Here is a 57671-nt window from a genome sequence, read left to right as displayed (position 1 = left end):
CCAGAACGGAGCTGGGTTCCTTTAGACTCGCCTTTCCGGTCATCGATTCCAAGTCAGGTATACAGGCAGGAAATGCGGTTTTCACCCTTCCTGAATCCGCCCTTGCTTACGGCCAAGCCGCTTCCTTTCCGGTTACGGCTGCGGTGCTGATGACGGCCTCGCTCCTCTTTCTCCTTCTTCTCCTCCTTCAGCTCCGAAAAAAATTGTATCACGATTTGCTGTTGCCCATTGCCGGCTTAAAGGATCATTCAGAGGCCATTCTCAAGGGGGACTATGAAAAGAAGGCGGAGTATGGAACACAGAATGAAATCGGCGAGGTGTATGCCGTGTTCGATCAAATGAGAAGTGAAATGATGGAGCTCAGTTTGCAAAGAGAAGCTCAGGATAAAGCTCAAAAGGAACTGATCTCCAATATTTCACATGATCTGAAAACCCCTTTGACAGCCGTCAAAGCTTATATTGAAGCGATACAGGCCGGGGTCTGCCCTGATCTGCCCGCTGTCATGGAATATATGGATATCATCCAAACGCAAACCAACAAAATGGCAGGATTGGTTGAGGATCTCCTTGTACATGCTTTAAGGGATTTGGGCCAAATCTCTGTGAACCCGGTCGAGTGCTACAGCAGAGAGATTTTTGAAAGCATTCTTAAGCCCATGGGACCTTATATCCGCAGGACAGGCGTGGAATTTACCGGGCCCACAGAGATTCCGAATGTACTGATCCGTATAGATCCTGTCCGAATGGAGCAGCTCCTGTCCAATCTCATCGCCAATGCCTTGAAGCACACGGCTGCGGGCGACTCCATCCGAATTGCCATTGACCGGCAGCAGGATCAGCTCAAATTGACCGTCGCCGATACGGGTGAAGGGATTCTGCAGCAGGATATGCCCTTTATTTTTGAACGTTATTTCCAGGGACATGCTCCTTCACAATATGAGAAGCGGTTCAAAGAAGGCTCCGGCTTGGGTCTTTCCATTTGCAAGCATATTATCGAAGCCCATCACGGAAGCATTTCCTTTAAGAGCATCAAACACCAGGGAACGGAGTTTTACCTTACACTGCCGTTATGCTGAATCCGGAATCAGCCTGTAATACTTTATTAATATCCTGATAAGCTTATTGCAAGATCCCCCTTCTATAATTGAAAAAAAGTGCACTACTGGAGGGAACTTATTCATGACGAAAACCGCCATCATCCAAACCAAAAACCTCTGTAAAACCTATTCCACAGGCAGTGAGCAGTTCCACGCCATCCGCAACATCGATTTGAATATCTTTCAAGGGGACTTTACGGTCATTATGGGAGATTCCGGGTCGGGAAAATCTACGCTGCTCTATCTGCTCAGCGGCCTTGATTCAGTAACGGCAGGCGAGGTCTATTTCGCTCAACAGCGCTTGGACCGCTTCACCGAAAAGGAGCTGGCCGGCTTCAGAGCCCAAAAAATCGGCTACATCTATCAGAACAGCAATCTGGTGCCTGACCTGACGCTTTTCGAGAATATTGCCTTGCCCGGCTATGTGGCCGGCACTCCCAAGCGCGAGGTGAAGCAGAGGGTCCTGTCACTGATGCAGGCCATGAGCATTGATTCCCAGCGCTTCCGCCTGCCGGCCGAGGTATCCGGCGGACAGCAGCAAAGAGCCGCGATTGCCCGGGCAATTATCAATACACCGGAAGTCATTTTCGCCGATGAACCGACGGGAAGCTTGAATTATGATCAAGGCGTGGCTGTCCTCGATCTGCTGACAGACATGAATACCGGGGGCCAATCCATCGTCATGGTAACTCATGATATCAAAGCGGCCTGCCGGGCGAACCGCCTGATTTTTATCCGGGATGGCAAAGTAGGCGGCATGCTTGAATTCGATTCATTTTCCCCGGATCAGCTGCAGGACAGGGAAGCGCTCATCTTCTCCTATATTTCGGAAAGGGGTAGTGCGTGATGGCTGCGATCTGGTCCATTTGCCTGGGGAATTTGAGAAGGCGCAAGGTTCAGAACAGTCTGATTGCTCTGCTTCTTCTATTATCCACCCTGCTGATCAATACCGCGATAACCGTTATTTCTAACTCGGAAAATCTGTATGAAGACCTGCATCGGGAAACCAAAGGCTCCCATGAGCTTTTAATTCTGACCACAGGGCTGCATGATCCGCAGATGGTAGAGAAATGGTGGTCCGCCCAGAAGGGGGTAACGGCATCCGTCCTCCTGCCTTACAAGCCTTTGGCGGGAGTCATTCACGAGGGTGAAGATATCCCTAACCTGTATTTGTATATGATGAATACACCGGACCGGCCTTTTGGCACCGATGAGCTGGTATTTGCACAAGGTCAGGAAACGGGACACCCGGAGCCGGGGACCATTTGGATACCCACCTCGCTCGCCTACAAATATGACGTTTCTGTCGGGGATGAGCTGCAATTCAAAGCAGGTAAACAGCCTTTACGGCTGAAGGTTTCCGCTGTAGTCATCGATCTGGCGCTGGGAGGACCCTTTTCCACAACGGCACGCATCTGGATGAACAATACGGATTATCAGCATGATCTGAACTCCGTACAAGACACTGATTCGTATCTTATGGGCATCCGTTTCGATGATTACAGCCAGCGTGCCGGTTACTGGGAGCGTTTTGAAAGCTTTTTGGGCACCCCTTTTATGGAAGAGAGAACAACCTTTGAGGAAATTTCCGCCTTCTATTTTATCATGAATAAAATCATTGGATTTGTCATGAGCTTCCTTGGCGTTGTGATGATGCTGGTCGCCTTGTATACCATTGGTTTTACGATTTCAGATGCCATCCTGTCCAACTACAAAACCATTGGGATCTATAAATCCCTGGGACTGTCCTCAAGAGAAATTATATCTACATATATAGCCCAATATAGTTTTCTATCGCTGATTTCCCTGATACCGGGGTTAATTCTGAGCCGCTTTTTATCCGGAGTCATCATTGAACAGTCACTTTCCTTTTTGAAAACAGATCATTCCTCTACCCACATCCAAGGCGCCGGAACAGAATTCATCGTAGGGATCGGGATACTGCTGTTAATTCTTCTGGTAGTGTGGATTTATGCCAATAAAGCCCGTTCGATCCAGCCCATGCAGGCCATCCGCTACGGAATGTCAGAAGCTGCGTATAGCCGCACCACTAAACGCTGGCATGAAGAACGCAAACGGGGAAAAGAATTTGAGCGCTGGCCGGTTCCTTGGGTCATCGGAATAAGAAATGTGACCAAAAATCTAAAAGGTTCCATCCTCATGCTCGTTCTGACTACGGTAACTTCGGCGGTTCTTGTATTTGGTCTAGTCCTGTTGAACAGCATCTATCAAATGCAGGAAACATCGCCGTTATGGGGCTATGATTCTTCAGATGTTGTGATCATGATCACGAATACTTCTGAATTCGACCGGGAACAAGTGGAAAATGATATGGGGTCCGACGCCAGAGTCCGCAATCTGAATTGGATCGGGTATACCATTGGGGTTGCTCCCGCTGACCAAACACGGCGTTCGGACCCCGCAGACAGCCGTGCGCAGTCGGTCAACATCCCGCTTACTGTTGTGGAAGGAAGTATGGATGAAATAGGCCTCGCTTCTATCACCGGCCGCAACCCGCACAACCGCAATGAGATATCCATTGGCATTAACGTATCCCGGGAGCTCGGCAAAGAAGTCGGGGATATTGTCGAACTTTATATCGAAGGAGAAAAGCATTCTTTTACAGTGACCGGCATCTATCAATCGATCTCCAATATGTCTTATCAGGCCAGAGTAACGTCCGAGGTGGTTCACAAGCTGAACCGGGACGCGGGTTATCTCAATTTGAACAACATCACCGATTCCGATGAGATTGTCCGGGAGCTTAACGATAAATACGGCACCAGTATACAGGCAGTCAAGCAGCAGACACTGCTGGATTCTGTGTTCAAGGAGGCAGCAGCAGTGCTTATCATTCCGATGAGTATTTTGGGTCTCATGTTTCTGTTGATTACTTGCCTTATTATCTACAGCACCAGCCGTATTCATATCCGGAAGGAGATCAAAACCTACGGTATTTATAAATCCATCGGTTTGACCTCGGGTACGATCCGCGGCGCTTTGACCTGGGGAATTGTGCTGCTGTCCGCCTTTGGCGCAATTCTGGGGATTTTCTGCGGGGTCTATCTTCTGCCTGGCATTTTGAGAGACCTGCTATCCTCCTACGGGATCATCAAGCTGCCGCTCCTCATGCATTGGACAGGTATTTCCTTGCTCGCTCTGCTCAGTGTCTCTGTGGCCGGAAGCGGCTGCTGGATGGCATCCAGAATCATCCGCAGCAACTCTCCGCGAATTCTCGTGACGGAATAGAGAGTGACTCAGGCAATCTGCATTGTCAGTACATTCAAATCTGATATGAACATTAAAAGCACCCGGAAGGGTGCTTTTCACATGTGGACAGTTCTTACAGTTCTTCGGAAAATCCTCTCTCCCAAGATTCCCCATATTCTGCTATGCTAATAGAATCACAAGAAGAAGCAGGAGGCGCAAATTTGAATGGATGCATTTCAATATGAGCTTACTTCAGAGACTACGATTAATCTGAAATATGAGTATGGAGGCGAGTACTTCACGTTCAGCCTGTACCGGGATGACAGTGGGTGGGTGCTTCACCCCTTTGATGGAATCCTGCTGAGGAATCAGGCGATGTGCGCTCTTGTTGCACAAGAGTTGTTCAAGCATAAGCCTTTTCAGGTCATGCTGGCGAAAGAGGGTATTCTCTTTTCCGATATACGTTCCACCGTCAACCTCGAAAATGTTAACACTCCGATTGCCGCACGCAATGAGCGGGAGTATCGCGATAACCCGGCTGATGACCTGATGGAATTTGTTCAGCAGCACTCGGTTGAAGAGGTCATTGATTACGAATGTAGTCTTGTCGGAAGCCGCATCTCTTTTTATAGGGAAATCCTCCAGCGTATGTTCATGGACAATCTGGGTCCCTCCGACCCTGAGTTCCAGAAGGTACAGGATATTGTCCGTATATACGAAAATTCCTTGGATATGCTGTCCAGCCTGAACGGTCCGAATCTCGACGCCGGAAGACGCGGCAGATGATAACTTCTTCCAGGTATTCATCCAGGCTCTACTAATCTTTTGAAAGGCTGGTTCTAATGACATTGGATCTAATAAAGGGACAAAAATGCAACTTAACGAAAGACGACCCTCTCCTTACCCGTATTATAGTAGGAATGGGCTGGCACAATACGAGACCTGAGGTTGAGGTTGATTTTTCTGTGTTTTTGCTTACGCCGTCCCAGACGGTCTCTAAGGATGAGGACCTTATTTTTTATGGCAATCCTTCTACTCCGAACCAATCCGTAGCTATATTGCAGTCCGATCAAAGAGCCTACACAGAGTCAACCGACAACACCCAAATCGCTGTCGAGCTCGGTCAAATACCTGCAGACTACGAACGGATCGCATTTACACTAACGATTTATGAAGGTGAGAAACGGCTGCAAAACTTCTCGCTATTGGATGATGTGTATGTAAGGATCGTCAACGCCGCTGATGGAAAGGAACTTCTCCGCTATAGGCTGGGTAAAAATTTTTCAATAGAGACAGCCATTGTCGTTGGAGAAATCTATAGATACGATAATGAATGGAAATTCAGCGCTGTGGGTTCCGGATATGCAGGAGGCTTAGCCGCCCTATGCGAAAGTTATGGGATACAGGTTAATAACATACTGCCGTCAATCCAACCCACCAGCCCAGTAATTCAATCGCAGCAGTCTCCCTTTCCTCTCCCAGAGCTGCGGTCACGGCCTAAGGCGGACAATTTGCCCCCCTCTTCACCAGCATCAACTCCAGCCCCTTCTTTAAATCTCAATACCATCTTGCTTAAAAACCGCGGGGAGAGGATCAGTCTCCAGAAAGGGGCGGAATCCCTGGGCGAGATACTGATCAATCTTAATTGGTATCAGAAAAAATCATCGGGCTGGTTCGGAAGTAAAGGTGTCGATCTCGACCTTGGTTGTCTGTTTGAATTAAAAAATGGCATTAAGGGCTCTGTCCAGGCACTCGGTGAATCCTTCGGAAGCTTGAACAGGCCGCCCTACATCTCCCTGGACGGGGATGACCGCACCGGGTCCATAGCCACGGGCGAGAATTTGCGGATCAATGGCCAGTATCTTTCTGAAATCAGCAGAATTGTTATCTTTGCTTTCATTTATGAGGGAATCACGAACTGGTCGGAGGCTGACGCGATTGTAACCATCAAGCAGCAGGGCGGACCGGAAATCGAGGTCAGGCTGGATGAGCATAACAACAATAAGGGGATGTGTGCCATCGCGATGATCCGCAATCAGAATGATGAGACCTTTAGCGTGGAGAGACTCGTAGAATATTTTAGCGGGCACCAGGAATTGGATCAGTATTATCATTGGAATCTGAGATGGGAAGCGGGGAGTAAATAGCGATCGCTCCGTCTAGTTCTAGTGAATCCTTACGGACCGGGGAGCCTTTATTTCCTGCAAAAACACTGTTCCGTCTATCTTACGGACTCAGATGCAGTTATTTGCTGATATTATCTGTGAAACATGCCTGCTGGAGGAGAATAAGCGCGATACGGTCCGTTAGCCCGGCCAAATGTGCCAACTAGAGAAAATAAGGGCTATGGGGTCCGTAACAGTCTGGCCTCTGGAAAATAGAAAGTTGGGAATCGTCGGCTTGTCCAAAAGTTTGGGGTTCGGGGTTCGGGGTTCGGGGTTCGGGGTTCGGGGTTCGGGGTTCGGGGTTCGGGGTTCAGGGTTCGGCGTTACATTTGGCGGTTTAGTTGCCATTGACGAGCTTTTGCATTGTGCGATAGCAGTGCCGTTGACGATTGGAGTTGACGGTTGCAGAGCAGAAGTCTCCCGCTTCACCACTCCATTCTCTGCCTCCCCCCTCCCTGACCCTGAAACAGCAAAAAAACGGCATCTCTGCCGTTTTTTCTGTGATGGACTCTCAGGGACTCGAACCCTGGACCAATTGATTAAGAGTCAACTGCTCTACCAACTGAGCTAAGAGTCCATATGATGGTTATTGGTGGAGCCAAGGGGGATCGAACCCCTGACCTCATCGCTGCCAGCGATGCGCTCTCCCAGCTGAGCTATGGCCCCATGACCCGTTTTAGAACTACAATATGTATTCTAAAAACTGACTTAAGGTGGAACATTCATACCGCTTAGTTGTTCATTTGTTTCGTAGGCGACTTCTATATAATATAAAATATCGGGATCTGTGTCAACACTTTTATTAAAAAAGTTTTTGAGGTCCATGACTGAAGTGGAAAAAGTACAACTAATCGAGCCCATTCGGTTTATGGATTAGCCTATGTGGGAAAAAGTACCACTAATTCGGATAAAAGCGGCCATTTCGGATGAATATGCGTGAATTAGGTGTACAAACTCCCACTAAACTCCGCAAACGCAACAAATTGGACGAATTAGTTATACTATTTCCACCTAGCTTTGCATTACTTACCTCTTCGCATACGAGGCTTTGACACTAGGAATAAGCCGCGCATCATAACGGCGGCTTATTCTTTTATAAGGAAGCATTAGCAGCCTGTTTTTTCCTTCGAGAGGCATGTCCGCTGGATGATCCCCCGTAGTAACCCGTAGACCGCTTGCAGGAATCCCCACTTATTTGTAGGTGTCACACCCCTACTATAATCCCTCCAGCTCCCCTGTACCCTTGGACAGCAGGCCCTTCAGTTCCTTCATGAACATGTTAATGTCCTTGAACTGGCGGTAGACGGAGGCGAAGCGGACGTAAGCGACTTCATCCACAGGGTACAGCTGTTCCATAACCAACTCGCCGATCTGGCGGCTCTCCACTTCGGCTAAGGCGATGCCGCGCAAAGATTTCTCGACCTCGGAGACGATGACCTCCAGGCGTTCGACGGAGACGGGACGTTTTTCGCAGGCGCGGATGAGGCCGCGCAGAATTTTATCGCGGCTGAATTCCTCGCGGCTGCCGCCTTTTTTGATCACGATCAGCGGCGTTTCTTCGATCATCTCAAAGGTTGTAAACCGCCGGCTGCAGGATTCGCATTCCCGCCTGCGGCGGATTGACTTATTCTCGTTGGCCGGACGCGAGTCAAGCACTTTGGTATTGGTGTGATCACAGTAAGGGCATTTCATAAGCTTAATCACTTCCTTTTGCAATATAGGTACCATCCCGGCCCGGCAGGTATCCGGCGCCTGAAGAGGTTCATTCTATTTTCCATAAATCACCGTTTTTTTGTTGTTATGAAGATGGCAAGTCCAGCACATAATACTGTTACCAACCGATAGGAGGTGAACAGCAATGAGCCAAAACAACAGCTCCAATAACCTTGTAGCTCCAAACGCACGCGGAGCCTTGGAACAACTGAAATATGAAGTTGCCCAAGAACTCGGTATTACCCTCTCCCCAGACGGATACCAAGGCAATAAAACTTCTTACGAAAACGGTTCGATCGGTGGTTTCATCACCAAACGTCTTGTAACTCTGGCTGAACAATCACTGGCAGGTCAGTTCAGATAACCTGTCCCCATAAGCTTGCCTAAGAAGTATTGAACGGACTTCGGACCGTTTGATGCTTCTTTTTACATACAGGTTAAAACTCATTATAGATTTCCGTATACTGGTCGTAATAATAAATCACACGCTGCACATAGTGACGAGTCTCGCCAATCGGGATATTCTTCACCGCAGCCTCAGTGCCGTCCCAGTCACCTTCATCCAGCCAGCGCTGCACCTTCCCCGGGCCCGCGTTGTAAGCAGCTATAACTGCTATGCGGTTGCCCTCGAACTTCCGGGACAGGGAAGACAGATACCAGGTACCCAGCTCAATATTGGCCGAAGGCTCTTCTTTTAGCCGCTCCAGGGAGACATCCGGCAGCTTGGCCTTTTCAAGCGCCCATTTGGCGGTATCCGGCATCAGCTGCATCAGGCCGATTGCTCCCTTTTTGGATTCACGGCCGGTTTTGAAGTTCGTCTCCACCCGGATGATCGCCGCAACAAGGAACGGGTCAATCTCATAGGTGTTGCTGTGTGTGCGGATTTCATTTTTATAGTAAATGGGATAAAACCAGGACATCCAGTTCGTACTTAAAAATAAAATGGCTGTAAAGCCTATAAACAGCAGGAGCAGCACCCGTTTTTTACGCAGCCATTTCATAACAGACCCAGCCTGTCCCACAGCACATCAACCTGCTGCTTCGCATAAGCCAGATCACGGCTGTTGTCAATGACATAGTTGGCCCTGCTGCGCTTCAATTCAATATCCATCTGGGCCTGCAGTCTGCCTTCAGCCTGTTGGAGCGTCAGTCCGTTTCGTTCCATCAGGCGGGCCAGCTGCAGCTCACGGGGAACATAGACTACGGTGATCTCCTCAAACAGATTGTCCAGTTCGGACTCATACAGCAGTGGAATATCTACAAGGGTCAAACGCTGCGGGTCTTCCTGCTCCAAGGCATACATACGGTTCTTGATTTCCCGGCGAATCGCCGGATGGGTCAGATCATTCAGCTTCTGCCGGGCTTCAGAATCATTAAAAACGATCTCTCCAAGCCTGGCCCGGTTCAGTGTGCCATCCGGCAGCAGGATGTCTTCCCCGAACTGCTGCACAGCAGCGGCCAGCACCGGGTGACCGGGGAGCATTACTTCTCTGGCAATGACATCCGCATCCACCAGCCGCGCTCCCTTATCCACAAACATTGCGGATACGGTGCTTTTTCCGGAGGCAATGCCTCCGGTTAAGCCCATAATCATGTACTCACCTCATAATAGCTTCATTATTCCCATTGCAATTAATAATAACGCAGGCAGTGCAGCAGCATGTTTCATCCAGTAGCTTCCTGACAGCTTCAATCCCGTCTTCATTCCCAGCAGCAAAAAGGTGCCGCTGAAAAGGGCAATCATCAGCGATGTAGACACCGGACCGAACCCGAGCAGGGCTGCTCCAAGTCCCGCGCCGAATGCATCCAGCGACAGTGCAATCCCGAGCACCATCGCCTCCGTCGAGGAGATGCTGCCGGAGGCGTCCATATCGGCGGAAGACGGGGTACGGAGAATCTGGATGACTACGCCCAAATGCCGCAGCTCCAGCGAGAACACCGCTGATTTTGGAGATTCCCCCTCTTCCGCCTGGGGAATTTCAGCCGCCGCAGCACCTCCGGCAAAAGCGGCAGCAGTCTCCAGCCGGGCATCGTGGTCAGCACGCCCGTGCTGATCTCCGGGGCTTTTACCGTCATGGTCTTTCTCCTTCTGCGTAAGCATCTGGAATAAGGACCAGCAGCCCATCAAGACGAGAATAACCGCTCCAATACTGGAAGCGGCATGCGGAGAAACCACCTTGGCCAGCAGCACACCGACCTGCATAGAGACATAAATAACGATCCCCGAGCACAGCGAGATAATCAGGATCGAGAGCAGCGGAATTTTCATTTTTCGCAGCCCATATGTAATACCAACACCAAAACCGTCCAAACTCAGGGCAAACGCCAGCAGCAGCAGTGAAAAAAATGGGCTGAGCACCCGCAATCCCTCCCGTGAAGAACCGGCAGCCCTCCTGGATGGCTCCAGGGCAGGGCTCCGTTCGCTCTAATCAGCATTCTTCACACAGTATATGGGCGGGACGGGCAATGAGTGCCTGACTTTTATAGCTGCATGGACAACTTTAACGTAATTCCGACAGTCCGGCAGTGCCAAATCTTACGATGCAACGTTTACTTGCTGATCCCGGCTTGCGGCTGGCAGCTTGGACAATAATGCGTGCCTCTGCCTCCCACCACGGTCTTCTCGATCAGTGTTCCACAGCTCGCACAAGGCTGGTCCTTGCGTCCGTAAATAAGCAGCTGATGCTGGTAGCTTCCGCTCTCTCCCTGGCCGTTGACATACGATTTTACGGAGGAGCCTCCTGCATTTACAGCCTCTGTCAAGGTTGCAACAATTGCATGATGCAAGAGATCCAGCTGACTGCTTGTAAGCGCTTTGGCACCTGTCTCCGGATGAATGCGGGCACGGTGCAGCGCTTCATCTACATAAATATTGCCGATGCCGACGACATATTCCTGATTGAGCAGCAACGGTTTGATTTTGGTGCTTTTTCCCGAGACAATTTCCTTGAACCGTTCCGGTGTAAAAGAAGGTGCCAGCGGCTCCTCCCCCAGCTTCTTCAGCGGCGGCAGCAGCAGGTCCTCTCCCGGCTGGAACAGATGCATGGTGCCGAACTGGCGCACATCCGTGTACCGCAGCTCCGTGCCGTCGGTAAAATGAAAGATGACATGGGTATGCTTGTCCAGCGGTTCCTCTCCCCGGTAAAGTCCGTAACGGCCCTCCATCCGCAGATGGGACACCATCACCAGGCCATCCAGCACAAAACGTAAAAACTTTCCTCTTCGTTCCACTTGTACTACTGTATGGCCTGCCAGCATGTTGGCAAAAGCCTGAATATCATCCGGTCGCTGAATGATCCGCGGCAGCCGGACGGTGACGTTCTGTATCTGCTTGCCTGTAATTAAGGCATTAAGTGTTCTTTTGACAGTTTCTACTTCCGGTAATTCCGGCATTATGGCTCACCTCTTCTCCATTATACCGGATATCCTCCCCTTGCGGGGAGCCTATTTCGCTTCATACCAGTTGCTTCCATAACTTACCTCCGCCTTAAGCGGCACAGAGAGCTTCAAAGCACCTGCCATCACTTCAGGCAGCAGCGTTTTCATCAGTTCCAGCTCATCTTCCGGCACCTCGAATACCAGCTCATCGTGCACCTGCAGCAGCATCCGGCTTCTCAGTCCGCGTTCATGCAGCGCCTTGTCCATGTGGACCATAGCCAGCTTAATAATATCCGCTGCCGTTCCCTGGATCGGGGTATTCATGGCTGTACGCTCGGCAAAAGAGCGCAAATTGAAGTTCTTCGCATTGATCTCCGGCAAATACCGGCGGCGTTCCAGCAGTGTAGTGACATAACCTTGCTTGCGTGCCTCCACCACAATCTCATCCATATAGCGGCGCACTCCCTTGAACACTTCGAAGTACTGCTCAATGAACTGCGAAGCTTCCTTGCGCGAAATATTCAGGTTCTGCGACAGCCCGTAATCACTGATGCCGTACACAATCCCGAAGTTGACCGCTTTGGCGGAACGGCGCATGTTGCTGTCCACCTGATCGGCGCTGACCCCGAATACATCCATCGCTGTCTTGGTGTGAATATCCATATCTTCCACGAAAGCTTCCTTCATCCGCTCGTCACCGGAAATATGCGCCAGCACCCGCAGTTCGATCTGCGAATAATCCGCCGCCAGAATCGACCAGCCCGGCTCGGAGGGTACAAAAATTTTGCGGATTTTGCGGCCTTCCTCCAGCCGGATCGGAATATTCTGCAAATTCGGAAACTGGCTGCTGAGACGTCCGGTTGCCGCAATGGTCTGGCGGTAGAACGTATGCACTTTCCCGGTATCGGGGGAAATTTCCTTGAGCAGGCCTTCCACATAGGTCGACTGAAGCTTGGCAATGGTACGGTATTGCAGAATCAATCTGACCGCATCATGGTAAGGAGCCAGCTTCTCCAGCACCTCGGCATCTGTGGAATAACCTGTTTTGGTCTTCTTGACCACTGGAAGGCCCAGCTTCACGAACAGGATTTCCCCCAGCTGCTTCGGAGAGTTCAGGTTGAACTCGGTGCCGCAAATCGCATAAATATCCGCGGCGAGCCTGGAAATCTGCGCTTCAAATTCCTTGCCGAGGTCGATCAAATCCTCTTTATTCACGGCAATTCCCTGCTTCTCCATATCGGCCAGAATGCGCGACAGCGGCATTTCCAGATCAACGAACAGGCCGGTCATGTCCGTGTCTGTCAATTCCTGCTGCTGCTTCTGTACGATGCCAAGCACGGCGGCGCTTTTGCGGGCGATATGATTGCCCAGAATTTCAAGCTCAGGTATTTTATATTTGGCGCCTTTGCCGAACACCTCTTCATCCGGAGACAAGCGGGGCAGGCCATATTTGGCTGTAAGGTCGTACAGATTCTGGTTGGCTTCCGTCGGGTCCAGCAGGTAAGCAGCCAGTTGAACATCATTAGCCGCTCCGGCAAAAGCAATCCCCTGCCAGTGCAGCGCCAGATCTGCACGGTGCAGATCGTACCCGCTCTTCGGCGCCTTCTCATCTTCCAGCCAATCCCGCAGCTTCTCCGCTGCAGGACTCTTAAGCAGCTCAAACGGCACAAAGTAGTGCTGCTCCGGGGAGGACAGGCCTAAGCCGATCACTTCGGCACGGTGCGGATTCTCGCCGTTAGACTCGACATGCAGCGCAGAAATGCCCGGCAAAGCGGCAATCAGGTCCGGCAGCTCAGCTTCGTGGACAATGGTGATGTCCAGCACAGCAGCCTCTACGGCTTCGGCGCCCTCTTCGCTGTTCCCGCCTGCAGGAGCATACGCGCTCAGCGACAGGCGTTCCAGCAGGGATTTGAATTCCAGCTTGGCCAGCGCCGGGCCGGCGGTATCGCTGCGGATTCCGGTGAAGACCATATCCTCCCAGGCGTGTTCCAGCGGGACCTCACGGTAAATCGTTGCCAGCTTCTTGCTCATGATGGCACTGTCGGCATGCTCCTCCAGCTTCTCCTTCATCTTGCCCTTCAGTTCGTCCGTTCCGGCCAGCACGCCCTCCACAGACCCGAACTGCTGCAGCAGCTTCAGCGCTGTTTTCTCACCAACGCCCGGCACTCCGGGAATATTGTCGCTGGCATCGCCCATCAGACCTTTCAAATCAATGATCTGCTGCGGTGTCAGATCATACTTCTCGCGGATCTGCCGGGGCCCGTACATTTCGACTTCGGTAACCCCTTTGCGCACCAAAGCCACCGTTGTATGCTCTGAAGCCAGCTGCAGCATATCCTTGTCCCCGGACACGATCATGACCTGCCGTCCGGCTTCGTCCGCCTCGCGGGAGATGCTGCCGATGATATCATCGGCTTCGTAGCCGTCAATCTCAAACTGCGGCACACCCAGATTCCGCAGCAGGTCCTTCAGCATCGGGAATTGCTCGGAGAGCTCAGGCGGTGTCTTTTGGCGGCCGCCTTTATAATCTTCATAACCTTCATGCCGGAACGTAATCTTCCCCGCATCAAACGCAACAATCATATGGGTGGGCTTATGCTCTTCAATTAAACGCAGCAGCATAGTCGTAAATCCATACACTGCGTTCGTCTGCTGCCCTGCGGTATTCGTCAGCGGCGGCATTGCAAAAAATGCGCGGTAAATAATGTTATTGCCATCTATAAGAATCAACTTGTCCACTTTAGCACCTCGCCTTTACATTGCATACTCCTTACATTTTAACATATGCCCCGCTCAAGCAAAAACGTCTAAGCCGTAATTGCCCGGCATTTTGTTTGCTTGCAGGATATCCATCCGCTTCCCGCTATAGAACCGGTAACAGTATTTTTCCACAAAAAAACAAGCTCCCATTAAAGAAAGCTTGCCTTCTGCATTGAACAAAGCAATATCCAACCCGTTCTGATTGAACAATTCCGTGGAAACCGGGCTAAAGCGCCTCTATTGATTCAGATCAGGACGTTTGCCGGTTACCAGGTAGACTACACTCTCACCAATGTTGGTGGCATGATCGGCTATCCGCTCGATATAACGGCCGACCAGCGTCAGCAGCATGGCCTGATTCAGGCACTCCGGTTTTTCAACCATAAACGCATACAGCTCATTGATCATGCCGCTATACAAATGATCGACCTGGTCGTCGTCCTGAGCCATTTTGTAGGCCAGATCGGTATTCTCGTCCAGATAGGACTGGATCGCTTCCGTTATCATTCCGGTTACCACTTCTGCCATCCGCGGAATATCCACAAGCGGTTTAATGAGCTGCTGACCCTGAACGCGCATAGTGACCTTCGCCACATCAAGCGCCAGATCACCCATACGCTCCAGATCGCTGGATATTTTGAAGGCAACAATAATGCGGCGCAGGTCCTTCGCTACCGGCTGCTGGGTGATAATAAGCCGCGAGCCGATTTCCATGATTCTGTCTTCCATGGCATTCAGCCGCAAATCCGCTTTCACAATCTCCTGTGCACGGGCAGTATCCAGGGTCTGCAGAGCCAGTATCGCGCCTTCCAGCGCATCTGTCACATGCTCGCCCATCTGCTGCAGCAGGCTGCGCAGCTCTTCCAAATCTTTATCGAATTCTTTTCTGCGAATCATGATAAAAGCGTTCCTCCTCAAAAACATATGGTCAGCTTGTCATTCCCAGGAGCATACTGCTCCCCGATCAACCGAAGCGTCCTGATATATAGTCCTCGGTGCGGGAGTCCTTGGGATTCGAGAACAGCATCTCAGTATCCGCAGCCTCCACGATCACACCGTTCAGGAAAAATACTGTGCGGCCCGATACCCGTGCGGCCTGATGCATATTATGTGTGACCATAACAATCGTATACTTGTCCCGTAATTCCTGCACCAATTCCTCGATTTTGAGTGTGGAAACCGGGTCTAGCGCAGAAGTCGCTTCGTCCATCAGCAGAATATCCGGCTGAACCGCAAGCGCACGGGCAATACAAAGACGCTGCTGCTGGCCGCCTGACAGGCTGAGTGCGGATTTCTTCAGAAAATCCTTGACTTCCTCCCACAGGGCGGATTGGCGCAGGCTTTGTTCTACCAGCACATCCAGTTCGGCTTTGCCGCGGATTCCGTGCAGGCGGGGCCCGTAAGCCACATTGTCATAGATCGATTTGGGGAATGGATTCGGCTGCTGAAACACCATGCCCACTTGCTTGCGCAAGCTTTCCACTTCTACCTCATCGCTGTAAATATTTTTGCCGCCAATGTTGACCTTGCCTTCAATCCGTGTACCCGGGATCATGTCGTTCATCCGGTTAAGTGTGCGCAGCAAAGTGGACTTTCCGCAGCCGGAGGGTCCGATAAAAGCAGTCACCTGTTTCTCCGGCACTTGCAGGTCCACGCTTTTCAGCGCGTGAAATGACTCATAGTAGAGATCTAGCTTCTCTATGTCAATGATGGATTTCATTAGTTTTTGCGTCTCCTTCTCATCATCTTCGTACCCCATGATAAGCTTTCAGTGTAAATGCAGTTGAAGAGAATTGTTAACGCTGTGTAAAATCACATGTCAGGTTTACGAAAAAAACGCCGTCATCTTAAATGACTGGCGTTCTTTTTTTGTTCACTACGAGTTTATAGCCTACGCCGCGAATGGAATCGATATGCACCGATTCCGGGTCGAGCTCCAGCTTTTTGCGCAGGGAGCTGACATGCACATCCACTGTACGCTGCCCGCCGATATAGTCGAAGCCCCAGACAGCATTCATCAGGTCATCACGCGTCAGCACCACCCCCGGCTTGCGGGCCAGATACAGCAGAACCTCAAACTCCTTGGGCCGCAGATTGATGCTCTGTCCGCCCAGCGAAACCTCATACCGCTCGGGATAGATCTCCAGCTGTCCCAGGATAATGGTTGAAGCGGATACTGCAGCTTCCGGCTGAACTTCTTCGGCGAGGCCGGAGATCCGCCGCAGCACCGCACTGACACGGGCAAGCAGCTCCGATACGCCAAAGGGCTTGGTTATGTAGTCATCGGCCCCTGATTTCAGCCCTCTGACCACATCCTCTTCGGCATTTTTGGCCGTCAGCACAATTACAGGCGTGCGGATGCCCTGGCTGCGCAGCTTATCCAGAATATCAATCCCGTTCATCCCCGGCAGCATCAAATCCAGTACGATCAAGTCAAAAGGTTCTCTAGCCGCACGGTCATACCCTGCCGTTCCATGATCCTCCACTGTGACTTCATAGCCTTCCTGCGTCAAGTTATACGACAGCAGCCGGGACAGTGTTGGTTCGTCTTCAATGACAAGCAATCGTTGTGCCATAGTTTCCCCCGTCTTCTATGTTTTCAATTTTACAAAACTGCAGGCAAGCCCATCATATCACCGGAATGTTAACCCGGTGTAAAATAACAAAGGTTTCATGATATTTCCGGTTTTCCACACTAATCCTGTATAGATTGAGCATGAATCTTATATAGATTGAAAGTGCAATAGAATGCAGGTTCTAGCCAATATGAATGAGATTCACAACAGCTCCAGCATCGGCTTCGGCATCTGTATTAAGCGTACCTTGCCAACTATTCCTATTTTTTTGTTCAAATTAATACTAGCGCTTCAGGCCTTAGCTGGCAATCCGTCTAAAGGGAAAGATTGCCCTGAACTATTCATATAAATCCGGTAACCTCAGTGTGGTTCATCCTGCAGAAGAGGAAGCTCCAGAATAAAGGAACTGCCGATACCCAGGTCGCTTTCTACTGAAATCGAGCCATGATGCAGCTCCACCAAATGCTTGACGATCGACAGTCCAAGCCCGGTTCCGCCGGAGCTTCTCGATCTGGCTTTGTCCACCCGGTAGAATCTCTCAAATATGCGCGGCAGGTCCTTGCGCGGAATCCCCATGCCGGTATCTCTGACGGTAAAAACGACTGTCTCCGTACCATCAGCCTTCTGGCCGTTCACCACATTGACATTTACACTTCCGCCATCCTGGGTGTAATTGATGGCATTGGAGATCAGATTGATGAAGATCTGGCGCAGCTTGTCCTCATCCCCTTCCATGAACAGTTCTTCGGGAACTGATGCGTTCAGGCTGATATTTTTCTTCTCAGCCACCTTGCTGAGCGTTTCCAGCAGGGAATCGAAGAACTCTATCAGATGCACAGGTGAGCATTCAAGCTGCGCGCGTTTGGACTCTATTTTGGATAACTCCAGAATGTCACCAATCAGCCGGTTCAGCCGCTCATTCTCATCATAAATAATCTGCAGAAAAGAGCGCGCGGTCTTCTCATCCTTGACCCCGCCCCCAAGCAGCGTCTCCGCAAAGCCCTTGACGGCAGCGACCGGTGTCTTCAGCTCATGGGAGACGTTGGCTACAAACTCGCTGCGCATTTTTTCCAGACGGCGGATTTCCGTCACCTCCTGCAGCAGAAACAGCATACCCCGGTTGGAGCCGTCCTGAATCATCGGTACACCGTCGAGCCGCACGATCCGTTCGGTAGGATTATAGATACTGCGCTCTTCATGAACCGCCTCATTGCGGGAGACCCCTTCCTCAATCAAACGGCTCAGCTCATAGTGATGCTTCAGCTCCTTGAAGGAATGGCCGGCCATCTCGCTGTTCTTCACATCCAGCAGCTGCTCCGCCGCCCGGTTCAACAGCGCAATCTCACCTTCTGCGTTAATCATCACAATGCCGCCTGTCATATTATCCAGCACGCTCTGCAGGAGGTCTTCGTTGTCACGTATCGTTTTGAGCTGGGCTTGCAGACTGTCGGCCATGGCATTAATTGCAGTTGCAAGCTGACCGATTTCGTCCCGGCGGTTCATTGGAACTCTGGCATCATAATCCAGATCTGTAATCCTCCGGGCTACCCTTGTAATCTGCTCAAGCGGAGAGGTCATGCCGGAGGCAACCTTGTAGCTTACAAAGGTTGCTGCAATGAACAGCAGCACCAGTCCGCCCGCCATGACCATCCAGGCCCGGTTCAAGCCTTCGGTGACCGCATCGAGGGCCATGGACAGACGGATATAACCATCAAAGCCCTGGTCGGAAACAACGGCACCTGCTACATACAGCATCTCGCGGTTAAGCGTGTCACTGTACCGGATCGCACGGCCGATCCCCTCTTTTGCCGCCAGCACTTCCTCCTCGCGGGTGGAATGGTTGTCCATCTCCAGCGGATTTTTCTCGGAGTCACCGATGACCTTGCCGTCCTTAGTAATAAAAGTAATCCGTGAATTGGTAAGCTTGGCTATGTGTTCTGCCTGCTCCGTATAGTAGCTGACAGCGCCCGGACTATCCGTGTCTGTAAACTGAAAGGTGCCGGAGAGCAGATTTATTTCCCGGGACATGTTCTCTTCCAGCGCGGAAATATGCGAATCCTTAAACAGCTTGGCCATGGTGATCCCGGCGCCGATCATGGATATGCCAATCAGGGCCATTAGTATGAATGTAAGACGAATGCGAAACGGTCTCATGGGGTGTATCCTCTTTCTCTGAATGTGTCCTTGAGAACATCCTACCTTCATTTCCGGCAAAATACCAGTTCCCGCAGCAATTATCAACGCAGTGTAAAATGAACCGTAATGCTCTAGCGTCCAGCTTATATCCGGTTAATCTGACAAGCCACAGCATGACGTGAAACCCTTCAATGACATGATACTCTTGAATGACATGAAACTCCTTAATGAAAATGATACCCTTAGATCACATGATACCCTTAAATGTGCAAAACAAAGAGCGGCTCGTTTAGTGCCGCTCTTTGTTTGATGTTTTATGCGATGCCCAGCAGCATTTCTAATGCTGTTATTGATCCTTCCAGCGCTGTACAGTCAGGTTAACGGTTTGCGCTCCACCGGCTGGTGTCAGCGTCCGGTTCGCAATATCCGCACCGCTTGAGCTGGTCTCCACAGTGTCCCAGCCTCCGCGTGTGATCTTGTATTGCACCGCCGTACCTGCGGGCAGGCTCACTGTGACGGAATAGACTCCATCGCTGCCTTTGGTCAATTGGTACGCCGGGTCCGCTGCGTTCCAGCTGTTGAAGCTTCCGGTTAAGTACAGCGGTCCGTTTGCAGGAGTTGTACCCGGCACGCTCACCCGGAAAGTCACGCTGTCCGCCTGCGGTTCTCCTGCAGCAATGCTGCCGTTCACCAGGCTCCACGTGCCTGCTCCAAAGTGGTAATTGCTGCTGCCGTTGTTGTCCCACGCCCCGCTGCCATTGTTAAAGGCGGCGGTCAGCCCTGCGGCACTGCCCAATTGGATCGTAGCCGCCTTATAGCCAGAGTAAGATGATGCCTGCATCTGCTCTCCCGGAGAAGTGGTCCACACTGTCGATCCGTCCAGCTTATAATGAATATAAGAGTTCGTAAATGCTGTGTTTTTGTAATAAATGGTCACTGAATTGCCAACTGGTGTTGCCGTAGGTGTAACAGTCGGTGTTACCGTTGGTGTGGCTGTTGGTGTAGCCGTTGGCGTGGCTGTTGGCGTCGGTGTTGCTGTTGGTGTGGCCGTTGGCGTCGGTGTTGGCGTGGCTGTTGGCGTCGGTGTTGGTGTTGCTGTTGGTGTGGCCGTTGGCGTCGGTGTTGGTGTAGCCGTTGGCGTCGGTGTTGGTGTGGTTGTCGGTGTCACCGGTCCCCCCGATTTGATGTTTCCTGTAGGTGTGTAGGTCCAGGTGCCGGTGCCGAACAGATAATTGCTGCCGCCGTTGCTGTCCCAGGTGCCGCTGCCATTATTAAAAGCGGCCTCCAACTGGGTGGCGGAGCCGATATTGATCGTGATCTTGTTATAGCCGGACACTTCGGCTGCCGGCATGGCTACTCCCGGTGCTGCCGTCCAGGTGCCGCCAACAGGACGGTAGTGGATGTAAGGTGTAGTGTAGCCTTGCTTATAGTAGATCGTTACATTATTTCCGGCTGGAGTGGTCACCAGAGCCGCTGCGCTGAATGCCGACAGGTTCCCTGCGGCATCAAAAGCTTTTACCGTATAGCTGTAATTGGTCTGCGATGCTACAGTATTATCCGTATACGATGTGGTTGCTGATGTGCCTACTTTGACTCCGTTGCGGTAAATTTCATAACCGGTAACCCCGACATTATCCGTAGAAGCTGTCCAATTTACGAGCACACTGGATGCATTCTGCACGGTGGCTGTTACATTGCTTGGAACAGACGGTGCCTCGGTATCTACTACCGGCTGTGTTTTGGAATAGATTTTGGCCGAATTCGCTCCCACTGTTACGGTAATTTGCTTGCCGGTTGTTCCACCTGCCTGCACCGTTACCTTGTCGGAAGTATTAAGTTGATTAATCAGAACTGTTCCTGCAGTCAGAGAGCTTTCCGCGCGCAGCGGAATTGTAACTGTCTGTGAACCGCCCGATGCATTGCTGAAAACAGAAATGACTTCCTGTCCCACATTGGTTCCGCTGTCTATACGGCGCGAGAAGGCGTACAGATTCTGGGCTGACCACATTTCACGCTGGGTGCCTGTGCGCAGCGCCGGATTATTTTTGCGGATATCATTCAGTTTGGCAATATGCTTATAAGTGCTAGTATTCTCATTAAAGTAATTCTCCAAAACGTTGCCGCCCGCATCCCGCTTTACCATGGACCAGCGGTTCCAAGTATCAGCGATTCCGCCTGTCATAATCTGGCCGTTCCCGTTGCCTTTATTCTGTTCAGTCCCCTGAAAAACCACCGGTGTTCCACGGACCGTAAAGATAAAAGACAATGCGTTCTGCATTTTGTCTACATTGCCTCCGGCTTCCGTTAGGAAACGGTTGCGGTCATGATTGTCGATAAAGGTAACCATATGGTTCGCATTCCCGTTGTAATAAGAATCCTGAGCAAGTGTGCTCTTAATGTTGGAATCAAAGGACTGTCCGTAAGCGAAACTGTTCAGCACCGAGAAGAACAGCGGGAAGTCAAGCATGCCCCACTCCTTGTTGGGACCAACCCAGCGGGAGACAAATTCGGCATTGCCGTCAAAATTCTCACCAAAAGTATTAACTCCCAGAAGATTCTGCAGTTCACCGATATCCGTCGGCTTGATCAGCTTGGCGGCATCCACACGCGCACCGTCTGCTCCCGTGTAGTCAAACCACCCTTTAATGGAATTGAATATAGCCTGTTTGGCCGCAGGGACGTCAAGGTCGAGATCATCCAGCCCGCCAAGATCGTGATTCTCCATATAATCCTGAGCCCACTGATCATATCTTCCGTCAGCCAATGACCAGTTAATATCGCCATTATGGTGATACCAGGCCGGATTATTGAACGGAGCTGCGGGCTGCAGTCCTGGAATATCATAATAAGCCTGACTGCCCAGCATATAGTCTCCGATGTGATTCGGCACAACGTCGATAATAACTTTTATGCCGAGCGCATGCGCGGAATCCACCAGTTCCTTAAGCTTTTCTTTGGTTCCAAAGTAAGGATTGGCAGCATTGGGGTTTTTAACATTGTAACCGTGGTACGCTGTGTTTTTTCCTGTACCGTTGTTGTCACGACTTGTCACCTGCGGTTCTGCCACCGGAGAGATCCAAATCGCGGTATACCCCATGTTATGAATATAGGGCAGCTTGTCTATAACCCCTTGCCAATCGCCACCCTTCATATAGCGGAAATCCTCCTCCGAGTTTTCGCCGTAGCGGATAGCCGCACCGGTAGCATTATTGGAGGTATCCCCGTCATTGAAGCGATCTACCATAATTTGATAAATCGTGTCATTTTCAGTAACAGTACCAATGCTGGCTGCCTCAACCTGTGTAGGCGGAAGCACAAACAAGTTAGCCGTAATAGACAGAACAATGGACGTAATTAGAGCCGGAATAAGCCATAGTTTTCGTTTCATTCCTCATCTCCCTCTCATAAGAGCGCATATCGAACCTTACTGCCAGTGAATACCCTTACATAACTTACAAGACTATGCCGCTAGATAAGGAAACCGGTTTCCCTCATAAAAATTACCATGTATATGTATGCGTTGTCAAGCATAATAAATATCCCTCGCCGGAATGGAGAATTCCTATAGATTATTGGGTCCGTGGTCTTTACAGCCACCAAACATATAATGCAAATTATGGTTTTTATGTATATATATGCACAACTACCTCTGATTTCTGTCCGGGGCCCGCCAGCTGCTTAATCAGAGATATTTTCACCTCTATTTCTTTCGTGCGCCTACTATATTAGTTGAGCTAGAGAACTTGAAAGCTTGGGACGCAATGAAGCTCACCAGGACTAAAGCTAAGTGGAAAAAGTAAAACTAATTTGCTGTAATCCTGGCTACAGAAGGTTTTAGTGGGATTTTGTACACCTAATTCAGGAATATTCATCCCTTACGGCCGCTTTCAGCCGAATTAGTGGTACTTTTTCCAACATAGGAACTTCCACAAGCTAAGAGAGTTTAATTAGTGGTACTTTTTCCAACATACGATCCTCCATAAGCAAATGAGTTCAATTAGTGGACCTTTTCCCACTAGGGACGGCTGCCCGGTTCATAATTTTTGAGGGCTGAAGCCTGTCCGTTGCGTGGGTGCACAAGCTTCAGCTGCCAGGGCATTTTAGAATAGTTGAAAAAAAGCCCCCTCCATGAGAAATGGAAGAAGGCCTGTGAAGTAACTATGGACAAACTTTTGCCTCATACTGGAGCGCTTACCAGGACTGCTTACCTAGGCCGCTTATCTGGGGCGCTACCCGAGCCGCTTACCCGGGCGCCTATTCGATCCGCTACCCGATTCACTTACTGAATCGCTTGTCGTCCCCTATATGACCTGCTCATTTGGGCCGGTTATTTAAACACCGGTTCCCGGAACTGCGCCAGTTTGGCGGCAGAATCCTTTTCCACATCAGCATGGAGGCTGTTGCCGTGCGCATCCATAGTTACAATGGCCGCAAAGCCGTCAACCTGCAAATGCCACATGGCCTCCGGGATTCCAAACTCCATGAAGTCGACGCCATTCACCTTCTTGATGCACTCGGCATAATACTGCGCGGCACCGCCGATCGCGTTGAGATAGACACCGCCATGCTCCTGCAGCGCCTTAAGCGTCTTGGGGCCCATTCCCCCTTTGCCGATGACAGCGCGGATGCCGAATTTCTTGATAATGTCGCCCTGATACGGCTCTTCACGGATGCTGGTAGTCGGGCCTGCCGCTTTTACATGCCAGCCTTCCTCGTCCTTCAGCATGACCGGGCCGCAGTGATAGATTACCGCCCCGTTCAGATCCACCGGTGCTTCATGGTCCATCAGATACTTATGCAGCGCGTCGCGGCCGGTGTGCATTTCTCCAGACAGGATGACTACATCGCCCACCCGCAGGCTGCGGATGTCTTCCTCGCTGACCGGCGTGGTCAGCCGGACCTCCCGGGATTCCCCCGCCGCAGCTTCCGCCGGCTTCCCGGCAAGCTTCGCCTCAGCTTCAGCAGCCGAGAGCACGGCAGGTGCCGCAGGGATCGCCGCATCCTCGGAAACAACACCGCAGTCTGCTCCTTCGGCAGCAGCGCTGACTGCCTCAAGCACAGCAGCAGGTGCAGCACCGTCTTCAGCACCCACGGAGATTCCCGTGCCGCTCTCATACAGCCATTCCTGAATATGACCGGTGGACGGATCAACCAGGATGCCCTGGCGGCGGAATGCCCAGCAATTATAGGCCACAGAGACAAAAAAGCTGGCCGGAAGCCGGTTCATTACGCCGATTTTGCAGCCCAGGAGTGTGACTTCTCCGCCGAAGCCCATCGTGCCGATCCCCAGCTTGTTTGCATTCTCCATAATATACTCTTCCAGCTTGGCGAGATCGTCATTCGGATTGACATCCTCCACTTCGCGGAACAGCTGTTTCTTGGCCAGCTCATACCCCGTAGTCCGGTCCCCGCCGATGCCCACACCGATGAAACCTGCACTGCAGCCCTGTCCCTGAGCCTGATATACGGAGTGGAGGATGCATTTGCGGATACCGTCGAGATCGCGGCCCGCTTTGCCGAGGCCCTCCAGTTCCGCCGGGAGGCTGTACTGGATATTCTTGTTTTCACAGCCCCCGCCCTTCAAGATCAGACGAACATCCACGCCTGTTTCTTCCCACTGCTCAAAATGAATTACCGGTGTGCCGGCACCCAGATTATTCCCGCTGTTCTCGCCGGTCAGGGAGTCGACGGAGTTGGGGCGCAGCTTGCCGTTTATCGTTGCACGGATGATGGCGTTATGAATATCCTTTTTCATCTCAATCTGATTTACACCTACCGGTGTATGAATAATAAAAGTCGGCATCCCCGTATCCTGGCAGATTGGCGATACCTGAAGCTCAGCCATGCCGATATTCTGCGCAATGGTGGTGAGTGCGAGACCGGAGCGGGTGGCGCGGTCCTCCAGGGCGCGTCCTTTGGCTACTGCCCGGCGCACATCGCCCGGCAGATTGGTGGAGGTTTCAACAATCAGATCATAAACGCTGTCTTCAAAATGCTGCATCTTCAGTCCAGCTCCTCTCCATGCGTTTGTGGTTGTCCAAACTCTGTTACAATTAACTTTATCATAACATATTAAACCACGCATGAAAGGGGTTACTTTAAAATTGAATTACCATTTTTCAGCCTATTTGTACCGGCTCCAGTATATCCAGCGCTGGAGCCTGATGCGCAGCACCGCACCGGAGAACGTGGCGCAGCACTCGTTCCAGGTAGCCCTGCTGTCGCATATGCTCTGCTCCATCGGCAACGTCCATTTTGCCCGTTCGCTGAACGCCGACCGGGCGGCTGCAATGGCGCTGTTCCATGACGCCACCGAAGTCTTCACCGGCGATATCGCTACGCCGGTCAAGCACAACAACCCGCGCCTCCTGTCCAGCTTCCGCGACATGGAACGGATCGCCGCCGAGCGGCTTATAGGGATGATTCCGCCGGAGCTATCCTCCGTCTATGCGCCGCTCCTGCAGCCGCAGGACAGCCCCTCCGGCTCCGAAGATGCCCGTTTGCTGCGTTATGTCAAAGCGGCCGACCATCTCGACGCTTATTTGAAATGCGTCTGGGAGGTCGCCGCAGGCAACCGCGAATTTGCCGCCGCGAAAGTGCAGACCGCCGCGAAGCTGCGCGGGCTTGAGATGCCGGAAATGGAATATTTTCTGGCTCATATGGCCCCCGGCTTCGAGCTGTCCCTGGACGAGCTGTCTGCCGGAGCAGGCGGCGGACAGGCCCTGGAGGACGAAGGCACCCCGTGATGAGTAGTGGACAAGCTGCGCGTTAATGATCCTCCCTTTACGCTTGCAGCCCCAGCAGATCCCAATCCTTGAAGACCGGCTGCAGGCCGTTTGCCTGAAGCATGTCCGTAATTTCTTCTACACTCCGTTCATCCGAAATTTCGAACTGCGGAGTTCCGCCATCTTGGGTGTGTCCTCCCACTTCAGTGGAGACGCCTGCAGACATTTTGGTGATGCCCAGGTGGATCAGATGATTACGCAGCGGGGCAGGCTCCCGGGTAGACAAAGTAATGCCGGAACGGGGCAGAAACAGGCGGTAGGCCAAAATAATCTGCACCAGCGCCCGGTCCGTAACATCGCTATCCGGGTTGAACTCCCCCAAATACGGCCGGAAACGCGGGGCGGACAAGCCGATTTCACATTCCGGATACTTGTCCTGCAGATACCTCGCATGCATCGCGGTCATGAACGCCTCCTGCCGCCAGTCATACATCCCAAGGAGCGCACCGATGTTAACAGCGCGGAAGCCGGCCTGACAGCCCCGTTCAGGGGCATCCAGACGGTTGCGGAAGACCCTTTTGGGGCCTTTTACATGCAGCTTCCGGTACGTTTCCTGATGATAAACCTCCTGATACAGGGTCAAACCGTCCACTCCCGCTTCCCTAAGCTCCCGGTATTCCGCAGTGGACAGCGGATTCACCTCAATACTTACCGAAGGGAAGTACTCGTGCAGAATTTCTACGCATTCCTTCACATAAGAAGCCGGGCTCGCACTGCGCGATTCTCCGGTCAGCACCAGAAGATGGCGCAGGCCTGTGGAGGCGATCGCGATCGCCTCTTGTCTGACCTCCTCAGGCGTCAATCTTTTTCGCGGAAAATCATATATGGAGCTGAAGCTGCAATAGGTGCAGTGATTCACACAAAAATCAGCCAGATACATCGGTGTGAACAGCTGCATCACATGCCCGAAATGCGTACGGGTCAGCCGCTGCGCACGCCGGGCTATCTCCTCCAGACATGGCTCCGCAGCCGGGGACAGCAGGGCCAGCAGGTCGCTTTCATCCAGGCGGTCCTTGCATAGTGCCCGCTTCACATCCTCTACCTGGAACTGCTGCCACAGGCTCTCGTAAGGAAGCTGCTCCAGACGGGTCAATGATTCATAAAAACTCATGGTTCTCCCTCCTTTCAGTTAGGCTTAGAATCACTTCAGAAATCCGGTCAAAGGCGAAGAGGCGACCGCATTCTCTTCCACCGGACCGAGTCCAGCCAAATAGGCCTTGCGGCCCGAAGACACTGCTTCACGGAAGGCTTCAGCCATCAGCAGCGGATCACGGGCGGTAGCGATAGCCGTATTGAGCAGCACAGCGGCGGCCCCCAGCTCCATCGCTTCCGCCGCTTCGGACGGACGGCCGATACCGGCGTCAACAATAACCGGAAGATCCACCTCCGAGATGAGAATGCGGAGCAGCTCTTTGGTCCGCAGGCCGCGGTTCGAGCCGATAGGTGAGCCGAGCGGCATAATTGCGGCTGCTCCAGCCTCTTTCATCCGAATTGCAGCGGAGAGGTCCGGGCTCATATACGGCAGCACCACAAAACCTTCGGCGGCCAGTATCTCCGTAGCCCGGATGGTCTCCAGATTATCCGGCAAAAGATATTTCTGATCGTTAATGACCTCGATCTTGACCCAGTTGCCAAGGCCTGCGGCTCTGGCCAGCCGGGCGATCCGCACCGCTTCCCCGGCGGTGCGCGCCCCTGACGTGTTAGGCAGCAGGGTCATATGGGGAGGAATATGGCTGACAATATTGTCGCGGCTCTCGGGATCTACGCGGCGAAGGGCAACCGTGATCACCTGTGAGCCTGAAGACGCAACCACCTCGGGAATCAGCGTATTCCGGCTGTATTTGCCGGTGCCGATGAACAGCCGGCTTGATAATGTGATGCCGCCAATCACTAATGGATCTAACATAAACTCGCCTCCTGGTATGGAATAGGATAATAACTGCCGGGTTTGCTGAATGAAGAGCTCCACGGGACTGAAACATTCCCATTAGCCCGCACCCGAAAACCCGCTTCAGCCCCCGCCTACAAAATGCACCAGCTCCAGCCGGTCCCCTTCGCTGAACGATGTCCCGGCGTAATGCTCCCTGTTCACAATTTCCCCATTGCGCTCCACGATCACAAGCCGTCCGCTCCATTCGGGCCGGCTGAGCAGATCCGCTACCGTCCGGCAGTCTTCCGCTATCTCCAGGGCTTTGCCATTGATGATCAGATTCATGCCTTCTCACCTCCTTTGCGTTATGACATCCAGAGCGGCCCGAACCGGATGAGACTGACTCCCGCTTCAAGCCTCCCGGACCGCCAACCGGTAAGCACGCGCGGCGGCCACAGGGTCTTCCGTACTGCAAATGCCGGACATGACCGCAATCCCGGCTGCGCCCTGCCGGATCACCTGAGCGGCATTGCCCGGCTCTATGCCGCCGATGGCAATCAGCGGCATACGGCTGCGGCGCACCGCTTCCGCCAGCAGCCCCAAACCGCGCTCCTGCTGACCGGGTTTGCAGGCGGTAGGAAAAACATGGCCGAACAGGCCGTAGTCGGCCCCATGCCGGCCCGCTTCCGCAGCTTCCGCCGCGGAATGCACCGACCTTCCCAGCCGCAGGCCGGGAGCGGCGGCGCGGGCCGAGGCCGGCGGCAGGCTGTTCCAGGCCAGTTGAACAGCGCCTGCACCGGCGGCCAGCGCAACATCCAGCCGGTCATTGATGACCAGGCTGGAAGCGGGAACCCCCGCAAGCAGCAGCTGCTTCGCCATGTCCAGCAGCTCCAGGGCGGGCCGGTGCTTTTCCCGGAGGTGGATGTAGTCCACGAGCGGATATACAGCCGCTGCTAGATTAATGAACCTTCCCGGCTCCAGCTTCCCGTCCGAGATCAAATGAATCTCCGCCACAGCTTCACCTTCTTTTCGCTATATTCTTGGAGCAGGCCGGACACACAAAAAAACCGCCCCCGATAGGAGGCAGTCATAAATTTGTACAGGAATACGGGCGTATATGGATACAACCCCGCTGCAGTTCATTCATTCTCCGCTTTCCTACGCTGGTTTTAACCAGATCAGGTTCAAAGGGTCCGAACGGAACGTTCGTCTCAGCCTTGCGGCACCCCTAGGGACAATTCCAATATTCAGTTGCTGACGTGGTTCATATTAACATATAATTCCTCGGAAAAGCTATCCCTTTTGCCGAAAAACTGCTTCCCTGGCACTTGGCATGTGCAGCAAAAAGAGCGGGCCGCGAGGGCACGCTCTTTTTGCTGCTGTATTTTTAAGCAAGCCTGGTTTACACATCGGCTCTTAGCCGTTGACAATTTCCCCGCCATTGACATGCATTACCTGCCCGCTGACATAGGATGAATCCTCCGAAGCCAGGTAGACATAGGCTGGAGCCAGCTCTTCCGGCTGTCCCGGACGTTTCATCGGCTGTGTGCCGCCGAACTCGCTGACCTTTTTGGCATCAAACGTAGATGGAATCAGCGGTGTCCAGATCGGGCCCGGAGCTACGGCATTGACACGGATGCCTTTTTCCGCCAGATTCATCGACAGCGAGCGGGTGAAGCTGAGAATTGCGCCTTTGGTCGACGAATAGTCCAGCAGCTGCGGGCTGCCCCGGTAGGCTGTGATCGATGTCGTGTTGATGATCGTAGACCCTTTCTTCAAATGCGGCATGGCGGCTTTGGTCAAATAGAACATGGAAAAAATATTGGTGCGGAACGTCCGCTCCAGCTGCTCCGAGGTGATATCCTCAATCTTGTCCTGCGGATGCTGCTCGGCGGCGTTGTTGATCAGAATGTCGAGTTTGCCCAGGCCTTCCACTGTTTTGTTGATCAGATCCTGGCAGAACGCTTCTACCCCGATGTCACCGGCTACCAGAATACACTTCCGGCCCTCCTGCTCGACCTGGCGTTTCGTTTCTTCGGCATCGGCATGCTCATTCAGATAGGAAATGACCACATCCGCACCTTCTTTGGCAAAATGAACGGCAACCGCGCGCCCAATGCCGCTGTCGCCTCCCGTAATGAGCGCCGCCTTGCCCAGCAGCTTGCCTGCCGCTTTATAGCTTGAGGTTTCAAATTCCGGGCGCGGCTTCATCTCGCTCTCAATTCCGGGCTGCCGGTCCTGCACCTGAGGTGGCAAAGTTTTTGTGGATTGCTTGTTGTCTGGCATGATCCATTCTCCTTTCGCTGTGCAACTTTTTTGGGAAGTAACCACATCGTATTAGGATGGCTTCTGCGTCATCAATTATACAATCGCTTTACGTTATGTTACTTACCACACTTCCAGGTGATCCAAACAATTTCCAGAACAAAACGGCTTCGCCGTCCTTACAAGGATGGTACCCGTTTGAGCGAGAAATAGAAGGATTAGAGCGTGTACATATATACAAAATCACCTTGGCGGGTAAATAAGGGTCCTGAAGGTTACGAAACCCGCATTTGTTGTATATCATGCAGGATTTTCGTCCATTTGGTGAAGCCGCGCTCATATTGTTGTACAATTCACAAGATTTTTGTCCGTTTAGCGTACTTAGGACACAGATTGTTGTATAACGTACAAGATGTTAGCCCATTCGGCCTGTTTAAATCACACTTTGTTGTATTCCGTGCAGGATTTTCAAGGGTTAACACCTTAGGGAAACCCTTTATGTGTCCTCCGTCAATTCCAAGTGGAAAAAGGGCAACTAATTTGCCCGATTACCCTGTTCTCCCGCAGGTTAAGTGGAAAAAGGGTAACTAATTTAGCACATTTCGCCCTTTCTAAGGAAATTCGGCCCAATTAAGCTCCCTTTTTCCACTTCAATCTCACAATTGTGGATTTCCAAGAGAAATAAGTTCCCTTTTTCCAACTAGCACTGTTCATCTACTTCTTGGCCAATGTTAGTTGGAAAAAGGTAATCGAATTCGGCTGATTTCCACCCGTTTATGGGTGAGTTTGCTGCCCCCCTACTTATCCCCAGTTTTATACACACCTTATCCACGACTTAAAAAATCATAATTTCCTAAACAACAAGTAGAAACGGCTACGCCGTCCTTATTAGGACGGTACCCGTTTCAGCGAGAAATAGAAGGATAATTTATAGCGTGAAACATATAAATTCTTATATTTGAACAAAATCACCCTGGCGGGTGAATAACAACACGGGGCTTCCCGGCCACAGGGATTCCCCACCGCTCCCAAATCAACGGGGGCATGCTGAAGACGAATCGCCCAATTCCTTCGGGATCTATCCTCTGCCGTTACGGACAGGAAAGCCGTTATTGAAAGAAGATTCGTTTATTCCGCAGGACTACGGACTGAGGTACCCTTATTTGTCCCTTTCCCCTTTATTCCAGGCTCCATCGAACGATATAACGGCTCCTCTGTCCGTATCCGCTGAAAAAGCAAGATTTTGGGCAAAATAAGGGCTCCTCTGTCCGCTTCAGTCAGCGGATGGAGCCCCACCCTTCTGCAATCGCTTATATTCTGTGAGGCCGCCAAGATATATCCACATTTTTTTACACTGTATAATTTCCTATACAACAAAAAAAGGCCCCCGCAGCCGCAGCCGCCAGAGCCATTTTACGAGATTTCAACTTAGATGATATGTCTGTACACCATAAAAAACATCATCACGATCAGCACAACCATCAGCAGCAGGCTCAGGGTGCGCAGCTTCGCGGTATGGCCGGATACATCGCGGTTCTCACGCATTCCGGCAGCTGCCAGACGCAGCGGCTTGCCCATGATGCCGCCCAGTGCGAACATCGCCAGCAGGAGAACTACAACCACAACCATCCAGGCTACGGTATAATCCCCTTGTGATATCATATAGCCCCCTGTCAGCAGTTGGATGACCAGACCATACTGGGCGAACCGGTTAAATCCGCCGATAGCGCTTAACGTTCCCTCTTTGGCTGAAGCAGAGAGCTTGGCCGTACCGCTCAGAATAAACGGCAGCACCAGATAGAAGCCGAGCGCCAAGGTCCCGATCATATGTAAGAAAAAGAAAATCCGATCCATGATTAGCCTCCTCATTTTTCGCTGTGATATAAGTTACATTCTTATTATACCCAACCACATAGCTTATGAAAAGAAAGCCCTCATTTCTTGAATGGAAATGAGGGCTTGCGTCCGTATGGACCTAGATAGTAACCACTGAAGTTACTGAACGTACTGAATCTGCAGACTTATCGAGAGCCGCCTTTTCTTCCGCTGTCAGCTCCAGCTCGAAGATCTTTTCAATCCCTTCAGCACCCAGCAGAGCCGGGATGCCCATGAACAGACCGTCGTACCCGTATTCTCCTTCGAGGAGGGCGATGACAGGAAGTATCCGCTTCTTATCCTTCAGAACCGCTTCGGTCATCTGCACGAGAGATGCTGCAGGGGCATAGTAAGCACTGCCGTTGCCAAGGAGGCTGACAATCTCACCGCCGCCTACCCGCGTACGCTGCACAATCTCCGCAATCCGCTCTGCCGGAATCAGTGTTTCGATGGGAATGCCGCCGACACTGGAATACCGCACCAGCGGAACCATGTCGTCCCCATGGCCGCCCAGAACAAAGCCGCGCACATCCTCCACCGAAACGTTAAGCTCCTCGGCGATAAAAGTACAGTAACGCGCGGTGTCCAGCACTCCGGATTGGCCGATGACCCGGTTTTTGGGAAAGCCCAGCGTTTTGAAGGCCACGTAAGTCATGGCATCTACCGGATTGCTCAGGATGATGACAATGGATTCAGGCGCCACACGCTTCACATTCTCGCACACCGATTTTACAATGCCCGCATTCGTGTTGACCAGATCATCGCGGCTCATTCCCGGCTTGCGCGCAATCCCCGCGGTGATGATGACAATATCCGAATCCGCCGCATCTTCGTAGCTGGAGGTACCCGTAATCCGGGCATCAAACTTCAGTACCGGACCGGCCTCCAGCATATCCAGCACCTTGCCTTTGGTCGGGTTCTCCAGCTGGGGAATATCCAGAAGCACCACATCGCCAAGCTCCTTTTGGGCAAGCATTAACGCCGTGGTGGAGCCGGTAAAACCGGCGCCTACGACTGTAATTTTATTACGTTTGATAGCCACGTTTATCCTCCTAAGAGTTTAGTGAGCATATCCAGCCTTGACACAGCTTCGGCAAACTGACTTCGCAGCATAAGCTGAGGATGGTTGGTCTTATAGATGACTGATGATTTCGTCAGCAAAGGCCGAGCATTTCAGCTCTGTTGCGCCTTCCATCTGGCGGGCGAAATCATAAGTAACAGTCTTATTGTTGATGGCCGTGCTCATGCCTTTGTAGATCAGGTCTGCCGCTTCCTGCCAGCCCAGATGCTCAAGCAGCATTACGCCGGACAGGATCACCGAACCCGGATTGACTACGTCTTTGTCGGCATATTTCGGTGCAGTGCCGTGTGTAGCCTCAAAAATAGCGTGTCCTGTAACATAGTTAATATTCGCTCCAGGCGCAATGCCGATCCCGCCGATTTGTGCAGCAAGCGCGTCGGACAGATAGTCCCCGTTCAGGTTGAGCGTGGCGATCACATCAAAATCGGTTGGACGGGTCAACACCTGCTGGAGGGCGATATCCGCAATCGCATCCTTGATGATGATTTTGCCGGATGCTTCCGCTTCCTTCTGGGCAGCATTTGCAGCCGCCTCGCCGCTCTTCTCCTTGATGGCATCATACTGGTTCCAGGTGAAGACCTTGTCGCCGAATTCCTGCTCCGCCACTTCATAACCCCAGTTCTTAAATGCGCCTTCAGTGAACTTCATGATGTTGCCCTTGTGCACCAGCGTCACACTCTTGCGGCCATGCTTGATTGCATATTCCACCGCAGAGCGCACCAGGCGCTTCGAGCCTTCCGAGGATACCGGCTTGATGCCGATCCCGGAAGTTTCCGGGAAACGGATTTTGTTCACGCCCAGCTCGTTCTGCAGGAATTCGATAACCTTTTTCACTTCTGCGGAGCCTTCCTTGTACTCGATGCCGGCATAGATGTCCTCTGTATTTTCACGGAAAATCACCATGTCCACCAGCTCGGGATGCTTCACCGGAGAAGGCACACCATCGAAATAGCGTACCGGACGCAGGCAGACATACAGATCCAGCTCCTGGCGCAGCGCCACGTTCAGGGAACGGATACCGCCGCCGATTGGCGTAGTCAGCGGCCCCTTGATAGCTACAATATACTCACGGATTGCTTCCAGCGTATCGTTCGGCAGCCATTCACCATATGTATTGAAGGCTTTCTCACCGGCAAATACTTCGTACCAGGCAATCTGCTTCTTGCCGCCGTAGGCTTTGGCTACTGCAGCATCCAGTACCCGTTTGGAGGCTTTCCAAATGTCGCGGCCTGTACCGTCACCCTCGATGAACGGGATGATCGGATGATCCGGAACGAGCAGCTTGCCGTCTTCGATTGTAATTTGTTCGCCTTCTGTCGGCAGATCGTATTTTTCCAGTTTCAACATTAGTGGGTAGTCCTCCTAAAAGTTTTGTGAGCCTATGCTCCCTTGTTTCGTCTTCGCACAACGCTGCCTTGGAAGCATAGACTTTAGTTTGGTTTATATTTCATTCTACTAAAGGGGTGCAGCGGCCCGCAAGGGGCCGCCTTATCTCTCGTCCACCGGAACGTACTTTTGTTCGGACATGCCTGTGTATTCCGCACGCGGGCGGATGATGCGGTTGTCCTCATACTGCTCCAGAATATGTGCAGTCCATCCGGAGGTACGGCTGATGGCAAAAATCGGCGTGAACAGCTCCCGCTCAATGCCAAGCTGCGTATAGACCGAGGCCGAATAAAAGTCCACGTTAGGCTTGAGGCCTTTCTTTGAAGTAATCAGCTCCTCGACTTTGACCGACATATCGTAGAGCGCAGTGTCATTCTTCATTAATCCCAGCTCGTGGGACATTTTCATCAGGTGCTTGGCGCGCGGATCGCCATTTTTGTAGACACGGTGGCCAAAGCCCATAATCTTCTCACGGCGCTCCAGCTTGCCTTGGATATACGGCTCCACTGCATCCAGAGTGCCGATTTCCTCCAGCATCTTCATCACCGCCTCGTTCGCACCGCCGTGCAGCGGCCCCTTCAGGGCACCGATAGCCGAAGTGACACCCGAATAAATGTCCGACAGGGTCGCTACTGTTACCCGTCCGGCAAACGTAGAGGCGTTCAGCTCATGGTCGGCATGCAGCACCAGCGCAGCATCGAGTGCTTTGACGGATACGATATCCGGCTGTTTGCCCCAGAGCATATAGAGAAAATTCTCAGCAAGCGACAAGCCTTCTTTGGGAGCCACAGGCTCCAGTCCCTTGCGGATGCGGGCCAGCGCAGCCACCACTGTCGGAATCTGCGCCTGCAGCTTCACGGCCTTGATCTCATTGGCCTCACGGCTCATATCGTCCGCAGCTTCATCGTACAGGGCAAGGCTCGATACAGCCGAGCGCAGTGCAGCCATAGTGTTGGCCTCTTTGGGATACAGCTTCATTTGTGCAATCACCTGTTCAGGGATCGGAGCAAAAGCGCTGAGATCACGCTGCAGCGCCTGCAGCTCGGGAGTTGTCGGCAGATTGCCGAACCACAGCAAATAAGCGGTCTCTTCGAAGGTGGCGTGCTCCGCAAGATCATCAATATCATAACCGCGGTAAGTGAGTACGCCGTCTACAATCGAACTGATCGAGGAGGTAGTGGCAACAATGCCTTCCAATCCTTTGGTAGCTGTCATAGTATCTCTCTCCTTTGCCAACAAGGGTATAAAAGCTGTTTTTACGCTAATGAAAACATTTACATTTTGATATATCCCAATCTTTAATAACTAAACGTTCTGGCCTCCTGCAGAGATTGCAACGAACTTTTCGCGTATAGCCTTTATTTATCATAACGGATTTTGACGGTTATGTGAACAACGTGGAAGCTTTGAACAAGATCAAATGATTTTATCGGACAGATAGAAAAAAACTTCCGTTTTCCCTGTTTCATGTTTGCGCTTTCAGTTTAGGGCTGGCCCCCTATGAGCGGGATAAATGTTTCCGGGTAGTCTCAAAAACCAATCTCTGAATATATATTAGACGAGCCGTTATTATGCCCGGAGAGCCGGATCAGGAGGGATGAAGCATGGATACGCTGGTATTAAAAAGAGTGCTGCGCGGCCTCTGGGTCGTACTGGCCGCCGCATTGCTGCTGCTGGGGGTCTATGTACTGCTGCCGCTCGTGTATCCTCTGCTGCTTGCCTACCTGCTCGCCTATCTGATGCATCCGCTGGTGCTGATTCTGAGAGGCTTCAAGCTTCCGCGCTGGCTGGCCGTGTCGCTTTCACTGCTTTTTTATGTCGGGGGTACCGCACTGGTGCTGACCGCGCTGATCACCCGTCTTGTCAAAGAATTGATCGGGCTGCTTCAGACATTCGACCTGCACACCGACCAGTGGCGGGAGCTGCTGCTGTCCATCAGCCGGAATGCCAGCATTCAAAATATTATTAATCAAATCAACCAGTTTTATCACGATAACCCGGACTATCACGCCACAATCGACAGCAATATCAGCAGAACCACGGAGACGGTAGGCCAGGCTGTGACCGAGCTCATCACCGGCTTTTTCAACATGGTCCTTAAGCTGATCTCCGCACTGCCCAGCATGGGCTCCATTCTGATCGTCATCATGTTATCCGCCTTCTTCCTCAGCACGGGCTGGGAGCGGCACAACGCCAAGCTGAGAGCACTGGTGCCTGTGCCGCTGCGCAGACCCGTGTCAGAGATTTGGCACGATCTGCGCAACGCGCTGTTTGGTTACCTGCGGGCGCAGCTGGTGCTGATTTCAATCACGGCCATTATTGTCATCGCCGGGCTGCTGCTGCTTGGCGTGAACTCCGCCTTTGCCATCGGACTGACGATCGGTCTGGTTGATCTGGTGCCTTACCTCGGCGTAGGAATTGTGCTGCTGCCCTGGGCAATCTACTCTTACATGACCGGCAATCTGGCGCTCGGCATCGGGCTGTCGGTGCTCTACGCCGTGATTCTCATCACCCGCCAGATTCTGGAGCCGAAAGTCCTTGCGAGCAGCATTGGCCTCGACCCGCTTGCCATGCTGATCGGCGTGTTCGCCGGCCTTCAGCTGTTCGGCATGCCCGGCCTGCTCCTCGGCCCCGTCCTACTGGTCGTACTCGATGCCTTTCACCGGGCCGGTGTGTTCCGCGCCCTGCATAGTTATATTGTGAGCGGGAGGCTGCATTAGGCGCAGGGAACATGGCAACTGTCGCGTATCCCGTCCCTCACGATCGATCCGCGGCTGATGCGGACAGGAGAGCCTTTATTTCGCCGATTCAGACGGTTCAGCAGGTTATGCGGACTAGCGCTATTGTTGCTTTCCCCCTCAGGCTCAAATGACGATATAACGGCTTCTGAGTCCGGAACCGCCAGGAAAGCAGACTTTTTTTGCAAAATAAGGCCTGCTCAGTCCGCTTTATTCCGCCGATGAAGCCCATTCCGCCTGCACTTCCTATATCATCCGAAGCTTCATAGATACCCGCATCGTTTAACATTGTATAGTTCCTAAGCGATAAAAAAGCTTGCGGTTAAATACCGGTAGCGGTATCTCCGCAAGCTTGGTATGTGCAGCTATCGACGAAAGGGGCAGCATTAATAAGGGTAAGCTTCGCTTCCTCTAATGCAGAATCTGTAATAGAAACGCGCTTCGGCAAGCCAAGACAGACAAAACCGCCCTGCAAACATCCGGCCAATTCAAAGGTACTTTTACCTCTCATTTCACCATTTTGCGCACATCCGGCCAATTCAAAGGTACTTTTACCTCTCATTTCACCATTTAGCGCACACCCGGCCAATTCAAAGGTACTTTTACCTCTCATTTCACCATTTAGCACACACCCGGCCAATTCAAAGGTACTTTTACCTCTCATTTCACCATTTAGCACGCATCTGGCCAATTCAGAGGTACTTTTACCTCTCATTTCACCATTTAGCACGCATCTGGCCAATTCAAAGGTACTTTTACCTCTCATTTCAACTTTTAGCGCACGCAAGTTGCGCCTGGCCCCGGCCTCTTACCAGCCTATCGGCGGTAAAAGGTGAAGGTGCCGTTTTTCATCTTTTTCTCAATCCATTTCAACAGAAAAACCCGGTACAGCGGCCGGGTCAGCGGAAATACCAGCGAAAAGCCGACGATATCCGTCACAAAACCTGGGAGAATCAGCAGCAGGCCGCCAAAAAAGATGCACAAGCCGTCCAGCATGGTCTTCCCCGGCACCCGGCCTTCCTGCATATGCGTTCTGCTGTCCAGCAGCACCTTCTTGCCCTCGAAGCGCATCATCAAAAAGCCGATCACGGAACTGGCCAGCATGAGCAGCAGCGTCTTGGGGGCTCCGAGAAAACCCGCCACGTAAATAAACCCGAATAATTCCACGGCCGGGATAACAAACAATGCAGCCCACAGCCATTTGTTCCTGATCATACTGCTCCTCCTTCTTCCCTCAGCGCCATGGTTATGGCCAAAAACAACTCCGGCAGCACCCGGTCCAGCCTTACAGGCTTCCAATCCGTATTCAGCCACACATGGCTCGTTGAGCCGGTAACCAGCAATTCTCCGGGCAATTGCTCAACATCAGCAGGTGCAGAACCCCCCGCAAGACCAAATGCCTCCGGATCACCCGTCTCCGTCCCGGCCAGCCGGCGGATTTCATATTCGTATACGACCCGGAGTGCCGAGAACGTGGTAAGCCGTGCATACACAGCGACAAGATCATCATATCGCGCCGGACTTTTAAATTGCAAATCTGCTGTGGTTACCGGGAGAAGCACCCCCATATTTTCCAGCGAACGGTAGGCAAAGCCAAGCTCCCGGAACATCTCCGTACGCCCGCTCTCGAACCAGCTCAAATAATTGGCGTGGTAGACCACCCCCATCTGGTCTGTCTCCTGATAGCGTACGCGGAACGTTGTGCCATGCCAGCGGCTGGTCAATACCGGATTGCGTGATTTCATAAGTACAATGCCCCTTTCCAGGCAGAAACTGTTCCGCCAATCTTAGATTTCCGCAGCTCCTAAAGGCTCGCTCTTTCGGACGCCACCGGTATCAGAATGCGCTTCCGTGTGCTCCGGGAGACGTAAAAGATCAGCAGCACTCCCAGCGCAGAGCTGAGCATGCAGGATAAATTCATCAGCCACACTCCGCCCTCCCTGAGCAAAATCCCGTTGAGCAGATTACCCAGAATCCCCGCAAAACCGGAAAATACGATGTTGAACACACTTTGGCCTGTGGCCTGCATTTCCGGCAGCGTAATATGCGAGACATACTCCACGGCAGCGACATAAAAAAGCCCAAAAGACAGGCCATGCAGCACCTGGACGCCGATCATCACCCCTGGGGTCGGAAAAGCGAACTGAATTCCCCACCGCAGCACATAGATGAGGGCACCCAGCAGCAGCGTGCGCTCCCTGCCCAGCTTCTTGATGACCTTCGAGGCATACAGCATGGAGGGGAAGTTCGTGAACGAGGCAATGAACAGCGCAATCCCCGCATGGCTGGTCGAGCCCCCCACCGATTGAAAGGCCAGTACAAAATAAGTACCAAAGGCCGTCATCGTCTGGTTGACGAGAAAACTCCCGCCCAGAAAAGCCAAAAATATTTTGTTGCCCAACAGCGTTTTAATGCCCTTGGAGAACGACTGGCTCATCATCCGGTTTTCTTCCGCCTGCTTGGGCAGGGTGAGCGCAAACACAACGGCCACACTGCTCAGCAGCAGAAACGGCACCCAGATCGTGGATACGGAAAAATGCGAGACATACTGCGACCCCGCATAGGCCCCTACGGCCGCTCCTATGCTCAGCATCATCCGGATGCTCCCGTAAGTGGAACCGGCCTTGTTCGCCGCTACAATGGCGTAGGAATCGGCTATAGGCGCCTGTGTAGAGGAGAAGATGGTCGAGAGAGTATAAACCACCAGCAAAACAATGAAATACTCCGACTGGTAAAAAACCGCCAATACCGCCGGAACCGCGACACTTAAAATCAGCACCAGCCGGGCTTGGTTGTAGCGGTCAGAGATTACACCCCATAAAGGTTGAATACAGATGGCAATCAGTGTGCCAGTCGCCATGAGCATTCCGATCCGGCCGCTGTCCAGTCCCCCCTGCTTCAGCAGCAGGGTAAGATAAGAGCCGAATGAACCGCCGGCAAGTCCCAAGAACAGATAAAATCCGCGCAGCTTGAGCAGTTTTTTCATTTGTGCTATAAGTCCTCTCTATTCCTTTTTAACGGAATACCCATACTTTATAACTTTGCGCCGCATTTAATAGAGCAGCAAGTCTTAACTTTTCATATTGATAAAAGGCGGTGGATATGTGAACAGAGCTGATCTTTCAAAACGCACCCGGCCCTGTGTAACGGACAAAGTCCATTCGGGCAAAGCGCAAAGCACCGGTTTTGGCTGGACCTCCGGCAACTGGAGCGGGTACGCCATCTCCGGAAAAAAAGGCGCGTTCCAGCGGATAACCGGCGAATGGATTGTTCCCCTGGTCAAACCCACATCCAATCCTACCTATTCCTCAGCCTGGATCGGGATCGACGGCTTCAAAAACAGCAGCCTGATACAGACAGGCACCGGTCATGAATCTACCAAAGGGGTTGTCCACTATTATGCCTGGTGGGAGATTCTCCCTGCCGCAGAAACCGTTATTCCTTTGCCCGTATCGCCGGGGGATCACATGAAGGCTTCTATCGTTAAGCTGGGCAGCGGCAAGTGGAGCATCACGCTTTCCAATCTCAGCAAATCATGGACCTTTCGCACATTTCAGCGTTACACCGGGCCTCAAACCTCCGCCGAATGGATCATGGAAGCGCCCCAAGTGGGCGGTACCATCGGAAAGCTGGCCCAGGTATCAGCCACCCGTTTTTTCCGCTGCCGTGTCAACGGGAGAAGCCCAAAGCTGACACCTGCTGACGGCGGAATCATGGTACAGAAGAAAATTACAGTAAGTGTACCCGGGAGCCCCAATGCCAGCGGTGATGCTTTTATAGTCAAACGGGTCTATCGTAAAGGGAAACCTCTGATTCACTCCAGAAGCCCTATTATTGTCCGCTCTTAATGGTATTTTTGCCTCAAGCACCCGCTTCGGTATACAAGCATTCATTTTAGCAAAAAAAAGCAATGGCGTCCTGCACCATTGCTTTTTTGGCATTCAATCATCAAGGCAAAGAACAGATGTCCAGAAGACTAATCAGCTGGAATCGTGTCTACTTTTACCAGGTTCGTGGAACCGGAACGTCCCAGCGGAATACCGGCTGTAATTACAACCAGATCGCCGGCTTTAACCAGACCGGAAGCTTTGCCGCCTTTGAGGGCCGTTTCCAGCAATTCATCGGTTGAAGTAGCTTCAAGTCCGTGAACCGGAGTTACGCCCCAGACAAGAGCGAGTTGACGCATAGTTCTTTCTTGTGTAGTCACAGCGATAATCTGTGATTTAGGACGGTATTTGGAAACCACGCGTGCAGTGTGGCCTGTTACTGTCGAAGAAATAATAGCTTTGGCATTCAGGTCCAGAGCGGAGATCGCTACGGATTGGCTGATTGCTTCAGTTACAGTAGTTTCTTGAGCGATTTGCTGCTTCATGAAGATCTCGCGGTGGTTCAGTGCGGATTCAGCCTTCTCGGCAATGCGGGACATAGTCAGCACGGATTCTACCGGATATTTCCCGGCAGCTGTTTCACCGGACAGCATGATTGCATCGGTTCCATCAAAGATTGCGTTCGCTACGTCACTCGCTTCAGCACGGGTAGGACGCGGATTGCGCTGCATGGAATCCAGCATTTGTGTTGCAGTAATTACCGGTTTGCCGGCAATGTTACATTTTTGAATCATCAATTTCTGAGCCAAAGGCACATCTTCAGCCGGAATTTCCACACCAAGGTCGCCGCGGGCAACCATCAGGCCGTCGGAAACTGCCAGAATTTCATCAAGGTTGTCAACACCTTGCTGGTTTTCGATTTTGGAAATGATTTGGATATGGGAAGCGTTGTGCTTCTCAAGCAATGCACGGATTTCCTGAACGTCGCTGGCTTTGCGGACGAAGGAAGCGGCGATAAAATCGATGTCCTGTTCGATCCCAAAAATGATATCATTGGTGTCTTTTTCCGTAATGCCCGGCAGGGAAATAGCAACTCCAGGTACGTTAACACCCTTCTTGCTCTTGATCGTTCCGCCGTTAACAATGCGGGTCTTGATTTCGGTGCCTTGAATGTCAACAACGGTAAGTCCGATAAGGCCGTCGTCGATCAGGATGGTAGATCCTACTTGAACATCGCTAGGAAGGTCGGCGTAAGTGACAGAGATACGGTTTTGGTCACCAAGGATTTCTTCCGTAGTCAGTGTCAGATACTCGTCCTGTACCAGTTCAATCGGTTCTACTTCCAGTTTGCCTGTGCGAATCTCTGGTCCTTTGGTATCGAGCAGGATAGCAACAGTCTTGCCAAGCTCCTGGGAAGCCTGACGGATCGTCTTGATCCGGTTGCCGTGCTCTTCAAAATCGCCGTGGGAGAAGTTCAGACGGGCTACATTCATACCGGCCAAAATCAATTTTTTGATATTCTCCAACGATTCACTAGCAGGACCAATCGTACATACAATTTTACTTTTCCGCATTAGGTTTTCCTCCGTTTTTTCGTTCTCTCTGTCTCACTTTTTCCAACTACAAAATCTACTATAAGGCATGCAATTTGCATAGGAACTTTGTCACATGTACCTTTTACTGCACCCTAATGAATATTACTGCAACTTGGACACAAAATCAATGTTGCGGCGGCTTTTTACAGTAAATTTACTTTATGTTTTCAAAAAAAGCCGGCAAAACAAAAACAGCCCTGCAGCTATCACAGGGTTGTTGGATTGGTAATAAAAGTATACTGAAGCCTGTCCGGATTGAGGTCTGCCAAAAATATACTTATGTCTGAAAGTGCAAATGGAAGCCTGTCTTTAGTCGACGCTGTGCACTTCAGCCTCAGCGCTGACCAGTTCAGCCTCAGCTTCGGCAAATACGCCAATTTTGCGGAATTTACGATAGCGGTCCTCTTTGAGCTCGGCAGAGTCCAGCCCCGACAACTCCTGCAAATGGCGCCACACGGCATCCTTAATCGCCGCTGCGGTCTCTTCGTAGTCACGGTGAGCGCCGCCCCGGGGCTCCGGAACGATCTCTTCAATGACCTCCATCTCCAGCAGATCGGCGGCTGTAATCTTCATTGCTTCTGCTGCCTGCTCCGCCTTGGAGGCATCCTTCCACAAAATGGACGCTGCACCGTTCGGGGAGATGGCCGAATAAATGGCATGCTCCAGCATCAGGACGCGGTTGCCCACAGCCATAGCCAAAGCACCGCCGCTGCCGCCTTCGCCTATGATCACACACACCACGGGTACGGCCAGCTGCGACATTTCATACAAATTTCTGGCAATAGCTTCCGATTGGCCTCTTTCTTCTGCCGTATTGCCGGGGTAGGCCCCCTTGGTATCGACAAAAGTAACGATCGGACGGCCAAATTTCTCCGCCTGCTTCATCAGACGCAGAGCCTTCCGGAATCCTTCCGGATGAGCGCTGCCGAAGAAACGGAGGATGTTTTCCTTCGTATCCTTGCCACGCTGCTGGCCAATCACTGTGACGGGCGCCCCGTTCAGCTTGGCAATTCCGCCAACCACAGCCAGATCATCACCGAAATGGCGGTCGCCATGCAGCTCGATGAAGTCGGTAAACATCAGGCTTATCAGATCGAGTGAGGTTGGACGGCCATGATGCCTGGCCAGATGCATCTTCTGGGAGGGTGATATATTCGAGTATATTTCATCTTCCATTACACGGTACCGTTCTTCAAGCCGGGCGGTTTCATCGCTGAAATCAATCCCTTTTTCTTCACCGAACTGCTTCAGCTCGGCAATTTTCTTGCGCATCTCTAACAGAGGCATTTCAAAAGGCAACTCTCCCGCCAACCTAAAATCCCCCTTTCACATCATGCAGATCCAGCAGCTTGGCAAGGGTTGCCCGCATTTCCTTGCGGTGCACCACCAAATCCAGCTGTCCATGCTGAAGGTTGAACTCAGCGGTCTGGAAATCCTCCGGAAGCTTCTGGCGGATCGTCTGCTCAATTACAATCCGTCCGGCAAAGCCAAAGACGGCTCCCGGTTCGGCGATGATGATATCACCGAGACTGGCAAAGCTCGCCGATACACCGCCCGTGGTCGGATCGGTAATGACGGAGATATACAGCCCGCCAGCCTCGCCGAATCTGGCAAGCGCGGCGCTGGTTTTGGCCATCTGCATCAGACTGAGAATACTCTCCTGCATCCGGGCCCCGCCCGAAGTCGAAAAGATCAGCAGCGGCAGTCTCTTCTCAGTGGCTTCTTCCACCGCACGCGTAATTTTCTCACCCACAACCGAGCCCATGCTGCCGGTAAAAAATTCAAAGTTCATTACCGCAACAATCACCGGATGGCCGCCAATGGTGCCCTGGCCTGTGATCACAGCTTCAACCTGCCCTGTTTTGGACTGCTGCTGTTCCAGCTTGGACGCATAGCCCGGAAACTGCAGCGGGTCCACAGAGGCCATTTCACTGTCAAATTCAATAAACCCTTCAGGGTCCAGCGTCATCGCGATCCGTTCAGAAGCGTTCAGGCGCATATGGTAGCCGCAGGAAGGGCATACCTTCAGGTTCTTCTCCAGCTCCTTGCTGTACTGGATCGTTCCGCATTTGGTGCACTTGCTCATAAGCCCTTCGGGAATCTCCCGTTTGGGCCGTTCGCCTTCAACCGGTCCGCCGGTCCGCTCCACACGTTCTGAAGGAATGGTCGCGTACTTCCGTTTTTTTTGAAATAAATCTTTGAACAAGGGTCGCACCTCTTCAGCCGTTTATTTGCGTATGCCATCTATTGTTTATCTAGGGATGCAGAATCAGATTAAGGGCTTCCTGCACTTCCTCAAGCTCACCCGAAGGAACCAGAATCTCAAACTGCTGCTTGGACATATTGACCGGACGGCATTTTATCAGAAATCCTTCTTCTGTAAGCTTGCTCTGAATCATATCCGCCACTCTGGCGGTCGGAGCTATATAGATTACCGTCCACATGCCCTGCAAAGCCTCCCTAATCTTAATTCCCAGCCGTATCCCGTATAATGGAATCATGATAACACAGTTTTCTTTTTTCCCGCAACAGGATCAGGGTGAAGGAATTCAGACCGGGGGCGCATCCTTATATTCCGGAGCAACCAATTATTCCGTTCCGGTCACATGCGGATACACCTTTGCCCCTTCATGCCGGTGGGCGATTCTGGCCGACGCCGCAGCCGCGATTCCGGCAACCAGATCGTCCAGAAACACATGAATTCTTCCTCTATCATCGTTCAATTTGCCGATAATTCCCAGCTTTATTTTATCGAGATAACCGAAGCCTGTAAGTCCGATCATCCCGTATACGCCTGTGATGCCGAGCGCCAGCGTCTCATCTGCGCCGTAGAGCGATTCATCCGCTTCGAGAACCGCCTGCAGCGGCTGGGGTAGCAGCCGCTTCTCGGCCAGCTCATCCAGCGCGACCCCGGTCATCAGCGTGTACTGGACCTCTCTTTTGCCGAGTACCGCCTTCACACTGGAGAGGCACTCTTCTTCCGTTAAATCCGCATAATAAGCCGATTGCAAAATATATACGATCTCAGCAATGGACGCCAGCGATACTCCCCTGCGCTTCAGCAGCTCTTCTGCCATTTGATAGGACATCATGGAATTCCCCTTTCCGCACGGGCCTTGCCCTGTGGTTTCCTAATGTATGCGGAAAGAGGCGGAAATGTTCTTATTTAATTCTTACGGTTCCGCTGCCCATCATGGCCTCAATGGCTGCGACCAGCTCCTCTGAGGGCTTGATCCGGTAGCCGTCGCTCAGCGCCAGCAGCTTCTGGTTCCGCTCATAGAACAGCAGCGTAGCGGCAGGTCCGGGATGGCGCTGCAGCAGCGCCTGGAGGCGCGACAGCAGCGCCGGATTCTCGGCGGACGGCGTGATCTTGATGAAGACACGCTGACCGCTGTCCGCTGCCCCGGAGTCCCGGGCAGCGGCTTCTGCGGCGGCCGGGCCGGGCTGGCCGCCGGTTCCCTGCGCCGGGCGCGGGGCGGCAGCCCCCGACGCGCCCGCCGCCGGCGAGGCGCCGCCCCCAGCAGCTCCGCCGGCGGCGCCGCTGCGGAAGGCGCCGGTGCCTCCGGCGCCGGCCCGGGCGGCGGCTGCGCTGCGGCGCTGCAGCAGGCCGCGGAGCGTGTCCGCGCCAAGCGGCGCGACCTCTTCGGCCAGCAGCTTGAAGCCCTCATCCTCCTGCTGCACCTTGGCGCGCAGGGCCAGCAGCGCACCCTTCACGATCAGGGTGCGGCTGCGTTTCCAGACCTCGGGGAAGAGTACGACCTCGCAGCGCTCAATCTGGTCTTCCCACTCCACGAAGGCCATCGCCTTGCCGGCCTTCGTGGTGATTTCCTTGACGGACACGACCATGCCCGCCGTCACGGCCTGGCTCTCATCCGCCGCTTCGCCCAGATCCATAAGCCGCTGCAGGCCCGGCTCCTCCAGCAGCGCGGCGGCATCGTCAAGCGGATGCCCGGACAGATAGAGCCCGAGCAGCTCGCGCTCCAGCTCCAGCTGCTGGGTAACTGTGAAACCCGGGATATCCGGGTAGCGGATTTCCCAGTTGGGCGTCTCAATCAAATCGTCGAAGAGCTGAATCTGCAGCTCATCGCGTTCCTTCCGCCACTTCAGCGCGGCATCCACCGTCTCGTCCAGCATGGCGAGCAGCTGCGCGCGGTGGCCCGGCAGCTGGTCGAAGGCTCCAGCCTGCAGCAGGGATTCCACCACCCGCTTGTTGCAGATACGGAGATCCACGCGGCGGCAGAAGTCGAGCAGGCTGTCGAACGGCCGTTCCTTGCGGACCTCTATTATGTTCTCTACTGCGAGAGTGCCGACATTCTTGACTGCCGCCAGCCCAAAACGGATGGCTCCCATGCCCTCCCCCGGAACGGGAGTGAACAGCACGCCGCTCTCGTTGACATCCGGCGGCAGTACGCCGATGCCGCTGCGGCGGCATTCCAGCACATATTCCGCCACCTTGCGGTGGGTGCCCATCACAGCCGTCAGCATCGCTGCCATGAACTGGACGGGATAATGGGCCTTGAGGTAGGCCGTCTGGAAAGCCAGCACGCCATAAGCCGCCGCATGGGCGCGCGGGAAGCCATAGTTGGCAAACCGCACGATCATGTCATAGACAGCATTGGCATCCGTCTCGGTGTAGCCCTGCTGGAGGCTGCCCTGCACGAAATGGCCGCGTTCCTTGTCCAGCGTCTCCCGCTTCTTCTTCGAGACGGCCCGGCGCAGCAGATCCGCTTCACCGAGCGAGAAACCGGCCATCAGCGAGGCGATCTGCATGATCTGCTCCTGATAGACAATAATGCCATAGGTATCATCCAGAATCTGCTTCAGATCGTCATGGGGATATTCCACTTCGATCTGGCCGTGTTTGCCTGCGATATATTTAGGAATAAACTCCATCGGACCGGGACGGTACAGCGCGACCACAGATATGATATCCTCGAAGCCGGAAGGCTTCATATCCTTAAGCACGCGGCGTATGCCTGCGGATTCCATCTGGAATACTCCGGTAGTTTCACCGGCGCCCAGCATTTCATAGGTAAGCGGATCATCATCCGGAATCGTGCGGAAATCAGGAGTGCTTCCGGTCATCTCCGTAATCCAGTTCATGCTGCGCTCAATAATGGAAAGCGTGCGCAGTCCGAGAAAATCCATCTTCAGCAGTCCGATGCTCTCCAGATGCTCCATCGAATATTGGGTCAGCGCCGTGCTTTCATTGCCCGCCTGCAGCGGCACAGCGTCCGTCAGGGGCCCCTTGGAGATCACGACACCTGCCGCATGGGTGGAGGCGTGGCGGGGCATGCCCTCGACCTTCATCGCCATGTCAAGCAGTCCCTTGATCTTCGGATTGCCATCGTACAGCGCCTTCAGCTCAGGAGTGCCCTCCAGCGCCCGGGTAATGCTGATGCCGAGCTGGCCAGGAATGAGCTTTGCCGCCTTATCCACCTCGTTATAAGGCAGATTCAGCACACGTCCTACGTCCCGCACCGCCGCTCTCGCCGCCATAGTTCCGAAGGTAATGATCTGTGCCACATGCTGCTTGCCGTATTTATCCACCACATACGCTATGACTTCATCGCGCCGTTCATCGCTGAAGTCGATGTCGATATCCGGCATCGTGATGCGCTCGGGATTGAGGAACCGTTCAAAGAGCAGATTATACTTCAACGGGTCTACATCGGTGATCCTCAGGCAATAAGCTGTCAAGCTGCCTGCGGAAGAGCCTCTTCCCGGACCGGTAACGATGCCCTGCCGGTGGCAGAAGGCAATGAAGTCCCAGACGATCAGAAAATAATCGCTGAACCCCATGCTCTCGATAACGCCCAGCTCATAGGCCAGCCGCTTCCCGGCGGCATCCTTCTCCTCAGGCGAAGACCAGCGGGGGGTGTCCGCATAGCGGGCTTCCAGCCCGCTCCAGCACAGCTCCCGGAGATAGGCGGCCGCATCCATTCCCTCAGGGAGCGGGGAATAGGCAGGCAGGATATGCTCGCCAAAGGTCAGCTCCAGATTGCATTTCTCTGCAATATTCAGCGTATTTGCGATCGCTTCGGGCACATGCGGGAACAATGCGGCCATTTGTTCCCCGCTTTTGAGGAACAGCTGGTCTGTGCCTATCTTCAGGCGTTCCTCGTCATCCACCGTTTTGCCGGTGCCGATGCAGATCAGCACATCCTGGACCTCGGCATCTTCCTTGGCCAGATAATGGACATCATTCGTGGCCACCAGCGGGATACCGCATTCGGCGGCCAGGGCGATGAGCTGCGGATTGACCCGCTTTTGCTCCGGCATGCCGTGATCCTGCAGCTCCAGATAGAAGTCCCCGCCAAAAATCTCCTTATACCGCAGCGCAGCCTTCCGCGCCTCTTCTTCCCGCCCGTGCAGCAGATGCTGCGGCACCTCGCCGCCGAGACAGGCGCTGAGGCAGATGACACCCTCGGCATGTGCCGCCAGCGATTCCATATCGATCCGGGGTTTGTAATGCTGGCCTTCCAGATGGCCGATGGTCACCAGGCGCATCAGGTTTCTGTATCCGGTCTCATTCTTTGCGAGCAGGATCAGATGGTAGATCGGCTGATCCTTGCGGCTGCCCCGCTCGCGGCGGGAGCCTGCAGTCAAATAGGCTTCACAGCCGATGATCGGCTTGATGCCGCTGGCCTTGCACGCTTTATAAAAGGGGATTGCCCCGTACATCACTCCATGATCCGTAAGCGCAAGCGTCGTCATGCCGTATTCGCCGGCCCGGCGCACAAGATCAGTAATGCGCGCCGCCCCGTCCAGTAAACTGTATTCGCTGTGCACATGCAAATGCACGAAAGGGCTCATATCCCCACTTCCCTTCAGGTTCCAAAATCAAAACATAAGATGAAACTATTTTATCATATTCGGGGGGGAGCCGCCCATAGAATGAAGAAAGAGCACAAGGACAGGCTGAGTCAAGAACGGCCTGGTTCGGAAAGGAGCCTTGTTATGAACGTTTTTCTGAGCAAAGCCGTCCTCGATTTCTTCATTGCCTGCGGGATTGTGCTGGGAGGCGCCATGCTGGGGGGGATCGGAGCCGTAGTTTCGCTGCAGCCGCCGACGCAGACCATGCTGGATGTGGCCGACCGGATCAAAATCTGGGCGCTTGCCGCCGCCGTCGGGGGAACCATTGACCCGATGCGGGTCATTGAGAGCAATATGCTGGGGGGGAATCTTTCCCCTGCCATCAAGCAAATCCTCTATTTAGTCTTTGCGTTTCTGGGCGCTCATATGGGCAGCGAGCTGGTCAAATGGGTGTGCGGCAAGGGGTGAGCCGGCCATGAGGGTCCCTCCTTTTCGGCAATACCGCCGGTTTTCGCAGCTTTCTGCCATATTTGTGCTGGGAATGGTAGTCGGGAGCGTCATGTACAATGCCGTTTTTCATATGGGCTATAATGTGCTCTGGGTGAACAACCAAGATCTGCGCGTCCAGATTGAGCAGTACCGCAAGGATATCCAGACGCTAAAAAAATACAACAATACCTCTACTGTGATCCGGGAAATCAAGCTGCGCACAGAAGACAGCAAAGTTAAGGAAGGCGCTGCCGCACTCGATCCCGTAACCGTGAAGGAAATCATCCGCAAAATGGGCACAGACCTGGAGCCGATGCGCGGGCGCAGCATGTTCGATATCGACACCGACGGCAAGCTGGCCCGGCTGCTGCTGGACGGCAAAATCTACATTGTGCGCGAGAAGGAATACGCTGTCCGGATCCGCACCATGCTTGTCATGGAGGGGGTGCTGCAGATTTGGGTTGAAATCAGCCCCTATAGACGCAGCTGAGGACAATCATGGTACAATAGTGGGCAAAACAGCTTTTTATAACCGGTGATAAAGGAGCTGCCTGTCCATGATTCTGTTCATCAAATATGTGCTGTTCATTCTGATGATCATCTGTTTAATTGGTGCCGCCGTCTACAGCTACACTTCCCGCAGAGCACAGGACCCGCTCGAAAAAGGAGCCAAACGCTCCATCATGAACATTCTGCTTGGCGCCATGCTGGTCTCGCTCTCCCTGATCTGCATGTTTGTGTTCCGCGGCTCCACGGTCAATGTGATGATCGAGGCGGTGTTTCTGCTGATCGGGGCGTTCAATATCTTTTCCGGGCTGCGCAGCTATGGATTTTACAGCCGGAACCGGAAAAACCGAACACCTCTTCATTAACGGCTCTAAATTGAATAGAATCAGCACCATTAGAATACACAGGAGGAAACACCGTGGAACTTAATTGGTCCCACAGCAACCTGGCAGCACTGCCGGAGCTGGATCAGCCCTTGCCCGAAGGCCGAAGATAACGCGCTGCTTCATGTGCCGGAATCATTAAGTGAGTGCACCAGACTGCGGAGGCTGCACAATCTGGAGGCCAACGGCTGTATTGTATATTTGTAACTGGACGTACCGCAAAAAGACTATCCAGGGCTTCGCGGGAGGCGTCCAGGATAGTCTTATTAGCATTTGACAGCAGCGGCGCCGTTAAGTAAATGTCCCTGTCCCCGAGGAAGCTAAACGGCACCTGCTATCTGTAACCTTCTGCCGGTACTGGTGTGCCTGCCGGGCCGGTATCCCCCGGTCAGCCGTGGTCAATCGACTGCAGCATCAGCACCGCTTTGGCGACCAGGATGTCCATGTGGCTGATTTCAATTTCCAGCTTGCAGGTCCGGCGGCTGATTTCCAGCAGCTTCGGCATCACAATAATGGAATGCTCGATCTGTACCGGACGGATGAAATAGGTGGACATATTGTCCAGCACATAATCATTTCCCGTGATATCCTTGGCCGCCTTGAAGGCGGAAAGAGTCATCAGGGTAGACAAGACACCTTCGGAAATGGTCCCCAGGTCCGTCGCCATCTGCGGGGTAATGAAGCCATGGAAAAACAATTTCCCCTCTTCGTCCCGCTCGTCGGCAAAGCCGTTCCAGATCAGATGGTCGAAGGTTTCCCCGAGCTGCGGCTGGTTGCTGACATCCCGCAGGCTCTGCAGCACCTCTCTCCGGGTCAGCGAACCGACCAGCTTCCGGTTGCGGTCAACGATGGGCAGGAAGTCAATCCCTTCCCACATCATAATCTGCGCCGCCGAAGCCAGTGAGGTCTGAAGCGCAGCAGTAACCGGGCTGCGGACCATGACCTTCTCAATGCTCTGGCCCTCGGCCAGCTCCTCTGCATCCCTGCGGCCCACGATGCCGATGACCCGGTTCCATTCATCCGTCACCGGGAAACGCTGCTCCCCGCTGTCCAGGGACAGCTGACGCAGCTCGGCAACCGTGCTCGAAATTTTGAGTGTGTTCAGGCGCGGCTTGCTGTCGACAATATCCTCAACCAGCATAATTTTCTTCTTGATCAGCCGGTCAAATATCGCCCGGTTGATCATCGAAGCCACGGTAAACGTATCATGCCTGGAGGATATCACGGGCAGATCCAGTTCATCCGCCAGCATCTTGACTTCACGGCTTGTCCCAAAACCCCCGGTCACCAGCACCCCTGCCCCCTGCTCCAGCGCAAGCGAGTGCACATCCTCGCGGTTGCCCACGATCAGCAGGCTGTCCGCATCGATATATCGGATCATGGCGTCCACCTTCATGGCCCCGATGACATATTTATGCAGATGCTTGTTCAGTCCGTTCGCACCGCCCAGCACATGCCCCTCTACGATATCCACCACATCTCCAAAGGTCAGCTGGTCGGAGATGTTGCGTGGTTTCTTTTCCACCCGGACCGTGCCGATCCGCTCCTTCGTAATGACGATGCCGAGATTCTCGGCCTCCTTCACGGCACGGTAAGCCGTGCCCTCGCTGACCCCCATTTCCCTGGCCAGTTTGCGGACGGAAATTTTGGTCCCTACCTTCAGGCTCTCGATGTGCTGCAGCAGTTGTTCATGCTTGGTAATGTTATCGCCTTGACCTTCCAACTGTTACACCCCCATGCTCCGATCTGTACTACTCTGTACCCATTATACACGGTTCGAACGCAGGAGTACAACCGTTTTGCGGGGCATTTTGATCAGGATGGACAGGGCTGCGGGCAGCCTTTTTTCGCCTAAATACGCCAAAATTTATAGGCTTCACGCTATAAATGTTCCTTCTATTTCTCGCTGAAACGGGTACCTGAAAGCGATACTCTGTATCGCTGCTTCGGAAGCATAGGCTCCTTATAAGCACGGCGTAGCCGTTTCTACTTGCATAGACTCTCAATTTTTGAGAGTGGACTTTTAAGGAAGAATTATAAAATATGAAATCGGCAGTCTTCATTGTGGATCGTAATAGCGGAGTAATAGGTGACTGTACTTTGTGCAATAGAAAGCTTATTATTCTGCGTCGAATCGCATTCTGCTGTATTTTGGAGTCAATTTCATAATTCAGTTTGCTGAATAGCAAGACTCGGCCAAAATCTAAGGTCATTTTTTAAAAAATCAGGCCACTTGCTGGGAGTTGCGTAACCGCTGGTTTAACTTGTCTAGCGCAAACTTGCTGAGATTGTAAGCTAGTGTACTGAGCTGGAAATCAACTCTTGCCCGGACGCCGCGGTGACGCGTACGTTTCATGCCAAAATACTCTTTAAGATATGCAAAAACTCGCTCCACTGCCGTACGCTTCTTGTACAGCTCTGTAAAGCTCTCGCTACCTCTTGCGGGATAGGTGTGCTTGCGTAAATCCGTTTGTATGCGGATTTTAAACACCTTTTGGCAGCCGGAACCGGAAAGTGGACAGTCTTTGCACTGGCTCGGCTGGGTATACTTCAGCGTTTCGTACTTGGCATCAAAACTGTCGTAGCGGTAGGTATGCCCCTGTGAGCATACGGGATTGTAGTCCGAGTTCATTCCCTTGGGCGGCTCTTTGTGGTGAATCATTGGAATCGTAGGATAGGCGCCTAACGAATGAATCAACTGGTAGATGGCTGCGCTGTCGTACCCTTTGTCTCCCAAGACATGCTTTACGTTTAACCTAGGAAACTTCAGGAGCAGGCCTTTGAGAAGGATAACCGCCATGCGCTGGTCATTCAAATTCGCCGAACTCCATAAGCCACTAAGAATATACTGACAGTCCGCATCGACCAGCAGATTTGCCTTGAACCCGTAATAACTGGTAAGTCTACCTTTCGCATTTTTCTTGTCACAACGCGCGGCATGCCGGGGTAATGCTGCAAGCAATTCATCGTACGTGTAGGGCAGCATCTGTTCAATGGTTTTCTCAAACGGTCCTAGGCTCTCTTCATAAGCTTCCCGTTCCTTGCGCCGACGTTCCTTTTCTTCAGCAGAAGGACGTCCAGGCGGGTAGACGGGTTTTTTGGGCCGCTCGTCCACAGGCTCGGACTCGGGCTCGGTGAGTTCTAGCTGCAGCTGCTGAGCCACCGGAGCATCACTTGGCTTTTTAGCACGGCGGGCCGCGCGGCGTTTGGATGCAGCTTCGCTAAATAGGCTATCCCAAGCCTCAACGATAGAGGAATCCAAAGCGAGATGCATACCCGTAACGAACTCTTCCTCCAGGGCGGACAGCACCAGAGTATCCTGAAGGTCCTCGAGCATGCCCGTTTGCTCAAGCACATGAATCAAACGGGAGTACGAGGCTTCGCTCGGGATGCGGTTGGAACCGGTGAACCGGCACTGCACCCGAAATTCCTCGCTGAATCGAAGTCGCCGGACCAACGCGGATACAAACTCGATGCCCTCCATTTTTGCGATGAGCAGCGAGTAGATCATCGCGGGTACGTTTAGTTCTTCCGGCCGCCCACGGTTGTTCTTTTTTCCAAGCGCGTGCAAGACCGGAGCGAGATTTAAGTGTTCAAAGATCTGACTGTATTTATCTTCCGGTCGCATCAGCAACAAATCCTCAAAGGAAAACAGCTCTTCTTGCCGAATAGAATACATGGGGATTACCTCTTTTCATTCTCGGATGTTGGTTTGGTCACCTATATCTTCGAGATTTGGGGAGGTACTCCCTTTTCTATGCTCAAAAAAACCAATCCTAGCAAGGGTTTTGAATTATGAAATTGTCTCTTTTGTGCAGCTGATTTCCGGGTTTGGAGTCAAAAACAGCTTCTCCATGGAATTCTAATGCACAGACTGCAATAGATTGGGCATTCCGGCCGATTTACAGGTTTTCTGCTGTAGAAAGTGCAATAGAATGCGGGTCTGAGCTAACTTGGGTAGAGAGCCTCTCTACTCCCTCTTCAGGAATATACTTCGCCAGCTTAAGTCTGCTAGTTCCGCTTCACTTCTGCGGCTTCCTGTGATTCTGCTCTTCCGTTTCTGATTTCGTAGTCCCTCCGGCTGAGAAAAATCAGCATCCGGCAGCTTAAAGCCACGGCCCGGCGCCTGGCAGGTTCAGCAGGTTACATGAAAAAATCCCCCGTTCCCGCTGCTTTTAGCGGTTTCAGAGGATTAAATGATATAAGACATTGGTTTTAAGATGATCTCTGTGACGCTCTGGCTGCTTCTTTATTCCACTTGCCCTGCCATTGCTCCAGCTTGTGTCTGCGGACGGCTTCCAGCTGCTTGTGCTTCTCTTCATCCACGCCGATAATGAAATGCAGATGCGCAGCAATGACCAGAAAAGCAAAAACACACCAGACCACTCCAAAGCCAAGCACCCAGCCGGGGCCGTTCTGAAAAGACAGGTGCGGCAGCGCGTAGAGCAGCATGGCCAGTGCCGCCAGCATGTAGATGACATGCTTGAATTTGTTTCTTTTTTTCATCGATAACAGCTCCTTCTTCCACAAGGTTGTTCAATTGACTCTATATCTCTACTCTATGAACAGGCTTCCTGAAATATGAGACAAGTCGGAAAAAACATGCCGGGCTGAGCTTTTACTTATAGCAAAGGAGTGCGGTCATGTGAGATGATTGAACCATTTCAGGAGGGGGATTTTCATTGAACAACGCATTTAACTATTCCGAGTACATTATCCGCAAAAAAGTATTTTCCATCATGGGAGCCAAACTGCATATCTACAACAGCTCGGAGGAGCTGGTTATGTATTCCCAAATGAAAGCCTTCAAGCTGAAAGAAGACATTGCTTTGTTCACCGATGAGGGGATGGAAACAGAACTGCTGCGCATTAAAGCACGCAATGTGATTGATTTCAGCGCCACGTATGATGTGCATGACTCACAAACCGGTGAGCATCTCGGCGCACTGCGCCGCAAAGGGCTTAAATCCATTGTGAAGGATGAATGGATTCTGCTGGACAGCCGGGATCAAGAAATCGGGCTGATCAAGGAAAACAGCACCTTTATGGCATTGCTGCGCAGGTTCATTACACTGATTCCGCAAAAATATAATATTGAGCTCAGAGACATCACCATTCCAGCCTTCCGGCAGAACTTCAATCCCTTTGTCACGAAGATTATCGCTGACTTCTCCGAGGACCGCAAAGGTTTGCTTGACCGCCGCCTTGCGCTGGCTGCCGGGATTCTGCTCTGCGCAGTGGAAGGTAAGCAGGACTAAGGCGCCTGCCTGCGCGAGCTTGACCGGGTTGCCGGGCAATCCGGCCGACGGCGATCCTACAACGGTATTTCTGCTGTTGTTTCCGGGCAACCCGGCCGCCAGCGCTCTAACAACGGTATTTCTGCCGTTGGCATATAAATGCTTATATTTTTACAAAAAAAGGGCCGTTCCTTCAGCCGTATGGCTGGTGGAGCGGCCCTTCGCTTTTTTTCGGTATATCCAGTGTGCCCGTAAAGACTCAATAACTTATTGTGCACCGCCGTACATTTGCGACAGGCTGTCAGTAATAATTTTGTTCACATCCTCAATAACCACGCTTAGACGGCGTTCTGCATCGAATAAACGGCGGATGCCCAGATTCAGGTTAAGCACCTCGAACAGCTTCTCCATCTTTTCCATTTCTTCCTGCGGAGGCATTTCCCCGTTCATCATCCGCTGCTGCAGCTCGATCTGGCTCTGCCGGAAGTTGTCCAGCATCCGTTTGCTCTCCTGATCCGCTTCAATCACCCTCATCGCGCTTGTGATATCGGCTACCTCACTGCTGTCCTTAATGGCCCGTGCCAATTCATGCGCCTTGTCGATTACGTTCATAATAGAGTTCCTCCTAAAAGTTTTGTTAGCATTTCTTCCTGCATTTACTTCGTACAAAACTCGCTCCGGCAGCTTTTGCCTGAGTTTGTTAGCCGCTCCCTGTTTTAGTGTGCTGCTGATTCTGTACCCTCTGCCGGCGGAGAATTCCGCCCAGTACGGCTTTTTAGCAAATAGGTCAATCACCAAGGGTCAGATGTCTCCATATGATGAATGATATGTAACCCTTAAGATTCAAATAGCCGGCATCATGCTGCCTACCGGAAGGAGATCCACGATGTCTAAGTTCAAGATCCCGGTCCAAACGGTCCACTCGGGCATCCTGCAGGAAAACGCCGTAATGCTTGGCGAAAAATCCATGAAGAAGCTCAAAATACCGGCGCATGGAACCATCCAGCTCACCTTCGGATCTTTCCGGCAGGAGGTTACGGTCATTCCGGTGCCCAAATCCGACATTCTCCGCGTCAGCGAAGGACTGGCGCGGCGGCTTGGGCTCCGGCAACGACTGGCGCTCAATGTTTCCTATAGCTCAGGAAGCCGCATCTTGCGCCTTGGGCCGATAATCGGAGTGCTGGTGAGCCGTGACCATCCGGATCAACCCGACAGGCTGTTCGGCCCGATCACCATGTTCTGCCGGGAGCTGACCAATGCCTGCCATGCACAAGGAGCCTATGTATATTTCTTTACCCCGGAAGCGCTCGGAACGCACAGCACTTCCATTCAGGGCTGGGTATACGACGAAGGCTGGCGTAAGCTGAGTCTGCCTATTGCCGATGTGATCAACAATCGGCTTACCACGCGAAAGATGGAGAACAAACCTAGCGTACAGCATTTTCTGGCGGATGTAAAATCCCGCTATGGGACACATTTTTTCAATGAAAAATTTCTTGACAAGACTGAGGTATTTGAAGCGCTGGCCCAGGACGCCACCCTGCAGCGGTATCTGCCGGAATCCCATGCCCTGAAGGGTTTCGCGATACTCAAAAAAATGTGCGGAACCTATAACAGTGTGTTTCTTAAGCCGGTTCGCGGCAGTCTCGGCAAAGGCATTCTGCGCATTTCCAAGGATGAGAGCGGCAGCTACCGGCTGCTGTCCACCACGCCGATGGGCACGCGCAAACAAACTTATCCCAGTCTGGCAAAGCTGTTCCAATCCGTCGCTCCCAAAATGAA

Annotated in this window: 49 protein-coding genes, 2 tRNA genes and 1 riboswitch (2 of these 52 only partly in view); of the genes, 14 read left to right on the top strand and 37 right to left on the bottom strand. The window is 52.5% G+C overall.

All coding sequences use genetic code 11. The features are described 5' to 3' along the window. The 5 genes from PRIO_RS11710 to PRIO_RS11690 all read left to right on the top strand — a co-directional run. On the top strand, positions 1-1076 hold the 3' portion of the coding sequence (locus PRIO_RS11710; RefSeq protein WP_020427978.1) for a HAMP domain-containing sensor histidine kinase. 379 nt of this gene lie to the left of the window's left edge; the window shows 1076 of its 1455 coding nt (coding positions 380-1455); its start codon lies off the left edge, out of view; the stop codon is at positions 1074-1076. Between the two features lie 103 nt (positions 1077-1179). Next, positions 1180-1944 carry an ABC transporter ATP-binding protein gene (locus PRIO_RS11705; protein ID WP_020427979.1) on the top strand — a complete coding sequence of 255 codons (765 nt, stop codon included), beginning with the start codon at positions 1180-1182 and terminating at the stop codon, positions 1942-1944. Beyond that, on the top strand, positions 1944-4346 hold the full coding sequence (locus PRIO_RS11700) for an ABC transporter permease (protein WP_020427980.1): 2403 nt from the start codon (positions 1944-1946) through the stop codon (positions 4344-4346). The genes PRIO_RS11705 and PRIO_RS11700 overlap by 1 nt, the downstream gene beginning before the upstream one ends. Positions 4347-4532: 186 nt before the next feature. Then, a complete protein-coding gene (locus PRIO_RS11695) occupies positions 4533-5093 on the top strand; it encodes a hypothetical protein (protein WP_020427981.1) in 561 nt (186 codons plus the stop codon). A gap of 56 nt (positions 5094-5149) precedes the next feature. Beyond that, positions 5150-6454, top strand: a complete 1305-nt coding sequence (locus tag PRIO_RS11690) for a TerD family protein (RefSeq protein ID WP_020427982.1) — start codon at positions 5150-5152, stop codon at positions 6452-6454. 522 nt (positions 6455-6976) lie between these two features. On the opposite strand, the gene PRIO_RS11685 is transcribed toward PRIO_RS11690, so the two are convergent. The 3 genes from PRIO_RS11685 to nrdR form a co-directional block, all read right to left on the bottom strand. Continuing rightward, positions 6977-7049: transfer RNA gene (locus PRIO_RS11685), tRNA-Lys, on the bottom strand. Positions 7050-7062: 13 nt separating this feature from the next. Continuing rightward, positions 7063-7138, bottom strand: a tRNA-Ala gene (locus tag PRIO_RS11680). 549 nt (positions 7139-7687) lie between these two features. After that, the gene (gene nrdR / locus PRIO_RS11675) at positions 7688-8164 is read right to left on the bottom strand and encodes a transcriptional regulator NrdR (protein ID WP_025703498.1); all 477 of its coding nucleotides are present in this window, start codon (positions 8162-8164) and stop codon (positions 7688-7690) included. Between the two features lie 166 nt (positions 8165-8330). On the opposite strand from nrdR, the gene PRIO_RS11670 reads away from it, so the two are divergent. Then, a complete protein-coding gene (locus tag PRIO_RS11670; RefSeq protein ID WP_020427943.1) occupies positions 8331-8549 on the top strand; it encodes an alpha/beta-type small acid-soluble spore protein in 219 nt (72 codons plus the stop codon). Positions 8550-8622: 73 nt separating this feature from the next. Here PRIO_RS11670 and PRIO_RS11665 read toward each other — a convergent pair whose 3' ends face one another. The 11 genes from PRIO_RS11665 to PRIO_RS11615 all read right to left on the bottom strand — a co-directional run bounded on the left by PRIO_RS11665 (position 8623) and on the right by PRIO_RS11615 (position 25036). Beyond that, positions 8623-9186, bottom strand: coding sequence for a lytic transglycosylase domain-containing protein (locus PRIO_RS11665; protein ID WP_020427944.1), 564 nt, complete (start codon positions 9184-9186; stop codon positions 8623-8625). Next, a complete protein-coding gene (gene coaE, locus PRIO_RS11660; RefSeq protein WP_020427945.1) occupies positions 9183-9779 on the bottom strand; it encodes a dephospho-CoA kinase in 597 nt (198 codons plus the stop codon). Before coaE ends, PRIO_RS11665 begins: the two co-directional genes overlap by 4 nt. Positions 9780-9788: 9 nt before the next feature. After that, positions 9789-10544: a manganese efflux pump gene (locus tag PRIO_RS11655; RefSeq protein WP_020427946.1), complete on the bottom strand. Its 756-nt coding sequence runs from the start codon at positions 10542-10544 to the stop codon at positions 9789-9791. Between the two features lie 191 nt (positions 10545-10735). Next, on the bottom strand, positions 10736-11578 hold the full coding sequence (mutM, locus tag PRIO_RS11650) for a DNA-formamidopyrimidine glycosylase (protein ID WP_020427947.1): 843 nt from the start codon (positions 11576-11578) through the stop codon (positions 10736-10738). 51 nt (positions 11579-11629) lie between these two features. After that, entirely contained in the window at positions 11630-14302 is a 2673-nt protein-coding gene (gene polA / locus PRIO_RS11645) for a DNA polymerase I (RefSeq protein WP_020427948.1), read from the bottom strand. A 258-nt stretch (positions 14303-14560) separates the two neighbouring features. Next, the gene (gene phoU, locus PRIO_RS11640; RefSeq protein WP_020427950.1) at positions 14561-15220 is read right to left on the bottom strand and encodes a phosphate signaling complex protein PhoU; all 660 of its coding nucleotides are present in this window, start codon (positions 15218-15220) and stop codon (positions 14561-14563) included. A 67-nt stretch (positions 15221-15287) separates the two neighbouring features. Further along, positions 15288-16043: a phosphate ABC transporter ATP-binding protein PstB gene (pstB, locus tag PRIO_RS11635; protein WP_020427951.1), complete on the bottom strand. Its 756-nt coding sequence runs from the start codon at positions 16041-16043 to the stop codon at positions 15288-15290. 127 nt (positions 16044-16170) lie between these two features. Continuing rightward, positions 16171-16899, bottom strand: coding sequence for a response regulator transcription factor (locus tag PRIO_RS11630; RefSeq protein WP_020427952.1), 729 nt, complete (start codon positions 16897-16899; stop codon positions 16171-16173). Between the two features lie 360 nt (positions 16900-17259). Next, complete coding sequence (gene pnpS, locus PRIO_RS11625) at positions 17260-19053, bottom strand: two-component system histidine kinase PnpS (protein ID WP_039787644.1); 1794 nt, start codon at positions 19051-19053, stop codon at positions 17260-17262. Positions 19054-19381: 328 nt separating this feature from the next. Next, the gene (locus tag PRIO_RS11620) at positions 19382-22423 is read right to left on the bottom strand and encodes an alpha-amylase family glycosyl hydrolase (RefSeq protein ID WP_046502436.1); all 3042 of its coding nucleotides are present in this window, start codon (positions 22421-22423) and stop codon (positions 19382-19384) included. Between the two features lie 939 nt (positions 22424-23362). Beyond that, positions 23363-25036, bottom strand: coding sequence for a fumarate hydratase (locus PRIO_RS11615; protein ID WP_020427954.1), 1674 nt, complete (start codon positions 25034-25036; stop codon positions 23363-23365). A gap of 103 nt (positions 25037-25139) precedes the next feature. On the opposite strand from PRIO_RS11615, the gene yfbR reads away from it, so the two are divergent. Then, complete coding sequence (gene yfbR, locus PRIO_RS11610) at positions 25140-25781, top strand: 5'-deoxynucleotidase (protein ID WP_020427955.1); 642 nt, start codon at positions 25140-25142, stop codon at positions 25779-25781. 37 nt (positions 25782-25818) lie between these two features. Here the strand turns inward: yfbR and thiH are convergent, their stop codons facing one another. The 9 genes from thiH to citZ all read right to left on the bottom strand — a co-directional run bounded on the left by thiH (position 25819) and on the right by citZ (position 35512). Continuing rightward, positions 25819-26931 (bottom strand): 2-iminoacetate synthase ThiH, encoded by a 1113-nt coding sequence (thiH, locus tag PRIO_RS11605; RefSeq protein WP_046502429.1) that lies wholly within the window; start codon positions 26929-26931, stop codon positions 25819-25821. 30 nt (positions 26932-26961) lie between these two features. Further along, positions 26962-27726 (bottom strand): thiazole synthase, encoded by a 765-nt coding sequence (locus PRIO_RS11600; protein ID WP_020427957.1) that lies wholly within the window; start codon positions 27724-27726, stop codon positions 26962-26964. Positions 27727-27831: 105 nt separating this feature from the next. Further along, the gene (gene thiS, locus PRIO_RS11595; protein ID WP_020427958.1) at positions 27832-28035 is read right to left on the bottom strand and encodes a sulfur carrier protein ThiS; all 204 of its coding nucleotides are present in this window, start codon (positions 28033-28035) and stop codon (positions 27832-27834) included. A gap of 66 nt (positions 28036-28101) precedes the next feature. Then, on the bottom strand, positions 28102-28704 hold the full coding sequence (locus tag PRIO_RS11590; protein WP_020427959.1) for a thiamine phosphate synthase: 603 nt from the start codon (positions 28702-28704) through the stop codon (positions 28102-28104). A gap of 124 nt (positions 28705-28828) precedes the next feature. Then, positions 28829-28930: riboswitch (TPP riboswitch) on the bottom strand. Positions 28931-29106: 176 nt separating this feature from the next. Continuing rightward, the gene (locus tag PRIO_RS11585; protein WP_020427960.1) at positions 29107-29976 is read right to left on the bottom strand and encodes an SDR family oxidoreductase; all 870 of its coding nucleotides are present in this window, start codon (positions 29974-29976) and stop codon (positions 29107-29109) included. Between the two features lie 1407 nt (positions 29977-31383). Next, positions 31384-31809, bottom strand: a complete 426-nt coding sequence (locus PRIO_RS11580) for a hypothetical protein (protein WP_039839884.1) — start codon at positions 31807-31809, stop codon at positions 31384-31386. Between the two features lie 121 nt (positions 31810-31930). Next, positions 31931-32872: a malate dehydrogenase gene (gene mdh, locus PRIO_RS11575; protein WP_020428504.1), complete on the bottom strand. Its 942-nt coding sequence runs from the start codon at positions 32870-32872 to the stop codon at positions 31931-31933. 90 nt (positions 32873-32962) lie between these two features. Further along, positions 32963-34258, bottom strand: a complete 1296-nt coding sequence (gene icd / locus PRIO_RS11570) for an NADP-dependent isocitrate dehydrogenase (RefSeq protein ID WP_020428505.1) — start codon at positions 34256-34258, stop codon at positions 32963-32965. A 141-nt stretch (positions 34259-34399) separates the two neighbouring features. Next, complete coding sequence (gene citZ / locus PRIO_RS11565) at positions 34400-35512, bottom strand: citrate synthase (protein ID WP_020428506.1); 1113 nt, start codon at positions 35510-35512, stop codon at positions 34400-34402. A gap of 389 nt (positions 35513-35901) precedes the next feature. Here citZ and ytvI point away from each other — a divergent pair, with 389 nt between their 5' ends. Continuing rightward, a complete protein-coding gene (gene ytvI / locus PRIO_RS11560; RefSeq protein ID WP_020428507.1) occupies positions 35902-37017 on the top strand; it encodes a sporulation integral membrane protein YtvI in 1116 nt (371 codons plus the stop codon). Positions 37018-37357: 340 nt separating this feature from the next. On the opposite strand, the gene PRIO_RS11555 is transcribed toward ytvI, so the two are convergent. The 4 genes from PRIO_RS11555 to PRIO_RS11540 are packed head-to-tail and all read right to left on the bottom strand — an operon-like array spanning position 37358 to position 40021. Further along, positions 37358-37801, bottom strand: a complete 444-nt coding sequence (locus PRIO_RS11555; RefSeq protein WP_167345609.1) for a hypothetical protein — start codon at positions 37799-37801, stop codon at positions 37358-37360. A 50-nt stretch (positions 37802-37851) separates the two neighbouring features. Continuing rightward, complete coding sequence (locus PRIO_RS11550) at positions 37852-38250, bottom strand: FxsA family protein (RefSeq protein ID WP_025707777.1); 399 nt, start codon at positions 38248-38250, stop codon at positions 37852-37854. Then, positions 38247-38780 (bottom strand): acyl-CoA thioesterase, encoded by a 534-nt coding sequence (locus PRIO_RS11545; protein WP_020428512.1) that lies wholly within the window; start codon positions 38778-38780, stop codon positions 38247-38249. The genes PRIO_RS11550 and PRIO_RS11545 overlap by 4 nt, the downstream gene beginning before the upstream one ends. 59 nt (positions 38781-38839) lie before the next feature. Beyond that, a complete protein-coding gene (locus tag PRIO_RS11540) occupies positions 38840-40021 on the bottom strand; it encodes an MFS transporter (RefSeq protein ID WP_020428514.1) in 1182 nt (393 codons plus the stop codon). Between the two features lie 118 nt (positions 40022-40139). Between PRIO_RS11540 and PRIO_RS11535 the strand changes: the two genes are divergently transcribed. Continuing rightward, a complete protein-coding gene (locus PRIO_RS11535; protein WP_020428517.1) occupies positions 40140-40883 on the top strand; it encodes a G1 family glutamic endopeptidase in 744 nt (247 codons plus the stop codon). 128 nt (positions 40884-41011) lie between these two features. Here the strand turns inward: PRIO_RS11535 and pyk are convergent, their stop codons facing one another. The 6 genes from pyk to PRIO_RS11505 all read right to left on the bottom strand — a co-directional run bounded on the left by pyk (position 41012) and on the right by PRIO_RS11505 (position 49273). After that, the gene (gene pyk, locus PRIO_RS11530) at positions 41012-42436 is read right to left on the bottom strand and encodes a pyruvate kinase (protein ID WP_020428524.1); all 1425 of its coding nucleotides are present in this window, start codon (positions 42434-42436) and stop codon (positions 41012-41014) included. A gap of 330 nt (positions 42437-42766) precedes the next feature. Next, a complete protein-coding gene (locus PRIO_RS11525) occupies positions 42767-43768 on the bottom strand; it encodes an acetyl-CoA carboxylase carboxyltransferase subunit alpha (protein WP_020428525.1) in 1002 nt (333 codons plus the stop codon). A gap of 1 nt (position 43769) precedes the next feature. After that, positions 43770-44663 carry an acetyl-CoA carboxylase, carboxyltransferase subunit beta gene (gene accD, locus PRIO_RS11520; RefSeq protein ID WP_020428526.1) on the bottom strand — a complete coding sequence of 298 codons (894 nt, stop codon included), beginning with the start codon at positions 44661-44663 and terminating at the stop codon, positions 43770-43772. A 49-nt stretch (positions 44664-44712) separates the two neighbouring features. Continuing rightward, positions 44713-44901: a hypothetical protein gene (locus PRIO_RS11515; RefSeq protein ID WP_020428527.1), complete on the bottom strand. Its 189-nt coding sequence runs from the start codon at positions 44899-44901 to the stop codon at positions 44713-44715. 144 nt (positions 44902-45045) lie between these two features. Then, positions 45046-45546, bottom strand: coding sequence for a phosphatidylglycerophosphatase A family protein (locus PRIO_RS11510; RefSeq protein ID WP_046502411.1), 501 nt, complete (start codon positions 45544-45546; stop codon positions 45046-45048). Positions 45547-45619: 73 nt separating this feature from the next. Further along, positions 45620-49273 carry a DNA polymerase III subunit alpha gene (locus PRIO_RS11505; protein ID WP_046502407.1) on the bottom strand — a complete coding sequence of 1218 codons (3654 nt, stop codon included), beginning with the start codon at positions 49271-49273 and terminating at the stop codon, positions 45620-45622. Positions 49274-49417: 144 nt separating this feature from the next. On the opposite strand from PRIO_RS11505, the gene PRIO_RS11500 reads away from it, so the two are divergent. The 3 genes from PRIO_RS11500 to PRIO_RS11490 all read left to right on the top strand — a co-directional run bounded on the left by PRIO_RS11500 (position 49418) and on the right by PRIO_RS11490 (position 50634). Beyond that, positions 49418-49741: a YtrH family sporulation protein gene (locus PRIO_RS11500; RefSeq protein WP_020429552.1), complete on the top strand. Its 324-nt coding sequence runs from the start codon at positions 49418-49420 to the stop codon at positions 49739-49741. Positions 49742-49748: 7 nt separating this feature from the next. Next, positions 49749-50252 (top strand): sporulation membrane protein YtrI, encoded by a 504-nt coding sequence (locus PRIO_RS11495; RefSeq protein WP_020429550.1) that lies wholly within the window; start codon positions 49749-49751, stop codon positions 50250-50252. A 67-nt stretch (positions 50253-50319) separates the two neighbouring features. Continuing rightward, positions 50320-50634, top strand: a complete 315-nt coding sequence (locus tag PRIO_RS11490; RefSeq protein ID WP_020429549.1) for a YtpI family protein — start codon at positions 50320-50322, stop codon at positions 50632-50634. Between the two features lie 406 nt (positions 50635-51040). On the opposite strand, the gene PRIO_RS11485 is transcribed toward PRIO_RS11490, so the two are convergent. The 3 genes from PRIO_RS11485 to PRIO_RS11475 all read right to left on the bottom strand — a co-directional run bounded on the left by PRIO_RS11485 (position 51041) and on the right by PRIO_RS11475 (position 55158). After that, entirely contained in the window at positions 51041-52375 is a 1335-nt protein-coding gene (locus PRIO_RS11485) for a DRTGG domain-containing protein (protein ID WP_020429548.1), read from the bottom strand. Positions 52376-52876: 501 nt separating this feature from the next. Next, complete coding sequence (locus tag PRIO_RS11480) at positions 52877-54331, bottom strand: transposase (protein WP_046501121.1); 1455 nt, start codon at positions 54329-54331, stop codon at positions 52877-52879. Positions 54332-54867: 536 nt separating this feature from the next. Further along, a complete protein-coding gene (locus PRIO_RS11475; protein WP_046502404.1) occupies positions 54868-55158 on the bottom strand; it encodes a hypothetical protein in 291 nt (96 codons plus the stop codon). A 176-nt stretch (positions 55159-55334) separates the two neighbouring features. Between PRIO_RS11475 and PRIO_RS11470 the strand changes: the two genes are divergently transcribed. Continuing rightward, positions 55335-55910, top strand: coding sequence for an LURP-one-related family protein (locus PRIO_RS11470; protein WP_020429232.1), 576 nt, complete (start codon positions 55335-55337; stop codon positions 55908-55910). 246 nt (positions 55911-56156) lie between these two features. Here the strand turns inward: PRIO_RS11470 and PRIO_RS11465 are convergent, their stop codons facing one another. Continuing rightward, the gene (locus PRIO_RS11465) at positions 56157-56501 is read right to left on the bottom strand and encodes a YlbF family regulator (protein WP_020429231.1); all 345 of its coding nucleotides are present in this window, start codon (positions 56499-56501) and stop codon (positions 56157-56159) included. Positions 56502-56775: 274 nt separating this feature from the next. Between PRIO_RS11465 and PRIO_RS11460 the strand changes: the two genes are divergently transcribed. Next, positions 56776-57671, top strand: partial view of a YheC/YheD family endospore coat-associated protein gene (locus PRIO_RS11460; protein WP_020429230.1) — the 5' portion only. 472 nt of this gene lie beyond the right edge of the window; only the first 896 of its 1368 coding nucleotides appear in the window; the start codon lies at positions 56776-56778; its stop codon lies beyond the right edge, outside the window.

The sequence above is a fragment of the Paenibacillus riograndensis SBR5 genome, assembly GCF_000981585.1.
In the GTDB taxonomy this organism is placed as follows: domain Bacteria; phylum Bacillota; class Bacilli; order Paenibacillales; family Paenibacillaceae; genus Paenibacillus_AQ; species Paenibacillus_AQ riograndensis.
The sequence above is the reverse complement of the archived record's forward strand: the minus strand, read 5'-3'. Positions and strand labels throughout refer to the sequence as shown.

Coding starts and splice junctions, on each gene's coding strand:
- PRIO_RS11705 (WP_020427979.1), top strand. CDS start 1,180: ATGACGAAAACCGCCATCATCCAAACCAAAAACCTCTGTAAAACCTAT.
- PRIO_RS11700 (WP_020427980.1), top strand. CDS start 1,944: ATGGCTGCGATCTGGTCCATTTGCCTGGGGAATTTGAGAAGGCGCAAG.
- PRIO_RS11695 (WP_020427981.1), top strand. CDS start 4,533: ATGGATGCATTTCAATATGAGCTTACTTCAGAGACTACGATTAATCTG.
- PRIO_RS11690 (WP_020427982.1), top strand. CDS start 5,150: ATGACATTGGATCTAATAAAGGGACAAAAATGCAACTTAACGAAAGAC.
- nrdR (WP_025703498.1), bottom strand. CDS start 8,164: ATGAAATGCCCTTACTGTGATCACACCAATACCAAAGTGCTTGACTCG.
- PRIO_RS11670 (WP_020427943.1), top strand. CDS start 8,331: ATGAGCCAAAACAACAGCTCCAATAACCTTGTAGCTCCAAACGCACGC.
- PRIO_RS11665 (WP_020427944.1), bottom strand. CDS start 9,186: ATGAAATGGCTGCGTAAAAAACGGGTGCTGCTCCTGCTGTTTATAGGC.
- coaE (WP_020427945.1), bottom strand. CDS start 9,779: ATGATTATGGGCTTAACCGGAGGCATTGCCTCCGGAAAAAGCACCGTA.
- mutM (WP_020427947.1), bottom strand. CDS start 11,578: ATGCCGGAATTACCGGAAGTAGAAACTGTCAAAAGAACACTTAATGCC.
- phoU (WP_020427950.1), bottom strand. CDS start 15,220: ATGATTCGCAGAAAAGAATTCGATAAAGATTTGGAAGAGCTGCGCAGC.
- pstB (WP_020427951.1), bottom strand. CDS start 16,043: ATGAAATCCATCATTGACATAGAGAAGCTAGATCTCTACTATGAGTCA.
- PRIO_RS11630 (WP_020427952.1), bottom strand. CDS start 16,899: ATGGCACAACGATTGCTTGTCATTGAAGACGAACCAACACTGTCCCGG.
- pnpS (WP_039787644.1), bottom strand. CDS start 19,053: ATGAGACCGTTTCGCATTCGTCTTACATTCATACTAATGGCCCTGATT.
- PRIO_RS11620 (WP_046502436.1), bottom strand. CDS start 22,423: ATGAAACGAAAACTATGGCTTATTCCGGCTCTAATTACGTCCATTGTT.
- PRIO_RS11615 (WP_020427954.1), bottom strand. CDS start 25,036: ATGCAGCATTTTGAAGACAGCGTTTATGATCTGATTGTTGAAACCTCC.
- thiH (WP_046502429.1), bottom strand. CDS start 26,931: ATGAGTTTTTATGAATCATTGACCCGTCTGGAGCAGCTTCCTTACGAG.
- PRIO_RS11600 (WP_020427957.1), bottom strand. CDS start 27,726: ATGTTAGATCCATTAGTGATTGGCGGCATCACATTATCAAGCCGGCTG.
- thiS (WP_020427958.1), bottom strand. CDS start 28,035: ATGAATCTGATCATCAATGGCAAAGCCCTGGAGATAGCGGAAGACTGC.
- PRIO_RS11585 (WP_020427960.1), bottom strand. CDS start 29,976: ATGCCAGACAACAAGCAATCCACAAAAACTTTGCCACCTCAGGTGCAG.
- PRIO_RS11580 (WP_039839884.1), bottom strand. CDS start 31,809: ATGGATCGGATTTTCTTTTTCTTACATATGATCGGGACCTTGGCGCTC.
- icd (WP_020428505.1), bottom strand. CDS start 34,258: ATGTTGAAACTGGAAAAATACGATCTGCCGACAGAAGGCGAACAAATT.
- citZ (WP_020428506.1), bottom strand. CDS start 35,512: ATGACAGCTACCAAAGGATTGGAAGGCATTGTTGCCACTACCTCCTCG.
- ytvI (WP_020428507.1), top strand. CDS start 35,902: ATGGATACGCTGGTATTAAAAAGAGTGCTGCGCGGCCTCTGGGTCGTA.
- PRIO_RS11555 (WP_167345609.1), bottom strand. CDS start 37,801: ATGAGAGGTAAAAGTACCTTTGAATTGGCCAGATGCGTGCTAAATGGT.
- PRIO_RS11550 (WP_025707777.1), bottom strand. CDS start 38,250: ATGATCAGGAACAAATGGCTGTGGGCTGCATTGTTTGTTATCCCGGCC.
- PRIO_RS11545 (WP_020428512.1), bottom strand. CDS start 38,780: ATGAAATCACGCAATCCGGTATTGACCAGCCGCTGGCATGGCACAACG.
- PRIO_RS11540 (WP_020428514.1), bottom strand. CDS start 40,021: ATGAAAAAACTGCTCAAGCTGCGCGGATTTTATCTGTTCTTGGGACTT.
- pyk (WP_020428524.1), bottom strand. CDS start 42,436: ATGCGGAAAAGTAAAATTGTATGTACGATTGGTCCTGCTAGTGAATCG.
- PRIO_RS11515 (WP_020428527.1), bottom strand. CDS start 44,901: ATGTGGACGGTAATCTATATAGCTCCGACCGCCAGAGTGGCGGATATG.
- PRIO_RS11510 (WP_046502411.1), bottom strand. CDS start 45,546: ATGTCCTATCAAATGGCAGAAGAGCTGCTGAAGCGCAGGGGAGTATCG.
- PRIO_RS11505 (WP_046502407.1), bottom strand. CDS start 49,273: ATGAGCCCTTTCGTGCATTTGCATGTGCACAGCGAATACAGTTTACTG.
- PRIO_RS11500 (WP_020429552.1), top strand. CDS start 49,418: ATGAACGTTTTTCTGAGCAAAGCCGTCCTCGATTTCTTCATTGCCTGC.
- PRIO_RS11495 (WP_020429550.1), top strand. CDS start 49,749: ATGAGGGTCCCTCCTTTTCGGCAATACCGCCGGTTTTCGCAGCTTTCT.
- PRIO_RS11490 (WP_020429549.1), top strand. CDS start 50,320: ATGATTCTGTTCATCAAATATGTGCTGTTCATTCTGATGATCATCTGT.
- PRIO_RS11480 (WP_046501121.1), bottom strand. CDS start 54,331: ATGTATTCTATTCGGCAAGAAGAGCTGTTTTCCTTTGAGGATTTGTTG.
- PRIO_RS11475 (WP_046502404.1), bottom strand. CDS start 55,158: ATGAAAAAAAGAAACAAATTCAAGCATGTCATCTACATGCTGGCGGCA.
- PRIO_RS11465 (WP_020429231.1), bottom strand. CDS start 56,501: ATGAACGTAATCGACAAGGCGCATGAATTGGCACGGGCCATTAAGGAC.